General features: G+C 64.9%; 60 protein-coding genes, 1 tRNA gene and 1 pseudogene (1 of these 62 only partly in view). 33 read left to right on the top strand and 29 right to left on the bottom strand.

Going from position 1 to position 53,373, the window contains the following annotated elements; all coding sequences use genetic code 11:
* The 4 genes from ACM9ME_RS08275 to ACM9ME_RS08260 form a co-directional block, all read right to left on the bottom strand.
* Positions 1–660, bottom strand: the 5' portion of a protein-coding gene (locus ACM9ME_RS08275) for a phosphotransferase family protein (RefSeq protein ID WP_415643099.1). The gene continues 321 nt to the left of window position 1, outside the view; only the first 660 of its 981 coding nucleotides appear in the window; it begins with the start codon at positions 658–660; its stop codon lies off the left edge, out of view.
* Between the two features lie 77 nt (positions 661–737).
* Positions 738–1,829: a Zn-dependent alcohol dehydrogenase gene (locus ACM9ME_RS08270; RefSeq protein WP_415642987.1), complete on the bottom strand. Its 1,092-nt coding sequence runs from the start codon at positions 1,827–1,829 to the stop codon at positions 738–740.
* The gene (locus ACM9ME_RS08265) at positions 1,826–3,094 is read right to left on the bottom strand and encodes an acyl-CoA dehydrogenase family protein (protein ID WP_415642986.1); all 1,269 of its coding nucleotides are present in this window, start codon (positions 3,092–3,094) and stop codon (positions 1,826–1,828) included. Before ACM9ME_RS08265 ends, ACM9ME_RS08270 begins: the two co-directional genes overlap by 4 nt.
* 92 nt (positions 3,095–3,186) lie before the next feature.
* Positions 3,187–4,620 (bottom strand): MFS transporter, encoded by a 1,434-nt coding sequence (locus ACM9ME_RS08260; protein WP_415642985.1) that lies wholly within the window; start codon positions 4,618–4,620, stop codon positions 3,187–3,189.
* Positions 4,621–4,879: 259 nt separating this feature from the next.
* Here ACM9ME_RS08260 and ACM9ME_RS08255 point away from each other — a divergent pair, with 259 nt between their 5' ends.
* The 4 genes from ACM9ME_RS08255 to ACM9ME_RS08240 are packed head-to-tail and all read left to right on the top strand — an operon-like array spanning position 4,880 to position 7,228.
* Positions 4,880–5,236 carry a fluoride efflux transporter FluC gene (locus tag ACM9ME_RS08255; protein ID WP_415642984.1) on the top strand — a complete coding sequence of 119 codons (357 nt, stop codon included), beginning with the start codon at positions 4,880–4,882 and terminating at the stop codon, positions 5,234–5,236.
* Entirely contained in the window at positions 5,233–6,348 is a 1,116-nt protein-coding gene (locus ACM9ME_RS08250; RefSeq protein WP_415642983.1) for an RluA family pseudouridine synthase, read from the top strand. The genes ACM9ME_RS08255 and ACM9ME_RS08250 overlap by 4 nt, the downstream gene beginning before the upstream one ends.
* Positions 6,345–6,560 carry a hypothetical protein gene (locus ACM9ME_RS08245; RefSeq protein ID WP_415642982.1) on the top strand — a complete coding sequence of 72 codons (216 nt, stop codon included), beginning with the start codon at positions 6,345–6,347 and terminating at the stop codon, positions 6,558–6,560. The genes ACM9ME_RS08250 and ACM9ME_RS08245 overlap by 4 nt, the downstream gene beginning before the upstream one ends.
* A complete protein-coding gene (locus ACM9ME_RS08240) occupies positions 6,557–7,228 on the top strand; it encodes an ATP12 family chaperone protein (protein ID WP_415642981.1) in 672 nt (223 codons plus the stop codon). The genes ACM9ME_RS08245 and ACM9ME_RS08240 overlap by 4 nt, the downstream gene beginning before the upstream one ends.
* On the opposite strand, the gene ACM9ME_RS08235 is transcribed toward ACM9ME_RS08240, so the two are convergent.
* Positions 7,191–7,751 (bottom strand): hypothetical protein, encoded by a 561-nt coding sequence (locus ACM9ME_RS08235; protein WP_415642980.1) that lies wholly within the window; start codon positions 7,749–7,751, stop codon positions 7,191–7,193. The genes ACM9ME_RS08240 and ACM9ME_RS08235 overlap by 38 nt on opposite strands.
* A 48-nt stretch (positions 7,752–7,799) precedes the next feature.
* Positions 7,800–8,426, bottom strand: a complete 627-nt coding sequence (gene gmk / locus ACM9ME_RS08230; RefSeq protein ID WP_415642979.1) for a guanylate kinase — start codon at positions 8,424–8,426, stop codon at positions 7,800–7,802.
* 47 nt (positions 8,427–8,473) lie between these two features.
* On the opposite strand from gmk, the gene ACM9ME_RS08225 reads away from it, so the two are divergent.
* A complete protein-coding gene (locus ACM9ME_RS08225; RefSeq protein ID WP_415642978.1) occupies positions 8,474–9,049 on the top strand; it encodes a DUF2585 domain-containing protein in 576 nt (191 codons plus the stop codon).
* Between the two features lie 10 nt (positions 9,050–9,059).
* Here ACM9ME_RS08225 and ACM9ME_RS08220 read toward each other — a convergent pair whose 3' ends face one another.
* The 3 genes from ACM9ME_RS08220 to ACM9ME_RS08210 all read right to left on the bottom strand — a co-directional run bounded on the left by ACM9ME_RS08220 (position 9,060) and on the right by ACM9ME_RS08210 (position 11,446).
* Positions 9,060–9,248 (bottom strand): hypothetical protein, encoded by a 189-nt coding sequence (locus ACM9ME_RS08220; RefSeq protein WP_415642977.1) that lies wholly within the window; start codon positions 9,246–9,248, stop codon positions 9,060–9,062.
* A gap of 169 nt (positions 9,249–9,417) precedes the next feature.
* Entirely contained in the window at positions 9,418–10,803 is a 1,386-nt protein-coding gene (gene fumC, locus ACM9ME_RS08215; RefSeq protein ID WP_415642976.1) for a class II fumarate hydratase, read from the bottom strand.
* 163 nt (positions 10,804–10,966) lie between these two features.
* On the bottom strand, positions 10,967–11,446 hold the full coding sequence (locus ACM9ME_RS08210; RefSeq protein WP_415642975.1) for an SspB family protein: 480 nt from the start codon (positions 11,444–11,446) through the stop codon (positions 10,967–10,969).
* Between the two features lie 176 nt (positions 11,447–11,622).
* Here ACM9ME_RS08210 and hisB point away from each other — a divergent pair, with 176 nt between their 5' ends.
* The 7 genes from hisB to ACM9ME_RS08175 all read left to right on the top strand — a co-directional run bounded on the left by hisB (position 11,623) and on the right by ACM9ME_RS08175 (position 16,962).
* Positions 11,623–12,210 (top strand): imidazoleglycerol-phosphate dehydratase HisB, encoded by a 588-nt coding sequence (gene hisB, locus ACM9ME_RS08205; RefSeq protein ID WP_415642974.1) that lies wholly within the window; start codon positions 11,623–11,625, stop codon positions 12,208–12,210.
* 124 nt (positions 12,211–12,334) lie between these two features.
* Positions 12,335–12,946 carry an imidazole glycerol phosphate synthase subunit HisH gene (gene hisH, locus ACM9ME_RS08200; RefSeq protein ID WP_415642973.1) on the top strand — a complete coding sequence of 204 codons (612 nt, stop codon included), beginning with the start codon at positions 12,335–12,337 and terminating at the stop codon, positions 12,944–12,946.
* Positions 12,934–13,668 carry a 1-(5-phosphoribosyl)-5-[(5-phosphoribosylamino)methylideneamino]imidazole-4-carboxamide isomerase gene (gene hisA, locus ACM9ME_RS08195; RefSeq protein ID WP_415642972.1) on the top strand — a complete coding sequence of 245 codons (735 nt, stop codon included), beginning with the start codon at positions 12,934–12,936 and terminating at the stop codon, positions 13,666–13,668. The genes hisH and hisA overlap by 13 nt, the downstream gene beginning before the upstream one ends.
* 133 nt (positions 13,669–13,801) lie before the next feature.
* Positions 13,802–14,563, top strand: coding sequence for an imidazole glycerol phosphate synthase subunit HisF (gene hisF, locus ACM9ME_RS08190; RefSeq protein WP_415642971.1), 762 nt, complete (start codon positions 13,802–13,804; stop codon positions 14,561–14,563).
* Between the two features lie 146 nt (positions 14,564–14,709).
* Positions 14,710–15,009 (top strand): phosphoribosyl-ATP diphosphatase, encoded by a 300-nt coding sequence (locus ACM9ME_RS08185; RefSeq protein ID WP_415642970.1) that lies wholly within the window; start codon positions 14,710–14,712, stop codon positions 15,007–15,009.
* Positions 15,009–15,386 (top strand): histidine triad nucleotide-binding protein, encoded by a 378-nt coding sequence (locus ACM9ME_RS08180; RefSeq protein ID WP_415642969.1) that lies wholly within the window; start codon positions 15,009–15,011, stop codon positions 15,384–15,386. The genes ACM9ME_RS08185 and ACM9ME_RS08180 overlap by 1 nt, the downstream gene beginning before the upstream one ends.
* Before the next feature lie 58 nt (positions 15,387–15,444).
* Positions 15,445–16,962 carry an amino acid permease gene (locus ACM9ME_RS08175; RefSeq protein WP_415642968.1) on the top strand — a complete coding sequence of 506 codons (1,518 nt, stop codon included), beginning with the start codon at positions 15,445–15,447 and terminating at the stop codon, positions 16,960–16,962.
* A 150-nt stretch (positions 16,963–17,112) separates the two neighbouring features.
* Here ACM9ME_RS08175 and ACM9ME_RS08170 read toward each other — a convergent pair whose 3' ends face one another.
* The gene (locus ACM9ME_RS08170) at positions 17,113–18,105 is read right to left on the bottom strand and encodes an adenosine kinase (protein WP_415642967.1); all 993 of its coding nucleotides are present in this window, start codon (positions 18,103–18,105) and stop codon (positions 17,113–17,115) included.
* Between the two features lie 116 nt (positions 18,106–18,221).
* Here ACM9ME_RS08170 and ACM9ME_RS08165 point away from each other — a divergent pair, with 116 nt between their 5' ends.
* The 5 genes from ACM9ME_RS08165 (at position 18,222) to msrB (ending at position 22,808) form a co-directional block, all read left to right on the top strand.
* Positions 18,222–18,575 carry a hypothetical protein gene (locus tag ACM9ME_RS08165; RefSeq protein ID WP_415642966.1) on the top strand — a complete coding sequence of 118 codons (354 nt, stop codon included), beginning with the start codon at positions 18,222–18,224 and terminating at the stop codon, positions 18,573–18,575.
* Positions 18,576–18,713: 138 nt separating this feature from the next.
* Entirely contained in the window at positions 18,714–19,712 is a 999-nt protein-coding gene (locus tag ACM9ME_RS08160; RefSeq protein ID WP_415642965.1) for an ABC transporter ATP-binding protein, read from the top strand.
* The gene (locus ACM9ME_RS08155) at positions 19,709–20,863 is read left to right on the top strand and encodes an ABC transporter permease (RefSeq protein WP_415642964.1); all 1,155 of its coding nucleotides are present in this window, start codon (positions 19,709–19,711) and stop codon (positions 20,861–20,863) included. Before ACM9ME_RS08160 ends, ACM9ME_RS08155 begins: the two co-directional genes overlap by 4 nt.
* A gap of 155 nt (positions 20,864–21,018) precedes the next feature.
* A complete protein-coding gene (locus ACM9ME_RS08150) occupies positions 21,019–22,272 on the top strand; it encodes a cytochrome P450 (RefSeq protein ID WP_415642963.1) in 1,254 nt (417 codons plus the stop codon).
* 50 nt (positions 22,273–22,322) lie between these two features.
* Complete coding sequence (msrB, locus tag ACM9ME_RS08145; protein WP_415642962.1) at positions 22,323–22,808, top strand: peptide-methionine (R)-S-oxide reductase MsrB; 486 nt, start codon at positions 22,323–22,325, stop codon at positions 22,806–22,808.
* Positions 22,809–22,811: 3 nt separating this feature from the next.
* Here the strand turns inward: msrB and ACM9ME_RS08140 are convergent, their stop codons facing one another.
* Both ACM9ME_RS08140 and hrpB read right to left on the bottom strand, forming a co-directional pair.
* A complete protein-coding gene (locus ACM9ME_RS08140) occupies positions 22,812–23,093 on the bottom strand; it encodes an ETC complex I subunit (RefSeq protein WP_415642961.1) in 282 nt (93 codons plus the stop codon).
* Between the two features lie 19 nt (positions 23,094–23,112).
* The gene (gene hrpB, locus ACM9ME_RS08135; protein ID WP_415642960.1) at positions 23,113–25,512 is read right to left on the bottom strand and encodes an ATP-dependent helicase HrpB; all 2,400 of its coding nucleotides are present in this window, start codon (positions 25,510–25,512) and stop codon (positions 23,113–23,115) included.
* Between the two features lie 48 nt (positions 25,513–25,560).
* Here hrpB and ACM9ME_RS08130 point away from each other — a divergent pair, with 48 nt between their 5' ends.
* A complete protein-coding gene (locus ACM9ME_RS08130; protein WP_415642959.1) occupies positions 25,561–26,487 on the top strand; it encodes a cation diffusion facilitator family transporter in 927 nt (308 codons plus the stop codon).
* A gap of 146 nt (positions 26,488–26,633) precedes the next feature.
* Here ACM9ME_RS08130 and ACM9ME_RS08125 read toward each other — a convergent pair whose 3' ends face one another.
* Positions 26,634–27,647, bottom strand: coding sequence for a polyprenyl synthetase family protein (locus ACM9ME_RS08125; RefSeq protein WP_415642958.1), 1,014 nt, complete (start codon positions 27,645–27,647; stop codon positions 26,634–26,636).
* Between the two features lie 48 nt (positions 27,648–27,695).
* Between ACM9ME_RS08125 and ACM9ME_RS08120 the strand changes: the two genes are divergently transcribed.
* Both ACM9ME_RS08120 and ACM9ME_RS08115 read left to right on the top strand, forming a co-directional pair.
* Positions 27,696–27,977, top strand: a complete 282-nt coding sequence (locus ACM9ME_RS08120) for a chorismate mutase (protein ID WP_415642957.1) — start codon at positions 27,696–27,698, stop codon at positions 27,975–27,977.
* A gap of 146 nt (positions 27,978–28,123) precedes the next feature.
* The gene (locus ACM9ME_RS08115; RefSeq protein WP_415642956.1) at positions 28,124–28,483 is read left to right on the top strand and encodes a hypothetical protein; all 360 of its coding nucleotides are present in this window, start codon (positions 28,124–28,126) and stop codon (positions 28,481–28,483) included.
* 63 nt (positions 28,484–28,546) lie between these two features.
* Here the strand turns inward: ACM9ME_RS08115 and ACM9ME_RS08110 are convergent, their stop codons facing one another.
* From ACM9ME_RS08110 to ACM9ME_RS08100, 3 genes are all read right to left on the bottom strand, one after another.
* Positions 28,547–29,860 carry a sensor histidine kinase gene (locus ACM9ME_RS08110; protein ID WP_415642955.1) on the bottom strand — a complete coding sequence of 438 codons (1,314 nt, stop codon included), beginning with the start codon at positions 29,858–29,860 and terminating at the stop codon, positions 28,547–28,549.
* A gap of 104 nt (positions 29,861–29,964) precedes the next feature.
* On the bottom strand, positions 29,965–30,648 hold the full coding sequence (locus ACM9ME_RS08105; protein WP_415642954.1) for a response regulator transcription factor: 684 nt from the start codon (positions 30,646–30,648) through the stop codon (positions 29,965–29,967).
* A gap of 154 nt (positions 30,649–30,802) precedes the next feature.
* Positions 30,803–31,189, bottom strand: a complete 387-nt coding sequence (locus ACM9ME_RS08100; RefSeq protein ID WP_415642953.1) for a hypothetical protein — start codon at positions 31,187–31,189, stop codon at positions 30,803–30,805.
* Between the two features lie 61 nt (positions 31,190–31,250).
* Here ACM9ME_RS08100 and ACM9ME_RS08095 point away from each other — a divergent pair.
* Together ACM9ME_RS08095 and ACM9ME_RS08090 are read left to right on the top strand one after the other, a co-directional pair.
* Positions 31,251–32,747 (top strand): annotated as a pseudogene (locus tag ACM9ME_RS08095) (ABC-F family ATP-binding cassette domain-containing protein); the annotation flags it as partial.
* A 23-nt stretch (positions 32,748–32,770) separates the two neighbouring features.
* Positions 32,771–33,041 (top strand): ABC transporter C-terminal domain-containing protein (locus ACM9ME_RS08090; RefSeq protein WP_415642952.1); only part of this gene is annotated, 271 nt, incomplete at its 5' end.
* On the opposite strand, the gene ACM9ME_RS08085 is transcribed toward ACM9ME_RS08090, so the two are convergent.
* From ACM9ME_RS08085 to ACM9ME_RS08065, 5 genes are all read right to left on the bottom strand, one after another.
* Entirely contained in the window at positions 33,038–33,280 is a 243-nt protein-coding gene (locus ACM9ME_RS08085) for a thioredoxin domain-containing protein (RefSeq protein ID WP_415642951.1), read from the bottom strand. The two genes, ACM9ME_RS08090 and ACM9ME_RS08085, sit on opposite strands and share 4 nt — an antisense overlap.
* A gap of 57 nt (positions 33,281–33,337) precedes the next feature.
* On the bottom strand, positions 33,338–34,246 hold the full coding sequence (locus ACM9ME_RS08080) for an alpha/beta fold hydrolase (RefSeq protein ID WP_415642950.1): 909 nt from the start codon (positions 34,244–34,246) through the stop codon (positions 33,338–33,340).
* A 1-nt stretch (position 34,247) separates the two neighbouring features.
* Positions 34,248–34,442, bottom strand: coding sequence for a helix-turn-helix transcriptional regulator (locus tag ACM9ME_RS08075; protein WP_415642949.1), 195 nt, complete (start codon positions 34,440–34,442; stop codon positions 34,248–34,250).
* Complete coding sequence (locus ACM9ME_RS08070) at positions 34,439–34,849, bottom strand: hypothetical protein (RefSeq protein ID WP_415642948.1); 411 nt, start codon at positions 34,847–34,849, stop codon at positions 34,439–34,441. Before ACM9ME_RS08070 ends, ACM9ME_RS08075 begins: the two co-directional genes overlap by 4 nt.
* A 244-nt stretch (positions 34,850–35,093) precedes the next feature.
* A complete protein-coding gene (locus ACM9ME_RS08065) occupies positions 35,094–35,327 on the bottom strand; it encodes a hypothetical protein (protein ID WP_415642947.1) in 234 nt (77 codons plus the stop codon).
* A 396-nt stretch (positions 35,328–35,723) separates the two neighbouring features.
* Between ACM9ME_RS08065 and ACM9ME_RS08060 the strand changes: the two genes are divergently transcribed.
* Positions 35,724–36,470, top strand: a complete 747-nt coding sequence (locus tag ACM9ME_RS08060; protein ID WP_415642946.1) for a hypothetical protein — start codon at positions 35,724–35,726, stop codon at positions 36,468–36,470.
* A gap of 181 nt (positions 36,471–36,651) precedes the next feature.
* Here the strand turns inward: ACM9ME_RS08060 and ACM9ME_RS08055 are convergent, their stop codons facing one another.
* The 3 genes from ACM9ME_RS08055 to ACM9ME_RS08045 form a co-directional block, all read right to left on the bottom strand.
* Positions 36,652–37,590, bottom strand: a complete 939-nt coding sequence (locus tag ACM9ME_RS08055; protein WP_415642945.1) for an IS1595 family transposase — start codon at positions 37,588–37,590, stop codon at positions 36,652–36,654.
* A gap of 63 nt (positions 37,591–37,653) precedes the next feature.
* A complete protein-coding gene (locus ACM9ME_RS08050) occupies positions 37,654–39,465 on the bottom strand; it encodes a DUF885 domain-containing protein (RefSeq protein WP_415642944.1) in 1,812 nt (603 codons plus the stop codon).
* Between the two features lie 18 nt (positions 39,466–39,483).
* Complete coding sequence (locus ACM9ME_RS08045; RefSeq protein ID WP_415642943.1) at positions 39,484–40,326, bottom strand: DUF815 domain-containing protein; 843 nt, start codon at positions 40,324–40,326, stop codon at positions 39,484–39,486.
* A gap of 130 nt (positions 40,327–40,456) precedes the next feature.
* On the opposite strand from ACM9ME_RS08045, the gene ACM9ME_RS08040 reads away from it, so the two are divergent.
* Positions 40,457–41,500, top strand: a complete 1,044-nt coding sequence (locus tag ACM9ME_RS08040) for a mannose-1-phosphate guanylyltransferase/mannose-6-phosphate isomerase (protein ID WP_415642942.1) — start codon at positions 40,457–40,459, stop codon at positions 41,498–41,500.
* Complete coding sequence (locus ACM9ME_RS08035; protein ID WP_415642941.1) at positions 41,497–42,456, top strand: aldo/keto reductase; 960 nt, start codon at positions 41,497–41,499, stop codon at positions 42,454–42,456. The genes ACM9ME_RS08040 and ACM9ME_RS08035 overlap by 4 nt, the downstream gene beginning before the upstream one ends.
* Here ACM9ME_RS08035 and ACM9ME_RS08030 read toward each other — a convergent pair.
* Both ACM9ME_RS08030 and ACM9ME_RS08025 read right to left on the bottom strand, forming a co-directional pair.
* On the bottom strand, positions 42,453–43,373 hold the full coding sequence (locus ACM9ME_RS08030) for an isoaspartyl peptidase/L-asparaginase family protein (RefSeq protein ID WP_415642940.1): 921 nt from the start codon (positions 43,371–43,373) through the stop codon (positions 42,453–42,455). The genes ACM9ME_RS08035 and ACM9ME_RS08030 overlap by 4 nt on opposite strands.
* On the bottom strand, positions 43,370–44,707 hold the full coding sequence (locus ACM9ME_RS08025; RefSeq protein ID WP_415642939.1) for a hypothetical protein: 1,338 nt from the start codon (positions 44,705–44,707) through the stop codon (positions 43,370–43,372). The genes ACM9ME_RS08030 and ACM9ME_RS08025 overlap by 4 nt, the downstream gene beginning before the upstream one ends.
* Before the next feature lie 122 nt (positions 44,708–44,829).
* On the opposite strand from ACM9ME_RS08025, the gene ACM9ME_RS08020 reads away from it, so the two are divergent.
* The gene (locus ACM9ME_RS08020; protein WP_415642938.1) at positions 44,830–45,105 is read left to right on the top strand and encodes a hypothetical protein; all 276 of its coding nucleotides are present in this window, start codon (positions 44,830–44,832) and stop codon (positions 45,103–45,105) included.
* Positions 45,106–45,107: 2 nt separating this feature from the next.
* Here the strand turns inward: ACM9ME_RS08020 and ACM9ME_RS08015 are convergent, their stop codons facing one another.
* Complete coding sequence (locus tag ACM9ME_RS08015; protein ID WP_415642937.1) at positions 45,108–45,767, bottom strand: SDR family oxidoreductase; 660 nt, start codon at positions 45,765–45,767, stop codon at positions 45,108–45,110.
* 61 nt (positions 45,768–45,828) lie between these two features.
* Here ACM9ME_RS08015 and ispG point away from each other — a divergent pair, with 61 nt between their 5' ends.
* Together ispG and ACM9ME_RS08005 are read left to right on the top strand one after the other, a co-directional pair.
* Positions 45,829–46,953 (top strand): flavodoxin-dependent (E)-4-hydroxy-3-methylbut-2-enyl-diphosphate synthase, encoded by a 1,125-nt coding sequence (gene ispG, locus ACM9ME_RS08010; RefSeq protein ID WP_415642936.1) that lies wholly within the window; start codon positions 45,829–45,831, stop codon positions 46,951–46,953.
* A 164-nt stretch (positions 46,954–47,117) separates the two neighbouring features.
* Complete coding sequence (locus tag ACM9ME_RS08005) at positions 47,118–48,566, top strand: hypothetical protein (protein WP_415642935.1); 1,449 nt, start codon at positions 47,118–47,120, stop codon at positions 48,564–48,566.
* Positions 48,567–48,627: 61 nt separating this feature from the next.
* Here ACM9ME_RS08005 and ACM9ME_RS08000 read toward each other — a convergent pair whose 3' ends face one another.
* Positions 48,628–50,244 (bottom strand): FAD-dependent oxidoreductase, encoded by a 1,617-nt coding sequence (locus ACM9ME_RS08000; RefSeq protein ID WP_415642934.1) that lies wholly within the window; start codon positions 50,242–50,244, stop codon positions 48,628–48,630.
* A gap of 118 nt (positions 50,245–50,362) precedes the next feature.
* Between ACM9ME_RS08000 and ACM9ME_RS07995 the strand changes: the two genes are divergently transcribed.
* A complete protein-coding gene (locus tag ACM9ME_RS07995; RefSeq protein ID WP_415642933.1) occupies positions 50,363–50,713 on the top strand; it encodes a GFA family protein in 351 nt (116 codons plus the stop codon).
* 121 nt (positions 50,714–50,834) lie between these two features.
* On the opposite strand, the gene ACM9ME_RS07990 is transcribed toward ACM9ME_RS07995, so the two are convergent.
* Positions 50,835–50,909, bottom strand: a tRNA-Thr gene (locus tag ACM9ME_RS07990).
* 78 nt (positions 50,910–50,987) lie between these two features.
* On the opposite strand from ACM9ME_RS07990, the gene ACM9ME_RS07985 reads away from it, so the two are divergent.
* From ACM9ME_RS07985 to ACM9ME_RS07970, 4 genes are all read left to right on the top strand, one after another.
* Positions 50,988–51,110 (top strand): hypothetical protein, encoded by a 123-nt coding sequence (locus tag ACM9ME_RS07985; RefSeq protein ID WP_415642932.1) that lies wholly within the window; start codon positions 50,988–50,990, stop codon positions 51,108–51,110.
* 129 nt (positions 51,111–51,239) lie between these two features.
* The gene (locus tag ACM9ME_RS07980) at positions 51,240–52,025 is read left to right on the top strand and encodes a GTA baseplate fiber-binding domain-containing protein (RefSeq protein ID WP_415642930.1); all 786 of its coding nucleotides are present in this window, start codon (positions 51,240–51,242) and stop codon (positions 52,023–52,025) included.
* Between the two features lie 11 nt (positions 52,026–52,036).
* Positions 52,037–52,474: a DUF2793 domain-containing protein gene (locus ACM9ME_RS07975; RefSeq protein WP_415642929.1), complete on the top strand. Its 438-nt coding sequence runs from the start codon at positions 52,037–52,039 to the stop codon at positions 52,472–52,474.
* A gap of 183 nt (positions 52,475–52,657) precedes the next feature.
* Positions 52,658–53,373 (top strand): outer membrane protein (locus ACM9ME_RS07970; protein ID WP_415642928.1); only part of this gene is annotated, 716 nt, incomplete at its 3' end.

Raw genomic sequence — 53,373 nt, 5'->3', positions numbered from 1 at the left:
GGCGAGTGGATCGCCGATTGTCGAGAGCTCCCAGTCCAGCACCGCGAGGATTTTGGGCCGGTCCTTGGCGAAAATCAGATTGTCGTTGCGATAGTCGCCGTGGACGACCGAAATGCGCGTCTGTTCGGGAATGGTGCGCGCGAGATAGTCGATCAACCGCTCCATCGGCTCGAGCCGCTCGGTCTCCGACGCGCGATATTGCTTGGTCCAGCGCGCGATCTGCCGCTCGAAATAATTGCCGGGTTTGCCGTATGCGCCGACACCGGCCTGTTCGCAGTCGATATTGTGCAGACGCGCGAGGACATCGACCATTTCGAACGTGACGGCGCGGCGCTCGGCCGGCGTCGATCCGTCCATCGCGGCGTCCCAGATCGTCCGCCCCTCGACCATCGCCATGACGTAGAACCAGCTGCCGATGACGCTGTCGTCCTGACACAGGCCGTAGGCGCGCGGGGTGACGAACCCGGCGCGGTTGAGGTGATCGATAATGAAATATTCGCGGTCCACGGCGTGCGCCGACGGGAGCAACTCACCATAGGGTTTGCGGCGGAGGACATAGGCGGTGGACGGCGTGTCGAGGCGGTAGGTCGGGTTGGACTGACCGCCCTTGAATTTGCTGACGGTCAGCGGGCCGGCAAAATCCGCGACATTGTCCTGCATCCACGCGGTGAGGCGCGCCACATCGAGAATGTCCGCGCCCACCGGGGCGGCGGTGCCGACGAAATCCTGTTCGGCGTTCACGCGTCGAACACCATCACGGTGCGGACGCTGTCGCCCTCGCGGAGTTTCGCGAAGGCGTCGTTGATGCGGCTGAGCGGCATGCGCTCGGCGATGATCGTGTCGAGGTCGAGTTGCCCGCGCAGATAGTGATCGACCAGGCGCGGGATATCGACCGGGAAGCGGTTGCCGCCCATCAACGCGCCTTGCAGCCGCTTGCCGCTGAGCAAATCCATCGCACTCAGGCCGACCTGGTGGTTCAACGGCATCATGCCGAGGATCGTCGCGGTGCCGCCACGGCGCAATGAACGGACGGCGAGTTCGCCCGAGGCGGGGCGTCCGACCGCTTCGATCGCGTGATCGACGCCGCCCTTGCTCAGCTCGACGACCTTTTCTGCCGCCAGTTCGGCACCCGCGTCGACCGTATCCGTCGCGCCCAGCTTCTCGGCCAAAGCGCGCTTCTCGGGAACGGGGTCGCAAGCGATGATCCGGCCCGCGCCGGCGATCTTCGCGGCATTGACCGCCGCGAGGCCGACGCCGCCGCAGCCGACGATGCACACCGTTTCGCCGGGCCGCACGCCTGCGCCGTTCCAGATCGCGCCTGCGCCGGTGACCACCGCGCAGCCGAGGATCGCGGCGCGGTCCAGCGGCATTTCGGGATCGATGGCGACGCAGGCATGTTCGTGGACCAGCATCATTTCGGCATATGCACTGAGGTTGAGCATCTGGCTGATCGTGTCGCCCGAACTTTCGAAGGTCAGGCGCGGCGCGTCCTTCGATCCGCGCCGCGTCTCCGCGCCGAGGCACAGCGACATGCGCCCGGTGACGCAGAATTCGCAATGCCCGCAAAATGCCGACAGGCAGGTGACCACCGCATCGCCGACCTTGACCGAGCGGACTTCGCTGCCGACCGCTTCGACGACGCCCGCCGCTTCATGCCCCGGAATGCAGGGCATGGCATGCGGGTAGGCGCCGTCGACGAAGTGCAGGTCGCTGCGGCACACGCCGCATGCCGCGGTGCGGATGAGGACTTCGTGCGCGCCGGGGTTAGCGACGCGGACGTCCTCGATCGTCAGCGGTTCTTTCGCCTTGTGAAGAACCGCAGCCTTCACCGCGACGCGCCCTTGTCGGGGCGCGGGACGCCGCCATATTTGCCGAATTCGAGCCGGGCGATGGCGCGGGCGTGAACTTCGTCGGGGCCGTCGGCGAGGCGCAGGGTGCGTTGGCCCGCCCACATATGCGCCAGACCGAAATCTTCCGACACGCCGCCGCCGCCATGCGCCTGAATCGCGTCGTCGATGATCTGCAGCGCCATGTTGGGTGCCTGGACCTTGATCATCGCGATTTCGGCAGCCGCCGCCTTATTGCCGACCTTGTCCATCAAATCAGCCGCCTTGAGGCACAAGAGGCGTGTCATTTCGATGTCGATGCGGGCGCGAGCGATACGCTGTTCCCACACGCTGTGGCTGGCGATCGTCTTGCCGAAGGCGACGCGCGACAGAAGCCGCTTGGCCATTTTCTCGAGCGCGACTTCGGCGGTGCCGATGGTCCGCATGCAATGGTGAATGCGGCCCGGCCCGAGGCGGCCTTGCGCGATTTCGAAGCCGCGGCCTTCGCCCAGCAGCATGTTCGACGCGGGGATGCGGACATCCTTGAGCTCGATTTCCATATGGCCATGCGGCGCATCGTCGTAACCGAACACTGGCAGGTGGCGCAGGATGTTCACGCCCGGCGCGTCGAGTTCCATCAGCACCATCGATTGCTGCGAATGGCGTTGTGCCTCGAAATCGGTCTTGCCCATGACGATGGCGATCTTGCAGCGCGGATCGCCCGCACCCGACGACCACCATTTGACGCCGTTGAGCACATATTCGTCGCCTTCGCGGCGGATCGAGGTTTCGATGTTGGTGGCGTCCGACGAGGCGACGGCAGGCTCGGTCATCAGGAAGGCGGAGCGGATTTCGCCTTCCATCAGCGGCTTGAGCCATTTGTCCTTCTGCTCGCGCGTGCCGTAACGGTGGAACACTTCCATGTTGCCGGTGTCGGGCGCGGAGCAGTTGAACACTTCGGACGCGAAGCCGACGCGGCCCATTTCCTCGGCGCACAGCGCATATTCCATGTTGGTCAGGCCGGGGCCGTCGAATTCGAAGCTTTCGTCGACGTGCTTCAGCGCGCTGCCCGGCGGCATGAACAGGTTCCAGATGCCCGCCTGTTTGGCGCGCGCCTTTTCCTCCTCGACGACGGGCAGAACCTTCCAGCGGCTGCCCTCCGCCTGTTGCGCGTAATAGTCGGGGACGCGGGGGACGACGAAGCGTTCGATGTGGTCGCGGACGCGGTCGCGCCAATAGCTCTGCCGCTCGGTCAGGTCGAAGTCCACGCCGCTCTCCTTTACGTTTGCGTCAAGCCTATGGCGTGGTTTCGCGGGGCTTGCCTAGCCCCTTTCGGGTGACGCTACGGCAAGCCGTGACGTTATGGCTGTGAAGCCGCGGCCAGCCGCGCCAGGCGCGCCTCGTGCTCCTCTTTCCCGAACGGGAATCGCGTGAGGAGGAATGCGGCGATCGCGCCGAGCCCGAGGTAAAGCGAGGCGTAAAGCAATGCGAGATTGTCCAACACGGGTTGCGGGACCGTACCTGGGACCGCCTTGGCCGGAAACGCTGCAATGCTCAGGACGATACCCGTGCCGAGGATGCCAAGGCCGCCCGAGCATTTCTGCATGAACAACGCGCCGGCGAAGAACAGCCCTTCCTCGCGGCGCCCGGTCGTTTCCTCCGAATCCTCGACGACATCCGACATCATCGAGGCGGTGATGATGAAGCTGGCGACACCGAAGGTCGAGTTGAAGAACACCGTCGAGAAGAACAGCGGCACCGCCAACGGATCGCCAGGCAGCGGATAAACCCCGATCAGGCGCAGCCAATACGGCAGCGTCTGAATCGAGCACCCGAGAAATGCGCACCACGCCGCCGCGCTGCGCTTGCCCAACCGGCGGCTGAGCGGCGCGGCGATGATCGCCGAGGCGATTACGCCGCAGAACAGGATCATCGAATAGGTCAGAAACTGGGCGGGCTTCAGCTGCCAGAAAAAACCGAGCAGATAGTTGGACAGCGAAAAGCTGATCCCCTGCGCGGTGTAGCTGATCATCCCCGCTGCCATAAGGATCAGGAAGCCGCGATTGGCGAGCGTCTGACGCAGACCGCGGACCATCTCCGCGACGCCGTAATGCGGCACTGGCGTCGCCTTGTGGCGCAATGCGAATTTCTGCGTACCGAGCGCGGAGGCAATGACGCACACGGCCATCAGGATTGCGCCCCAAGAGCCGTAATTGCCGTAACCGACCAGCGCCAGCGGACCGGTCTGCGCGCCGTGCGGCGGCTTCAGGAAATAGCCGAACGCGAGCATCAGAAAGCCCAGCCCACCGAGCCAGCCGAAGACGTAACGATAGGCGAACACCGACGTGCGCTCGTGATAATCGCGGGTCATTTCGGGGGCGAGGGCATAGCTCGGCACCTCGTTGCTCGAGATCGCGGCGCGGGTCGCGACGGCGGTGGCGAGCAGCCAGACGATCAGCACGGGTTCGGACACGTTCGCGGGCGGATGCCACAACAACGCCCAGCTGATCGCGATGGGAATTGCCGAAGCATAGAGCCACGGATGGCGCCGTCCCAAACGGGTGTTCGTGCGGTCGCTGAGCAGCCCCAGCAGCGGATCGATGAACGCGTCGAACAGCAAGGCGAGCGCGATGACCAGACCGACGGTCCCCGGCGGCAGGCCGATCACCTGATTGTAGAACAGCAACAGGAAGGTCGAAAACCCGTTATCCTTGATGCCGTAAGCGATCGCACCGATGCCATAGGCGAATTTCACGCGAAACGGCACGCGGTCGTGCGCGGGGGTGGTCGTCATTGCCTCTCCACTCACGGCTTCGCGCCGCTTTGGGTTTGAGGATGCGGGCGGTTGACGTGCGCGTCAACCAGGGAAGAAGCTGGCCCCGGATCAAGTCCGGAGCGACGAAGGTTGGTGAGAACCTGCGTCACCCCGGCCTCCGAGCCGGGGTCCATTGGTTCTCTGATTGCGATGGAGGGCGAATGGACCCTGACTTCCGTCAGGGTGACGAGGCGGTGAGGCTTCGACAGGGTGGCGATCTCTCGCTAAGCTATCCTTTATGCCCAATCTTCTTCTCGTGATGCTCGGCGGTGCCTTGGGGTCCGGCGCGCGCTATCTGGCGGTGAGCCGCTTTACCGCGCCGTGGGGAACTCTGGCGGTCAATCTGCTCGGTGGCCTGTTGATGGGAGCTTTGGTCGGCGGGCTGATGCGGACGGCGGCGGGAAACGAGCAGGCGCGGCTGTTGCTCGGCGTCGGAGTGCTCGGCGGGTTCACGACCTTTTCGGCGTTCAGCCTGGATAGCTGGTTCCTGATCGAGCGCGGGCAGGTGCCGTTGGCGCTGACTTACATCGGGCTGAGCGTGGCCGGATCGATCGTCGCGCTGGGTGCCGGCCTGATGCTGGTGCGCGCGGCATGAGCGGCAAGGACATCACCCCGAAAATCACCGACGTTCGCCAGTTCACCGTCGCGGCGGACGATGACGGCATCCGGCTGGACCGCTGGTTCAAGCGGCATTTGCCCGAAGCGAGCTTCAACCTCGTGTCGCGCTGGGCGCGCACCGGGCAACTCCGCGTCGACGGCGCGCGCGCGGGGCCGGGCGACCGCATCGCCGCGGGGCAAGTTTTGCGCGTCCCGCCGATCGAGCCCGAGGTCAAAGAGCGCGCCAAGCCGGAGCGGCTGAAGCTGGCGCTGACACCCGATGAAATGGATTTCATGCGCCACATGGTGATCCACAAGGACGCATCGGCGATCGTGCTCAACAAGCCGCCGGGTCTGGCGACACAAGGCGGATCGGGGACGATCGAGCATGTCGATGGTTTGCTCGATGCATTTGACGAAGGTGCTGGCCGGCCCAAGCTGGTCCACCGGCTCGACAAGGATACCTCGGGCGTGCTGCTGGTCGCGCGCTCGGCCAAGGCCGCGGCGTTTTTCGCCAAGGGCTTTTCTAGCCGCACCGCGCGCAAGGTGTACTGGGCGATCGTGATGGGCGTGCCGGAGGTGCATGACGGCCTGATCGACCTGCCCATCGCCAAGCAGCCGGGATCGGGCGGCGAAAAAATGCATGTCGACGAAAAGGAAGGCGCCGCGGCGCGGACACGCTATCGCGTCATCGAGCGCGCCGGCAATCGCGCGGCGTGGGTCGAATTGCAGCCGATGACCGGGCGCACGCATCAGTTGCGCGTGCACATGGCGGCGATCGGGCATCCCATCGTCGGCGACGGAAAATATGGCGGACGCGACGCGTTCCTGACCGGCACCGTCAGCCGCAAGATGCATCTGCACGCGCGGCGGTTGAGGATCGATCATCCCGATGGTCCGCCGCTCGACGTGACCGCCAAACTGCCGACGCATTTCGCCGAGAGTATGGACGATCTTGGGTTCGACGAGCTGATCGGCGACGTGCTCGAGATCGAAGAGGTCAAGTTCAAGGACACCGCCGAGGGCAAGGCGCGCGCCGCGCTGAACAAGGCCAAATCGGCGCGGAAAGCCCGCAAGGGCGAGCGGCGTTCGCGAGGTGCCAAGCCATGACCGAGGATGACGCCAAGAAGAGGTTTTTCTTCCTGACTTTCCTGCGTTTCTCCGGCCTGGCGATTGCGATGCTGGGCGTGGCGATCATCGCCAAACGATTGGTCGAACCGGCGGAAATCCTGGGCTACACCCTGATTGCGGTTGGGGTGATCGACGTGATCGTCGTGCCGCAATTGCTCGTCCGGGCATGGAAGAATGCCGACAAGGGATGAAGCGGTTCTGGCGTGACGTAACGGTCGAGGGTGGCGCGATCCGCCTCGATGCCCGCCCGGTGCGGACACCGGCGCGGGCCGAACTGACGCTGCCCAATGCCACTCTGGCCGAGGCTGTCGCGGAAGAATGGCGCGCAGTCGAAGGTGAAGTGAAGCCCGCCGCGATGCCGCTGACCGGGCTCAGCAATGCCGCGATCGACCGCGCCGATGACACGCTGGCGGAGAGTGTCGCGGCATATGCCGAGAGCGACCTGCTATCTTATCGCGCCGACGATCCCGATCTCGCGGCGGAGGAAGCGGCGGTTTGGGACCCGCTGCTCGCCTGGGCGCGCGGGCGATATGACGTCGCGTTCCATGTGACGGTGGGGATCATCCACGTCGCGCAGCCCATCGCGACGGTCGAGCGGCTGGGCGCAGCGGTGCATGCGGTTGACCCGTTCCAACTTGTCGGCTTGCAGCAATTGGCGACGATCGGGGGGTCGCTGATCACCGCGCTGGCAGTCTTCGAGGGCGCGATCACGGCCGAAGCGGCGTTCGACGCAACGCATGTCGACGAACTGTGGCAGGCCGGTAAATGGGGCGAGGATTATCTCGCCACCGCCGCGCGCGAGGCACGGCGGCGCGATTTCCTCAGCGCAGCGTCGTTCTTGCGACTGTTGCAGGCATGAACCAGCGCAGCATGACGTAAGCCCCCGCGACGAAGGCGATGAATTCCTCGATCGTCAGGAACACCCACCACGTCCACGGCATGAAGTGATTATAGACCGGCAGCGACAGCGTGAAATAACCGACCGTGGCGACCGCAAACAGGATCATCACCCGCATCCGGTCGGCCAGCGTATCGAGGCGGCTGAGCGCGGTGCCGACGATGAACAGCATCAGCACCGACATGACCAGGCCGATGAGCAGGGCGCCCGGGCTGAACGGCGTGCTGCCGCCCGAATGGAAAAAGATCATCGCCACTGGCCCTTTGCCGAGCAGCGCCGTCCCTTGCGCGGTTTCCGGCATCGGGATGACGTAAGTGCCGTCGCCGCTGGCGGTCAGCGTCCGCGCGAGCGCGGTATGCAGGTCCGCGACATTGGCTTCGCTGGCGAATTTATACGCGATGTTGCCGAAGCCGACCCAGGCGACCGCGCCGATGATGAACTGGACGATGCCGCCGACGATGCTGCCGATCAGAATGCGGATCATGGTTGCTCTCCCCTTGTGAGGGAAGGGTGACGCCACGCTGCGAATGCGTCAACCGGCCTTGGACATGCCCCGGACAAAGCCGATCAAACCGGTCTGGCGGCTGCGCTTGTGACGTTCGGCGTCGAGGATGTTTTTCACGCCCTCGAAGCAATCCTGCGCGACTTCGTTGACCAGGACGTAATCGTAACCGTCCCAGTGGCTGATTTCGGAGGCGGCGCGCGCCATGCGCGCGTCGATCACTTCATCGCTGTCGGTGCCGCGCTTGCGCAGACGGGCTTCGAGTTCCTCGATCGACGGCGGGAAGATGAAGGTGCGGACGACATCGCCGCCGGCTTGTTGAAACAACTGTTGTGCGCCCTGCCAGTCGATATCGAACAGGATATCGCGCCCGGCGGCGAGGTTGTCGTACACCGGCTTCTTCGGCGTGCCGTAGCGATGGCCGAAGACGTGCGCCCATTCGAGAAAGTCGCCGTCGGCCACCATCTGCTTGAACGTATCGAGATCGACGAAGTTGTAATCCTTGCCATCGACTTCGCCCGGCCGGATCGGGCGCGTCGTCGCGGAGACCGACATCGCCAGCGTCGGATCGGATTTGAGCAGCATCCGCGCGATCGTCGACTTGCCAGCGCCCGAGGGGCTGGAGATGACGAAAAGAATCCCGCGGCGCTTGAGCATCGCGCGCGGCCTTGCCCGCGTGGGCGCGGAGGGTCAATGAAAAGGGCATGAGCAAAGTTTCGATCCATGACATCCGCGCAAAGCACTGGGCGATCGTTGCGGTGATCATTCTGGTCATGGGCGCGGTCGAGCTGGGGTTCGGGCGGCACGCGATCTGCACGTGCGGTTACGTCGATCTGTTTCACCCCGCGCTCGATGCCGGGAACAGCCAACATCTGTTCGACTGGTATACGCCCAGCCACATCATCCACGGGTTTCTGTTCTATTTCTTCGGCTGGCTGCTGTTCCGGCGCGCCTCGCCCGGAGTGCGGCTGACGCTGGCGGTGGCGATCGAGGCGGCGTGGGAGATGCTCGAAAACTCGCCGATCATCATCGACCGGTACCGCGAGGCGACGATCGCGCTCGGCTATACCGGCGACACGGTCATCAATTCGATGAGCGATGTCGCGGCGATGGCCTTTGGCTTCGCGGTCGCGCGGCGCATCCCGTGGTGGATGACGGTCGCCCTTGCGATCGCGTTCGAGCTGCTGACCCTTGGGATCATCCGCGACAATCTGACGCTCAACGTGCTGATGCTCGTCCACCCGGTGGAGGCGATCAAGCAGTGGCAGACGGCGCTATAGCGCCGCCGCTCTAGGCGGCCTTGCGCCGGTCATAGGCCTTTTTCGCGACGTACGCGCCGCCGAGGACGAGGCCGAGCGGGCCGAGGCGTGACAGGATGCGCGGGGCGGCGGCGCCGATGATCGTGCCCTTGATACCGCTGTCGCCATCGCGGCGATCGATTTCACGGCCGATGAGTGCGCCGATGATGGTTCGAAGCATGACGTGTCTCCCTGAATGAGTTGCGGGAGAGACGCGCGAGCGGCGGGTTGGTTGCGCAAACGAGAGCCGTCACCCTGACGGAAGTCAGGGTCCATTGGTCCTCTGATCGAAACAGAGGGCAAATGGACCCCGGATGAGGTCTGGGGCGACGGTGATTTCCCGATTGGAGTTACACCATCTTTTCCGGGCGGACGACGCGGTCGAAGGTCGCTTCGTCGACCAGGCCCAACGCCTTGGCCTCCTCGCGCAGCGTGGTGCCGTTGTGGTGCGCGGTCTTGGCGATCTTGGCGGCGTTATCGTAACCGATCTCGGGCGCCAGCGCGGTGACGAGCATCAGCGAGCGGTCGACCAGATCCGCGATCTGCTTTTCATTGGCGACGATGCCGTCGACGCAGCGTTCGGCGAAGCTGACCATGCCGGTCGAGAGGATATGGATCGACCGCAGCACGTTCGCGCCGATCAGCGGCATGAACACGTTGAGTTCGAAATGCCCCTGCATCCCGCCGACGGTCACCGCGCCGTTATTGCCGATGACCTGCGCCGCGACCATCGTCAGGCTTTCGCACTGCGTCGGGTTGACCTTGCCGGGCATGATCGAACTGCCGGGCTCGTTTTCAGGCAGCGACAATTCGCCGAGGCCCGAACGCGGACCCGAACCCAAAAAGCGGATGTCGTTGGCGATCTTGGTCAGCGACACCGCCAGCGTGTTGAGCGCGCCGTGGAAGAAGACGAGCCCGTCCTTGGCGGCGAGTTGTTCGAACTTGTTGGGGGCGGGCGTGAACTGGCTGCCGGCGATGTCGGTGATCGCCGCGCTCATGTCCTCGGCCCAGTCGGCGGGGGCGTTGAGGCCGGTGCCAACCGCGGTGCCGCCGATGGCGAGCTTGCGGAGATTGCCCTCCATCGCGCCGGTGATGCGGTGCTTGGCGCTGATCAATTGCGCGGCATAACCGCCGAATTCCTGACCCAGCGTCAGCGGCGTCGCGTCCTGCGTATGCGTGCGGCCGATCTTGACGATGTGCGCCCAGCTTTCGGCCTTGGCGGTGAGCGCCGAGGTCAGGCGGTCGAGCGCGGGAAGCAATGTCTTCTCGGTCGCCAGCACGGCGGCGACGTGCAGCGCCGTCGGGAAACTGTCGTTCGACGACTGGCTCATATTGACGTGGTCATTGGGGTGCACCGGCGATTTGCCGCCACGCGTGCCCGTCAGCATTTCATTGGCGCGGCCGGCGATGACCTCGTTGACGTTCATGTTGGTCTGGGTGCCCGACCCGGTCTGCCAGATGACCAGCGGGAATTGATCGTCGAGCTTGCCCGCCACGATCTCGGTCGCGGCGGCTTCGATCGCGTCGACGATTTCGGATTTCAGGCCATGCTTAGCGTTCACGCGCGCCGCCGCCTGCTTCACGATGGCTTGCGCATGGACGATGCCGAGCGGCATGCGTTCGCGTTCGCCGAACGGAAAATTCTCGATCGAGCGCTGGGTCTGCGCGCCCCAATAGGCCAAGGCATCGACATCGATGGGGCCGAAGGAATCGGTTTCTGCGCGGGTATTCGTCACGTTCCATTGTCTCCCCAAATCCTCGCCTTCAGGCGAGGTGGCGCGAAGCGCCGGAGTGGTGCAAAAAATCGACGCGGAAGCGTCGAAGCGTGCTGTCGCACGCTGTCGTTCGCACCACTCCGTCAGGCGCTAGCGCGCCTGCCACCTCGCCTCAAGGCGAGGATTACCTTTTCCGCTTGAAATCCACCGCCACGACGTTCGAGCCATCCTCGACCGGCTCCGCGATCGGGCCGTCATTTTCGGCGGCGTCGTGCTCGGTCGGTTCGCCGTCGCCCTGCACCGCGAATTGCAGCGCGAAATTGACGGCGGGGTCGAAGAATCCGCTGATCGCCGCAAAGGGGATGAACAGCTTGGCGGGAACGGCATTGAACGTCAGCCCGACCTCGAACGCGTCGTCATGCACCTTCAAATCCCAGAACTTGTTCTGGAGCACGATGGTCATTTCGTCGGGGAATCGCGCGATCAAATGCTTGGGGATGCTGACCCCCGCCGCCTGCGTCTTGAAGGTGATGTAGAAGTGATGGTTGCCGGGCAGCGACCCTTCATGCTCGATCGGCGCGAGAACGCGGCCGACGACGGCGCGCAGCGCCTCCTGCACGATTTCGTCATAGGGAATCAGGCTGTCGGGCGTTTCTTCGGTCACGGCTGCGAACCTAGAGGGGCGGCGGGCGGGGTCAAGCGGGTTTGCCCACCCCTGCCGCGCCCGAAGTGGGCGCGAGTCGCCCCTCCCGGAAATCCGGAGGGGAAAAGTTCTCCTCCACGCCTTCGTGGAGGGGTTAGGGGTGGTCCCTTCTACTCTTCTCGCTTAGGCGGGCGGCCATGCGAACAGGCTCGGTTCAGCGCGACACATCCGAAACGGCGATCAAGGTCGCTGTGAACCTCGACGGCACGGGGGAGTATAATGTTTCCACCGGGATCGGGTTCTTCGATCACATGCTCGAACAATTGTCGCGGCACTCGCTGATCGACCTTGAGGTCGAGACCAAGGGCGATCTGCATATCGACCAGCATCACACGGTCGAGGACACCGGGCTCGCGATCGGCGAGGCGGTGGCGCAGGCGCTGGGCGACAAACGCGGCATCCGCCGTTACGCCGATGCGCTGTCGCCAATGGACGAGACGCTCACGCGCGTCGCGCTCGACATTTCGGGGCGGCCGTTTCTGGTGTGGAAGACCGAATTCTCGCAGAAGCGGCTGGGCGAGATGGACACCGAAATGTTCGAGCATTTCTTCCATTCGTTCGCGCAGACCGCAGGCATCACACTTCACATCGAGACGCTGTACGGCAGCAACAATCACCACATCGCGGAAGCCGCGTTCAAGGGGCTGGCGCGCGCGCTGCGCGAGGCGGTCGAGATCGATCCGCGCAAGGCGGGGGTGATCCCGTCGACCAAGGGTGTGTTGTGATCCTCTCGGTAAGCTGTCGCCCCTGCGCAGGCAGGGGCCTAGATGAACGCACAAATGGATGGTTCGCCGCAGGTGGAGCGCGCATCTGGACCCCTGCCTGCGCAGGGGCGACAGGGTAGGACCTGTGAGTTCACTAGTCCTGATCGACTACGGCGCGGGAAATCTCCAATCCGTCGCCAACGCGTTTCGCGCCATCGGCATGGAGCCGGTCGTGACCGCCGATCCCGAAGTCGTGGCGAATGCCGACCGCATCGTCCTGCCCGGCGTCGGGGCGTTCGCGCACTGCATGGGGGCGCTGTCGGCCATCCCCGGCATGATCAAAGCGATGGAACGCGCCGTCCTCGAACGCAGCGCGCCATTCCTCGGCATTTGCGTCGGGATGCAATTGCTCGCGGGCGAGGGGCGCGAGCATAAAGTGACGCCGGGGCTCGGCTGGATCCCCGGCAGCGTCGATGCGATCGCGCCCGCGCCGGGGCTGAAGGTGCCACACATGGGCTGGAACGCGGTGCGGACCGATGGCGTGCATCCGGTGGTCGGGGCGGGCGAGGCCTATTTCCTCCACGGCTATCATTTTGCGGCGGAGTTGCCCGAACAGGTTCATGCACTAACCGATCATGGCGGGCCGATCGTCGCCGCGGTGGGGCGCGACAATATCGTCGGGGTGCAATTCCACCCGGAAAAGTCGCAGGCTTATGGCCTGTTGACGCTGCAGCGGTTCATGGCGTGGCGGCCTTGATCGTCTTCCCCGCGATCGATCTCAAGGGCGGGCAGGTCGTGCGCCTGGCCGAGGGCGATATGGCGCGCGCGACGGTGTACGGCGACGATCCCGCGGCACAGGCGGTGGCCTTTGCGGACGCGGGCGCGACGCATCTGCACGTCGTCGATCTCGACGGCGCGTTTGCCGGCAGCAGCGTCAACGGCACGGCGGTGGAGAGTATCGTCGCGGCCTTCCCCGGCTTCGTGCAGGTCGGCGGCGGGGTGCGCGACATGGCGGCGGTGCAGCGCTGGTTCGATCGCGGCGTGGCGCGCGTGGTGATCGGCACCGCGGCGCTGACCGACCCCGATTTCGTCCGCGTGGCGGCAAAAGCATTTCCCAACCGGATCGTGGTCGGCGTCGATGCGCGCGACGGGATGGTGGCGACGCATGGCTGGGCCGAGGTATCCGACGTCGCGGTCGCGGACATGGCCGCGCGGTTCGAGGATGCGGGGGTGGCGGCGTTGCTGTTCACCGATGTCGGGCGCGACGGGATGCTCAAGGGCGTCAATGTCCAGGCGACGGTCGACCTGGCGCGGGGTACTAATTTGCCGGTGATTGCGAGTGGCGGCGTGGCGGGCGTGGGCGATATCCGCATGTTGGCGATCCATGCCAAGGACGGGATCGAAGGCGTCATTACCGGGCGGGCGCTGTATGACGGGCGGCTCGATCTGGCGACGGCGATTGCGGTGGCGAAGGGGTGATGCTTCGAGACGGGCCTTCGACTTCGGCTGCGCCTTCGCTCAGTCCCTCCTCAGCACGAACGGCCCGTATAATTTCCGTTTGCCCTGAGGAGCGACTGAGCTTGTCGAAGGCGCGTCTCGAAGGGCGGGGCGCATGACCGTCCGCATCCGCGTCATCCCCTGTCTCGACGTCGCGAACGGCCGCGTGGTGAAGGGTGTCAATTTCGTCGACCTGCGCGATGCGGGCGATCCGGTCGAGGCGGCGCGGGCCTATGACGCGGCGGGGGCCGACGAACTCTGCTTCCTCGATATCGGCGCGAGCCATGAGGGGCGCGAGACCATCTTGGATGTGGTGCGCCGGACGGCGGAAGTCTGCTTCATGCCGCTGACCGTCGGCGGCGGGGTGCGCAGCGCGGACGATGCGCGCGCGCTGTTGCTGGCGGGCGCGGACAAGGTCGCGGTCAATTCGGCGGCGGTGGCGCGGCCCGAAATCGTCGCCGAGATTGCCGACCGCTTCGGCAGCCAGTGTGTCGTCGCCTCGGTCGATGCCCGCCGCGTTGAAGGCCACTGGGAAGTCTTCACCCATGGCGGGCGGCGCGCGACGGGGATCGACGCGGTCGAACATGCGCTGCGGCTGGCGGAACTGGGCGCGGGTGAGCTGCTGGTCACCAGTATGGATCGCGACGGGACCAGGGATGGTTACGATCTCGAACTCACGCGCGCCATCGCCGATGCGGTCAGTGTCCCCGTCGTTGCGTCCGGCGGCGTCGGCGGCCTGCAGCACCTCGTCGAAGGCGTCACTCATGGTCATGCGAGCGCCGTCCTCGCCGCCTCGATCTTCCATTTTGGCGAGGCCACCATCGGTGAAGCCCACGCGGCGTTACGCGCGGCGGGTATCTCCGCGCGGGGCGGGTGATCCCTCAATTTGTCGCCCCTGCGCAGGCAGGGGCCCAGACAGATCATCCACGCGCGGCTTCGTTTCAACTTGAGAGTTCATCTGGACCCCTGCCTGCGCAGGGGTGACAGCTTGTGTTGAAGCGGGTTTGAGCTAGGCCAGCACATATGCTCGACCGCCTCGAAGCCACGATCCGCCAGCGGATGACCGCCGATCCGGCGACGTCCTATACCGCGAAACTCGCCGCCGACCCGGCCTTTGCCGCGCGTAAATTGGGCGAGGAGGCGGTCGAACTGGTCGTCGCATCGCTGGCGCAGGACCGCTCGGTCGTCGTCAAGGAAGCGGCGGACGTGCTGTTTCACCTCGTCGCCTTGCTGGCGATCAAGGACGTGCCGCTGAGCGAGGTCGCCGCCGAACTGACGCGCCGCGAAGGCGTTTCGGGATTGGATGAAAAGGCCAGCCGCTGATGCCGATCGACCCGACCCTGCCCTATGACGACCAGAACATCTTCGCCAAAATCCTGCGCGGGGAAATCCCCAACCGCACGGTCTACGAAGACGAATTCGCGCTGGCGTTTCACGACATCGCGCCCGCCGCGCCGGTGCACATCCTGGTGATCCCCAAGGGTGCCTATGTCAGCTGGGACGATTTCGCGGCCAAGGCACCCGACGCCGAAATCGCCGGCTTTGTCCGCGCGGTCGGGGCGGTGGCGCGGCAGGAGGGGCTGGACGCGCCGGGCTATCGCCTGCTCGCCAATCACGGGCATGACGGGGGGCAGGAAGTGCCGCACCTCCACGTCCACCTGTTCGGCGGTGCCAGGCTGGGACCGATGCTGTCGCGTTAACCGCTTGCGCGAGGGGGGAAAGCCATTAGGTTCCGCCCCATAAGATTAGGGGAATTTCATGATTTTCGGCCGCATCAAGTCGCTCGACGCGATTCTCGCGACGGCAGAGAAAAAGTCGCTGCACCGGTCGCTCGGCGCGTTTCAACTGACGATGCTGGGCATCGGCGCCGTCATCGGCACGGGTATTTTCGTGCTGACCGCAGAGGCCGCGCAAAAGGCCGGGCCGGGCATGATGCTGAGCTTCGTCATCGCCGGGCTGGTCTGCGCGGTCGCGGCGCTGTGCTATGCCGAAATGGCCGCGATGGTGCCGGTGTCGGGCTCCGCTTACACCTACAGCTATGCGGTGATGGGTGAGCTGGTCGCGTGGATGGTCGGCTGGGCGCTGATCCTCGAATATGCGATCGCCGCGGGCGCGGTTTCGGTCGGCTGGTCGGGCTATTTCATCGGTTGGCTGAACACCAGTTTCCACTTGTCGATACCGCTCGAGTGGGTGCGCGGGCCGTTCGACGGCGGGATCATCAACCTGCCGGCAATGGCGGTCGCGACGGCGGTCACGGCGCTGCTGGTCAAGGGCACCAAGGAAAGCGCCACGGTCAATGCGGTGCTGGTCGGGGTCAAGATCATTGCGCTGACCATGTTCGTCATCCTGACCATCCCGGTGATCAAGACGGGGCAGTTCACGCCCTTCGCGCCGCTCGGCTTTGCCGGCATTTCTGGCGCCGCGGCGTCGATCTTCTTTGCCTATGTCGGCTTCGACGCGGTTTCGACCGCGGCCGAGGAGACCAAGAATCCGCAGCGCAACATGCCGATCGGCCTGATCGGCAGCCTCGCGGTCTGCACCATCTTCTACATGCTGGTCGCGTCGGGCGTGATCGGCACGGTCGGCGCGCAGCCGGTGTTCGGTCCCAACCACGAAGTCCTGTCGCCCGGCACGCCCGCATTGGCGCAGGCATGCACCGCGATCCAGGAACAGGCCGTCGTCTGTTCGAAGGAGGCGCTGGCCTGGACGCTCAAGTCGATCGGCTATCCGTTCGTCGGCTGGCTGGTCGGAGCGGCGGCGATCATTGCGCTGCCATCGGTCATCCTGATGATGATGTTCGGTCAGACCCGCATTTTCTTCGTGATGAGCCGCGACGGGTTGCTGCCCGAATTCTTCTCGCGGATCCACCCGCGGTTCCACACGCCGCATGTGATCACCATCCTGACGGGTATTTTCGTGGCGTTGTTCGCGGCGTTCTTCCCGGTCGGGTTGCTGGCCGATGTGTCCAACTCGGGCACGTTGTTCGCCTTCGCCGCCGTGTCGATCGCGGTGATGGTGCTGCGCCGGACCGATCCGGCGCGGGTGCGTCCGTTCCGCACGCCGCTGATCATGATCATCGCGCCGCTGTCGATCATCGGCTGCGTCTATCTGTTCTTCAGCCTGTCGCTGTTCACGATCGAATTGTTCGTGGCCTGGGCCTTGCTCGGGCTGGTGGTGTATTTCCTCTACAGCCGGAACCGCAGCCATGTCGGCCGCGGGCTATCCGAGCATCACGAAGGCGATGCCGAAATCCATCCGGGTCCCGGCGCGGCGTAGGGCGGGCACGGAAATAGCGAAAGCTATTCCGACCTCGCACAAGCCCGGACGGCGTGCGCAGCAACGGCCGACGGCGCGGGATTTACTCCCGCGCCATACCCACCCCCGCTCAGCGTCGCTGAGTCGCCCCTCCCGGTGGGAGGGGACCGGTTAGTTCAGCCGCGCGGCGACCAGTGCCTTCAAATCCGCTTCCGGCCGCGGGCCGAAGTGCGAGATGACTTCGGCGGCGCACACCGCGCCCATCGTCAGCGATTGCTCCAGGCTGCGGCCCTGCGAACGGCCGGCGAGATAGCCGGCGGCGAACAAATCGCCCGCGCCGGTGGTGTCGACCACCTTCTCGACCGGCTCGGCGCCGACACGCGCATGCTCACCGTTCAGATAGGCTTCGGCCCCCGCCGAACCATGGGTGCAGACCAGTTCGGGCACGCGCTTGGCCAGCGCCGCGGCGGCCTCATACGGGTCGGCCACGCCGGTCATCGCCGTGACTTCTTCGTTGTTGGTGAAGATCAGGTCGATCGATCCGTCGTCGCAAAGCGCGAAGAATTCGTCCTTGTGGCTTTCGACGACGAAAATCGCCGACAGCGTCAGCGCGACGCGGGCACCGGCCTGGCGCGCGATCTCGATCGCCCGGCGCATTGCCGCGCGCGATGCCGGGGCGTTCCACAAATAGCCTTCGAGATAGAGCATGGCGCCATCGCCGATCAACGCGGCGTCGAGCGCGGCTTCGGGCAGAAACTGCGCCGCGCCGAGAAACGTGTTCATCGTGCGCTGGCCGTCGGGCGTGACGAGGATCAGGCAGCGCGCGGTGGGATCGGCGCCGGTCATCGGCGGCGTCGTGAAATTCACGCCCAGCGCGCGGATGTCATGCGCGAACACTTCGCCCAATTGGTCGTCGGCGACCTGGCCGATGAACCCGCATTGGCAATCGAGCGCGGCCATGCCGGCGATGGTGTTGGCGGCGGACCCGCCCGACACTTCGCGGCCCGGCCCCATGCGGTCGTACAACTCGGTGGCGCGCGCGGCGTCGATCAGCGTCATGTCGCCCTTGCGCAGCGCCTCGGCGGTGATGAACGCGTCGGTCGCGCTGGCGATGACGTCGACGATGGCGTTGCCGATCGCGACGACGGCGTATTTTTTGGACATGCAAACTCCCGGACATCAGCACCATTCGCGCTGACCTTGTCGAAGCGCCGTTCTTTACTTTGAGCGGGGCAAAGGGGAAGGGCAGGGCTTCGACAAGCTCAGCCAAACGGTGATTTGTGCGCATTCTACTCCCGATGACGCTGCTATGCCTCGCCGGTTGCACCGCGACCGCCCGGCCTGTCTCGATGCCCTTGGTCAGCGCCCCGATCCGCGCGACGGGATTGCAAGCGGTGCTGGGGCAACCCGCCGAAACCCTGATCGCCGAATTCGGCAAACCCGCGCTCGACAGCCGCGAGGCCAGCGCGCGGCGGCTGCAATTCCGCAGCGGCATCTGCGTCCTCGACGCCTATCTCTACCCGCCCGAAACCGGCGGCGCGGCAAAAGTGACCTATCTCGATGCGCGCCAGCCCGACGGACGAGACATCGACCGGGCGAGCTGCGTCGCCGCGCTGAGGGCGGCGAAGAAGTGAGCAGGCTAGTCATTCCTTTACCGTTTGTGCTGAGGAGGGGCTGAGCTTGTCGAAGACCCGTCTCGAAGCACCCCTCGCGGCCCTTCGAGAGGCCACTTCGACAGGCTCGGTGGCTCCTCAGGGCAAAGGGATATTCTTGTGACTGACTACGCCGTCGAAGCCACCGGCCTCATCAAGAACTTCGGCGAGACACGCGCCGTCGATGGCGTCGATCTGCGCGTGCCGACGGGGGCGATTTACGGCGTGCTCGGCCCCAACGGCGCGGGCAAGACGACGACGCTCAGGATGTTGTTGGGGATCATCGATCCCGATGCGGGGACGCGGTGCGTGCTCGGACACGGCAAGCCGCTCGAAGCCGCCAGCCAGATCGGCTATCTGCCCGAGGAGCGCGGGCTGTACCCGTCGATGCCGGTGCGTGAGGCGATTGCATTCCTTGGCAATTTGCGCGGATTGCCGCTGGCCGAAGGCCGCCGTCGCGCCGACCGGCTGCTCGCCGAACACGGTCTGGCGCACGTCGCGCGACGCCCGGTGCGGACGCTGTCGAAAGGCATGGCGCAGACCGCGCAATTGCTCGGCACACTGATCCACAATCCCAAATTGCTGGTGCTGGACGAGCCGTTTTCGGGGCTCGACGCGCTCAATCAGGAAAAGCTCGAGGCGACGATCCGCGGCGCGGCGGCACAGGGGACGACGGTGCTGTTTTCGACGCACGTCATCGCCCATGCCGAACGGCTGTGCGAGCGGATTGCGATTATCGCGGGCGGCAAAGTCCGTTTCGAAGGCGCGGTCGATGATGCGCGGGCCAAGCTGCGTCCGATCGTGCGGCTGCGGACGCGTGAGCTGGATGGCGCGTGGCGCGGCTCGATTCCCGTCGGGATCGCACCTCAAGGCCGCGACTGGCGGTTCGAACTGCCGGAGAGCGGCGTCGAGACGCTGTTGAAGGGGTTGGTCGAGGGCGGCGCGGGCATCGACAGCCTGTCGATCGAACGCCCCGGTTTGCATGATGCGTTTATCGCGATTGCGGGTCACTGGCTGAAGGGCGACGATCAGCGGGGCCCAGATCAAAAGGATCCGTCGCTGCTGAGCATGGTTGCGACCGAAGCTGGTGGTTTGGCCGCAGAAGGGTTGGCCAGATGACCCGGTTGCTCAAACAGGCCTGGGTGATTGCCCGGCGTGATTTCCGCGCCACGGTGGTGTCGCGCAGCTTCGTGCTGTTCCTGCTCGGGCCGCTGCTGGCGCTGGGCTTTGGCGCGACCATCGGACGCGTCGCGGATTCGTCGGACAAGGCCGCGCTCCGCCCGCAATTGATCGTGCTGGCCAAGGGCTATGATGCGACGCGGCTGACCGAGCGCTACACCCGGATCGAGGGGGCGGTCGCCAATGGCGCGCTGCCGGAGATGATTGTCCATCCCCCGACCACCGGCCCGGAAAAGCTGGCGGGGGAACGCAGCGCGGTGCTCGACGGCTGGCCGTATCGCCCGCAACTGATCGGCAGTGCCGGCGCGCTCGACGCGACGCGCGGGCTCGCCAATCTGCTGGCGCGCGGCGAAGGCGGCGGGGCGACGCAGACGTTGGTCGAGGCGCGCATCGCCCCACCGCCCAGCGCGGCGGATGGCGGTGGCGAGGGGCGGCATTTGATGGCGCGCGCCGCGCAGACCTTGCTGTTCATGCTGACGATCCTCCTTGCCGGGATGCTGCTGTCCAACCTTGTCGAGGAGAAATCGAACAAGGTCATCGAAGTGCTGGCGAGCGCCGTGCCGGTCGATGCGATCTTCTGGGGCAAATTGATCGCGATGCTCGGCGTGTCGCTCACCGGCATCGTCGTATGGGGCAGCGTGCTGGCCGCGGGCGCGGCGATGCTGTTGCCGCCGGGCGGGAGTCTGCCGTTGCCCGCGGTCGGTTGGCCGGTCTTCATCCTCCTCGGCGCGCTCTATTACGTGATGAACTACCTCATTCTCGGCGGGGTGTTCCTCGGGCTGGGCGCGCAGGCGTCGAGCGTGCGCGAGGTTCAAACGCTGTCGATGCCCGCGACGATGGCGCAACTCGCGCTGTTCGCGCTGGCCTCGACCGCCGTCGGCGATCTGGCGCGGCCGGTGGTGCTGATCTCGAGCGTATTTCCGCTCAGCTCGCCGCTGACGATGATCGCCCGCGCGGCGCAGGACGGCGCATTGTGGCCGCATCTGCTCGCCTTGGTGTGGCAGGGCATCTGGGTCGCGGTGATCGTCCGCTTCGCCGCGCGGCGGTTCCGCGTCGGCGTGCTCAAGTCGGGACCGCAGAAATCGAAATAGCGCTTCCAAAATAGGGAATCACCGGGCCTATCTTTGCCGGCGACCAACCCGTCCCAAACCCCACCCTCGCGACGTCGTCCCTTGAGTCCCCGCACATTGACATCCGTGTAAGTTAGTATCAACCTGCAACTGATTTCATCGCTTGGAGAGGCGAGATGGCAACAGCACTGGCACCGGCATTTGAACGCATCGTCAGCGATCCGCTCGACGTCACTCCGCCCGAAGTGTGGACCGAGCGGCGCTGGCCCGAAATGTTCGCCGAACTGCGCGCAAACGACCCGGTGCATTTGACCGAGGATTCGGCGTTCGGCCGGTACTGGTCGGTCACCACCTACAAGCCGATCGTGCATATCGAGGCGTTGCCCAAAATATTCTCGTCGTCCTGGGAATATGGCGGCATCACCGTGTCGGGCGACTCGCAAGGGGTGCTCGAAGCCGAAGTGCGGATGCCGATGTTCATCGCGATGGACCCGCCCAAACACGCGCAGCAGCGCCGCACGGTTGCCCCCGCCTTCGGCCCCAGCCCGGTCGAAGCGATGAAGGCCGAGGTGCGCGAGCGCACTGCCGCGGTGCTCGATTCGCTGCCGATCGGCGTGGCGTTCGACTGGGTCGACAAGGTATCGATCGAACTGACCACGGGCATGCTCGCCAAGCTGTTCGACTTCCCGTGGGAGACGCGGCACAAATTGACCGAATGGTCCGACGCGCTGGGCGATGTGGAGAGTTTTCACACTGTCGAGGCGCGGCAGGCGCGGCTGGCCAAGGCGTTCGAGATGGGCGCGGCGTTCGGCGAGCTGTGGCAGAAAAAGGCGGCGACACCGGGCGGCAACGACCTGATCTCGATGATGCTCGCATCCGAGGCGATGAGCCACATGGACGAAGGCGAGTTCATGGGGAACCTCATCCTGCTGATCGTCGGCGGCAACGACACGACGCGCAATTCGATGAGCGCCTATGCTTATGGTCTGGACAAATATCCGGACGAGCGCGCGAAGCTGGAGGCCGATCCGGGGCTGATCCCCAATGCGGTGCAGGAACTGATCCGCTGGCAGACGCCGCTCGCGCATATGCGGCGTACGGCGCTGGAAGACACCGAGGTCGAGGGCAAATTGATCCGGAAGGGCGACAAGGTGGCGCTGTGGTATGTTTCCGCCAATCGCGACGAGAGCGTGTTTCCCGATGGCGACGCGATCAAGGTCGATCGTGAAAATGCGCGGCGGCATTTGTCGTTCGGCTACGGCATCCACCGCTGCGTCGGTGCGCGGGTCGCCGAATTGCAATTGCATGTGCTGCTCGAGGAAATGGCCAAGCGCCGTTTGCGCGTGAACGTGCTGGGCGAGCCGCAACGCGTGCCGGCGTGTTTCGTGAACGGCTACAAACATATGCAGGTCATGCTGGAGCGGTACTGAAACCAGCGGGCGTTCCCGCGCGTATCTCCCTGTATCCAAGGAGATTACAATTGGTCACACGGCGCGCATTTTTGGGAACGAGCGGACTGGCATTGGCGGCCGGGGTCGCCGCGTGTGCGGGCGCCAAGGCCCCGGCGGAAAAGTTCGAGGTCAATCTCAGCGAAGCCGAGTGGAAAAAGCGACTGACCCCGGCGCAATTCGCGACGTTGCGCCAGGAAGCGACCGACGTGCCGTTTCAGAGCCCGTTCCTCAACGAACACCGCGCGGGCATTTTTAGCTGCGCGGGGTGCAATCTCCCGAACTATTCGTCGAAAACCAAATTCGACAGCGGCACCGGCTGGCCGAGCTTTTGGCAGCCGCTGCCCAACGCGGTGCGGCTGCGAAAGGATTCCACGCTGGGCTTCGTGCGCAACGAGGTTCACTGCCGCCGTTGTGGCGGGCATCTCGGACACGTCTTCGATGACGGGCCCAAGCCGACCGGTCTGCGTTATTGCATGGATGGAACGGCGCTGAAATTTACGCCTGGCAAGGCCTAACGCCTAGCGGAAATTGTCCGCATAGGTTTGTAGCTTCAGGGTCTGGACCGGCGCCGGGATCACTGTGGTCGTGATGCCGTTTTTGTCGGCATAGGCTTTCGCTTCTTCGACCGTTGCAAAGCTCAGCCGGACCTGCTCCCGCGTGTCGCCTGACCCAGCCCAGCCAGTCAGCGGGTCGGGCTTCTTGGCCTCGGCGGGTTCGAATTCGAGGACCCAGTTTTGCGTGCCGGCGCGGCCCGACTGCATCGAGGATTTGGGGCGCTGGTAAATGCGAGCGTGAGCCATGGGTGTGCATTGCCCGAGGCTATGTGCTTTTGCCAAGCGCCTTCTTGGTCTTGAGGCTCGCGGGCGCGGCGGTCGGGTCGTCGGGCCAGTTATGGCGCGGGTAACGGCCGCGCATGTCCTTCGCGACATCGGCCCAGCTGCCGCGCCAGAAGGCGGGCAGGTCGCGCGTTGTCTGGATCGGGCGACCGGCGGGTGATGTCAGGCTGAGGATCAGCGCCGTGTCGCCGATCATCGGGTGACGGTCGAGGCCGAACAGCGCCTGCACGCGCAGTTCGACGCGAGGGCCGCCTTCCGCTGCGTAATCGATGGCTTGAGTGGTGCCGGCGGGAGATGTGAAATGGCGCGGCGCGAGGGTGTCGAGTTGCTGGCGTTCGGGCCAATCGAGCAGGGCGAGCAGCGCGTCGGTTTTGACTTCGGGGAGGTGGCGCTGTCCCGAAACTAGGGCAGGAAGCCAGTCGTCGAGGCGGGCAATCAGCGCGGCGTCGGTGAGATCGAGCCCGGCATAGGTCGCGCGGGCGCGGAGGGTTTGGGCGCCGTCGCTGAAGCGGAGCGCGGCGATGCCGTGCTGGCGGACGCCGGCGCGCATCGCGGTTTCGCGTTCGGCTTGGGTGATGGCTTCGTCCGCACCGCGCTTGAGGACGATTGCGCCGAGGCGGCGGTCGCGGGTGGCGCTGACGCTGCCGGTCGCGGGATCGAAAGCGAGCGTGCGGCGGGTTTCGATGCGGTGGGCGAAGAGGGTGTCGATGTCGCGGGCGTCGAGTTGCGCGGCGCTAAGAATGCGAGCGCCGGAGGCTTGGCCCGCGACTTCGGCGACGGCGAGCCATTCCGCCTTGGCGAGCGAGGAGGTGGGGTCGAGGCGGAAGCCGCGGCCGCCGGTCGAGAGCCAGTCTTCGCCAGAGGGGCTGCGGCGGCGGGAGAGGCGGTCGGGGAAGGCGAGGGCGAGACAGTTGGCCAGCCCACCCCTGCTCAGCTTCACTGAGTCGCCCCGCTCTGCTGGAGTGGACAGGGTTGCCCACCTTGCCGCAGTTCGCCTCGCTGCCTCCGCCCGCTGGCCGCGGTCGCTATTCCAGCGGCGCAGGCGGTCTTCGAGGTCGGTGTCGTTGCCGCCGAGGCCGCGTTCGCTGAGGAGCATGGCGATCTTGGCGGCGAGGGGTTTGTCTTCAGCGAGGACAAGCATGTGCGCGAGGCGCGGGGGCAGCGGGAGTGTGGCGATCGCCTCCCCATGTGCGGTGGGGCGGCCTTCGGCATCGATCGCATCGAGGGTGGTCAGGCGTTGGCGTGCTTCGTCGACGGCGGCGGCGGGGGGCGGGTCGAGCCAGCGCAGCGCCCGCGGATCGGGTTCGCCCCAGATGCCGCAATCGAGGACCAGGCTGGAGAGATCGGCCTCCAATATTTCGGGCGGGTCGAAGCGGGGGAGGCCGGCGGTCGCGGCCTCTTCCCACAGGCGATAGGCGACGCCCGGCGATTGGCGCGCGGCGCGGCCGGCGCGCTGGGTGACGCTGGCCTGGCTGGCGCGTTCGGTGACGAGGCGGGTGACGCCCGCGCCGCGATCGTAGCGCGGGCGGCGGGCCAGACCGCTGTCCACGACGATGCGGACGCCATCGATGGTCAGGCTGGTTTCGGCGATGCTGGTGGCGAGGATGATCTTGCGGCGGCTGGCCGGGCCGAGCGCGGCGCGCTGTTCGCGGGGACTCAGGGTACCATGGAGCGGGAGGATGTCCGCGTCGAGGCCGGTGAGGCGTTCGGCGGTGCGGTTGATCTCCAACACGCCGGGCAGGAAGGCGAGGAGATCGCCGGGTTCTTCGCGCAAGGCCTGGCGGATGGCAGCGGCCATGTCGTCCTCGATGCGGCCTGCGCTGCGGCCCAAATGGCGCAGGGTGAGGGAGTGGGCGCGGCCTTCGCTTTCGATGACGGGTGCCTCCATCAGCGCGGCGAAACGCGTGCCGTCGAGCGTGGCGGACATGGCGATGAGGCGGAGATCGGGGCGGAACGCGGCCTGGGCTTCGAGCGCCAAGGCGAGGCCGAAATCGCTGTCGAGGCTGCGTTCATGGACTTCGTCGAACAATACTGCGCTGATCTCCGGCAATTCGGGATCGGCGAGGATGCGGTTGCGGAAAATGCCTTCGGTGAGGACGGTGACGCGCGTCGCGGCGCTGCGTTTGGCGTCCATGCGGGTGGCGTATCCGAAAGTCTTGCCAACGGATTCACCCGCGAGGTGCGCCATGCGTTCGGCGGCAGCGCGCGCGGCGAGACGCCGGGGCGAGAGGAGCAGGATTTCACCGCTGCACCAGTTTTCGTCGAGCAAGGCGGGTGCGACCATGGTCGTCTTGCCCGCACCCGGCGGGGCGACGAGGACCGCGCGCGTGCCACCGTGCAGCGCGGCGCGGATGTCGGGCAGGACGGCTTCGATCGGCAACATATTCAGCGTCCTAGTATCTCATGCGCCGCGCCTGCTAGGCCAGAGTGCATGAGCGGGCATCACCACGGACATTCGCACGACCATGGCCATGCGCACGGGCATGGCCACAGCCACGCGCCGCCCGCCGATCCGGGGCGGGCGTTTGCAATCGGCATCGTGCTCAATCTGCTCTTCGTCGCGATCGAAGCGGGGTATGGCGTGTTTGCCGGTTCGCTCGCTTTGGTGGCCGATGCGGGACATAATCTGTCCGACGTGCTGGGGCTGGCGCTGGCATGGGGCGGCGCGACGCTGGCCAAGCGCGCCCCGACCAAGCGGTTCACTTATGGTTTGCGCGGCTCGACGATATTGGCCGCATTGGCCAACGCGCTGCTGCTGATAGGGGCATTGGGGGCGATCGCCTGGGCGGCGTTGGCGCGGCTGGCGCAGCCGTTGCCTGTCGAAGGCGGCGTCGTGATGGCGGTCGCGGGCGTCGGCATCGTGGTCAATGTCGGCAGTGCGTTGCTGTTCATGCGCGGGCAGAAGCATGATTTGAACATGCGCGGCGCGTATCTGCACATGGTTTCTGACGCGCTGGTATCGGTCGGCGTGGTGATTGCGGGCGGGCTGATCCTGTGGACGGGCAAGACGTGGATCGATCCGGTGGTCAGCCTGGTCGTGGTCGGCCTGATTTTCTGGCAGACCTTGGGCCTGCTCAAGGAAACCGTGGCGATGGCGCTGGCCGGTGTACCGCGCGGGGTCGATTTCGACGAAGTCGAGACCGCGCTGGGTGAGATGGACGGGGTCGCGGCGGTTCATGACCTGCATATCTGGGGGGTGAGCACGAGTGAGACGGTGCTGACCGCGCATCTGGTGGTGCCGGGCGGCGGCAGCGATGCGTTTTTGATGAGCGCGGCAACGGCGATCCGGGAGCAGTTCGGGATCGGGCATGTGACGTTGCAGATCGAGTGCGCGGATACGGGGGATGGGTGCGGGTGAGGTTGGCAACTCTGCTGTGAGCATGTCGCCCCTGCGCAGGCAGGGGCCCAAATAAGCTCACAAATTGAGGCGTCGTTGCAGGTGGAGAGTTCATCTGGGCCCCTGCCTGCGCAGGGGCGACATGGTCTTTTTTGGGGATGTACGAGTCAGTAAGCGCGCGCCACGGCGAATTCGACGGCTTCGATCATCGCCAGTTTGGCCGTCGTGGTCGGGAAAACCCCCAGAGCGTCGATCGCGCGCTGGCCGTAGGTGCGGGCGCGGGCGAAGGTGTCTTCGATCGCGCCGGTCTCGCGGACGAGACGGGTGGCGTGGGCGAGGTCCGCATCGGACACGCGGCGGCCCTCGATCGCGTCTTTCCAGAACTGACGGTCGGCATCGGATCCGCGGGCATGAGCGAGGATGACGGGGAGCGTGGCCTTGCCATCACGGAAGTCGTCGCCTTGGCCCTTGCCCATCGTGGCGGCGTCCGAGGCGTAATCAATGGCATCGTCGACCAGTTGAAACGCGATGCCCAGATTGCGGCCATAGCTGTCGAGCGCGTCTTCGGCACGCTCGTCGCGCTCGGCGACGACGGCGGCGATGCGGCAGGCGGCGGCGAACAGAGCGGCGGTCTTCGACGCGATGATGTCGAGATAGCGGTCCTCGCCGATATCGACCTGTCGCTGGGCGGTGAGTTGGTTGACCTCGCCTTCCGCGATTACCGCCGAGGCGTTCGACAGGATTTTCAGCACCTTCAGACTGCCATCCTCGACCATCAGTTCGAAGCTGCGGCTGAACAGGAAGTCGCCGACGAGGACGGTGGCCGGATTGCCCCAGATGATGTTGGCGGTCTTCGACCCGCGCCGCATGTCACTGCCGTCGACGACATCGTCGTGAAGCAACGTGGCGGTGTGGATGAATTCGACCGACGCGGCGAGCTTGTGATGGCGCGTGCCGGGATAGTCGAGCAGACGTGCCGAGGCACACGTCAACATCGGACGCAAGCGCTTGCCGCCGCCCGCGATCAAATGGCCGGCGAGCATCGGGATCAGCGGGATGTCCGACTGCATGCGGTCGAGGATCACCGCGTTGACGGCGTTCATGTCCGTGCTGGCGAGGGCGATCATCGCGTCGAGCGATGGGTCCTTGCGCGGCTTGAGGCTGTGGACGGTGGCGACCATGTGTGGCTAGTGCTTTCCCAACGAGACGGACGCAAGGGGGCGAACGACATGAGCGACGAGATGTTGCGCGGATACCGCGAAAGCATCGACAATATCGATGCCGCTTTGGTGTTCATGCTGGCCGAGCGGTTCAAGGTCACGCAGGCGGTGGGACGTTACAAGGCGACGGCTGGACTGCCGCCCGCCGATCCGGGACGTGAGGAAAAACAGGTCGCGCGGCTGCGCAAGCTGGCGGCGGATGCCAATCTCGACCCAGAGTTTTCGGAGAAATTTCTGCGGTTCATTATCGATGAGGTGATCCGGCATCATGAGCAGGCTCGAGGGGGATAAGTTTACAACTGTCGACACAGGGGTCGTGAATGTCAGTTGGATAGGATGAACGATGCGCAACGCCGCGGTCAGCGAGATTTCAGCGGCGAGGGTGCTTTATGATTCGGTCGTCCATCCCCCCGGGCGTCCGATTTGAAGGACTTGATATGAAAAAGTTTTTGCTTTCGCTGACCGCGCTGGCGGCCGCGACTACCGGTATCGCTGCCACCCCAGCCGCCGCGCAACGCTGGCAGCAGAATGACAATTGGCAGACGATCAACCAGCGCCAGGCCAATCTGTACCAGCGCATCGAAATGGGTGTCCGCAACGGCAGCCTGACGCGTGTCGAGGCTTCGACGCTGCGTGGCCGGTTCGTCGCGCTCAACAATATGGAGCAGCGTTATCGCCGTGGCGGCCTGTCGCAGTGGGAACGCCGCGACCTCGACCAGCGGTTCGACGCATTGAGCCGCCAGATCCGGTCGCAGCGCCATGACGGGCAGAACCAGCATGGCGGATGGCGTCGCTAAGCGCCCGGTCAGGTGACTGAGTGAGTGAACGGGGTCCCGGCTGTCGCGCCGGGGCCCCGTTTTTTATTGCGCTGCGGGCAGACGAAGCCGCGCGAGCAGGCCGCCCAAATCTTCGCTCTCCTCGAGCAGCACCGTGCCGCCGTAGATCTCCGCGACGTCGCGGACGATGGCGAGGCCGAGGCCGGTGCCGGGCTTGCCGGTGTCGAGCCGCGCGCCGCGATCGAAGATGCGGTCGCGCTCCACTTCGGGGATGCCCAGGCCGTCATCCTCGACCTGCGCTTCGACGAACTGGCCGACCCGTTCGACGGTGACGAAAACGCTGCCGCCGCCATATTTGGCGGCATTTTCGATCAGATTGCCGAGCATTTCGTCGAGATCCTGACGCTCGACGCGGGCGATGGCGGTCTTGTCGCCGCCCATGTCGATGCGAACCTTGGGGTAAAGCGTCGCGACCGCGCGCTCGACCGAGCTGAGCGAGGCCCAGACTTCGGCGCGGCTGTGGGCGTGGCCGCGGCGGCCGACAGCGCGGGCGCGGGCGAGATGGTGATCGACCTGACGCCGCATCGTCGTCGCTTCGCGCTGGACGGTTTCGCACAGATCGGTGGCGTTGGCGGTCGCCGCGTTCATGATCACGGTGAGCGGCGTCTTGAGCGCGTGTGCGAGGTTGCCGGCGTGACGGCGTGCTTCCTCGGCTTGCGTTTCATTGTGCGCGAGAAGCTCGTTCAATTCGTCGACGAGCGGGGCGACTTCGTTGGGCAGGCGGGCCTGTTCGATGCGGCTGGCGCGGCCGGAGCGCATCGCCGCGACGCCTTCGCGCAGGCGGCGCAGCGGCCAGAGGCCGTAAAGCGTTTGCAGCGCGGCCATGATGATCAGGCCGAGCGCGAGCAAAGCGAAACTGCGGAGTACGGTCTTGCGGATCGTCGCGATCTGCGTGTCGAGGCCGTCGCGCGACTGGGCGACCTGAAACCGCCACACGGTTTTGGAAAACGGCAAGGTGATGTCGCGCTCGACGATGCGTAGCGTCTCCTTTTCGCCGAATTGCTTGCTGTCGTAGATGTGCGATTGGCGGTCGCGATGCGGCGGGCCGGGGTCGAGGCGGCGGTCCCATAACGATCGCGACGGGAAGGCCTCATGCCCGCCCGCGCTGATCTGCCAATACAGTCCCGAAGCGGGCTCGAGAAAGCGCTGGTCGCCCAAGGGACGGTTGAGGCGGACCTCGCCGAGATCGTCGGTCTCGGCGCTCGCGATCATCGCGGTCAGGACATAATCGAGCTGGTCGTCAAAATTCTGCGTGATCGCGCGGGTGAGGACGCGGTCGAGACCGACGCCGCCGAGCGCGAGGAGGAGCAGGATCCACGCGGCAGCGATGCCGATCATGCGGCGGGAGAGCGAGCCGCGACTGGGGGAGGGCGTGAGGTCTTCAGGCCCACCCCCGCTCGCTTCGCGAGTCGCCCCTCCCGGGGGGAGGGGACTGAGGGCGTTCACTCGGTCGCCCGCGCTCCGTCGGCGGGGTCGTCGAGGCTGTAGCCGAGGCCGCGGATGGTGGTGATGACGTCCTGGCCGAGTTTCTTGCGGATGCGCGTCACGAACACTTCGATGGTGTTGGAATCGCGGTCGAAATCCTGATCGTAAATATGTTCGATCAATTCGGTACGGCTGACCACCTTCCCCTTGTGGTGGAGCAGATAGCTGAGCAGTTTATATTCCTGCGCGGTCAATTTGACCGGCTCACCGGAGAGCGTGACGCGGCCCGAGCGGGTGTCGAGGCGGACATCGCCGGCAATCATTTCGGCGCTCGCATTGCCGGCGGCACGGCGGATCAGCGCGCGCAGGCGAGCGATGAGTTCTTCGGTCTGGAAGGGCTTGGCGAGGTAATCGTCGGCCCCGGCGTCGAGGCCCGCGACCTTGTCCGACCAGCTGTCGCGCGCGGTGAGCACCAGAACGGGGAAGGTTTTCCCTTCCTTGCGCCAGCGGTCGAGCACGGTCAGGCCGTCGATTTCGGGCAGGCCGAGGTCGAGGATGATCGCGTCATACGCTTCGGTCGACCCGAGATAATGGCCGTCTTCGCCATCGGTGGCGAGGTCGACGGCATAGCCCGCGCCCTCAAGCGTGGTCTTCAACTGGTTGCCGAGCGTCGGCTCGTCTTCGACTATGAGCAGGCGCATAAAAAATTCCCCGTTATAGTTTTAGCCGTTTGCTTCGATCTGCCATCGAGCTTGCCTGTCGAGAAGCTACCAGAGGTGTCTCGACACGGATTCACGACTTCGCTCGACCCCTGATCGTCACGAACGGAATGGGTGGAACCGGGCATGGTTCCGATCACTCCCCCGCCCGCCCGACGACGTCGCCGGTGCGGCCATCGACGTCGACCCAGATGACCGAGCCGGAGCGCATGAATTTGAGGCGATAGCGTCCGCCATCCAGTTCCGCGCCGATATAGTCGGCACCGCGGCGGCGCATGTCGGGGACCACACCGCCTTCGATATCGCGCAGCGGCAGCATCGTGCCTTCGCGGCGGGCGTGATAGGCCTGATCCTGTTCGCCACGGCGGCGGAACGGCGCTTCGACACCCTCGCGCAGGCGCCGCATCAAGCCCGGCCGATCGCGCTCGGGATCGGGTCCGCGCGCGCCATCGCCGGTGTCGGCCAAAGCGGGCGCACAGGTCACGGCAATCCACATTGCAAGCAAGATCGGACGCAAATTCATTGTCGCTCGCCTAGCTGCCCTGCATTGAACGCGTTGTGAATAGCCTTGTAAGACGCCGGTCATGGCCGCCCCCGTTCTCGCATTCGAAAACCTCGGACTCATTCAGGGCAGCGGCTGGCTGTTCCGCAATATCGACGTGTTCGTCGGCGCGCGTGACCGGCTGGCGTTTATCGGGCGCAACGGGGCGGGGAAGACGACGTTATTCCGGCTGCTCGCCGGGCAGATCGAGGCGGATGAGGGGCGGCGGACGATCGTGCCGGGGACGCAGGTGATCCTACTGGAGCAGGACCCGTCGGTCGCGGGGTTCGCCACGCTGCGGGACTTTGCGCTGGCGGGCGGGGCCGAGGCGCATGAGGTCGAAGCGATTGCCGGCGGGTTGGGCATCGACCTGAGCCGCGATGCGGCGACCGCATCGGGCGGCGAGCGGCGTCGCGCCGCGATCGCACGGGCTTTGGCGCTCGATCCCGACGTGCTGTTGCTGGACGAGCCGACCAATCACCTCGACCTGGCGGCGATCGAGTGGCTGGAGGACTGGCTGGGGCGGTACAAAGGCGCGTTCATCGCGATCAGCCACGACCGCACATTCCTCACGCGGCTCACCAAATCGACTTTGTGGCTCGATCGCGGGACGATGCGGCGCAAGGATATCGGCTTTGGCGGGTTCGATGCGTGGACCGAGAGTGTGTTCGCCGAAGAAGCGCGCAATGCCCAGCGGCTCGATGCCAAGCTGAAGCTGGAGGAGCATTGGCTGTTGCGCGGCGTCACCGCGCGCCGCGCGCGCAACGAGGGGCGCAAGGCCAAGCTGATGGAAATGCGCGCGGCGCGTGCGGTGATGGTGGGGCCGCAGGGCGTTTCGAAGCTGGCGATCTCCAGCGACGAGGTGCGATCGAAGTCGGTGATCCGTGCGGAGCATGTCACCAAGGGTTTCGAAGGCCGGATCGTCATCAAGGACTTCAACCTGCGTATCCAGCGCCGCGACCGGATCGGGGTCGTCGGCAGCAACGGCGCGGGCAAATCGACGTTGCTCAAGCTGCTGACCGGCCAGCTCGCCCCCGATAGCGGCACGGTGACGCTCGCCAAGACGCTCGACAGCGTGATCATCGACCAGCAGCGCAGCCTCATGGCGCCCGACAAGACCGTGCGCGACATCCTGACCCAGGGCGGCGACTGGATCGACGTGCGCGGCGCGCGCACGCATTTGATGGGCTATCTCAAGGACTTTCTGTTCGATCCGGGGGTCAGCGAGGCCAAGGTCGGCGCGCTGTCGGGGGGTGAGCGGTCGCGGCTGTTGCTGGCACGCGAATTCGCGCGGCCATCCAATTTGCTGGTGCTCGACGAACCGACCAACGATCTCGATCTGGAGACGCTCGATTTGTTGCAGGACGTGATCGCCGATTATGACGGCACGGTGCTGATCGTCAGCCACGACCGCGACTTTCTGGACAAGACGGTGACGGTGACCTTGGGGCTCGACGGGTCGGGGCGGGTCGATGTGGTGGCGGGCGGTTATGAGGATTGGGTACGGCAGCGGCAGTCCGTCGTCCCGGCGAAGGCCGGGNCCGCTGCCAGCGGTNGCGCTNNAACGCCAGCGGCCCCGGCCTTCGCCGGGGCGACGAAAATTAAACTCACTTACAAGGACCAGCGCGATTACGATGTGTTGCCGGCGCGGATCGAGGAAATCGAAGCGGCAATCGTGCGTGATGAGGCGGTTCTGGCCGACCCCGATCTTTACGTCCGCAACCCCGATAGATTTGCTGCGCTGACCAAGACGATCGCTGCGGCGCGTATCGAACGCGATGCTGCGGAGGAACGCTGGCTGATGCTCGCCGAACTGGTCGAAGCGGCGGCTTAGCCGTCGGCCAGATAGCGTTCGAGATCGTCGCTGCCGCCGATATCCTTGCCGTCGATGACGATCAGGGGCGTGGTGCGGAGGTTATGCTCGGCCTTGAACGAATCGGTTTCTTCGCGCGTTTTCAGGTGGCGGTCGTCGACGTCGTAAACCGCGCCTTCGAGCAATTCCTTGGCGTGCACACCGAACGGGCAAATATGTTCGGGGGTCACCATGCGGTAGAGGGTTGCCTGCTTGGCCATCGATCGGAATCCTTGTTCGGGATGCAAACCGATGGCGCAGGCGGGTGTTCCGTGCGGTTATTTGCCGAGGAAGGCGTCAACCTCGGCGGCGAAGGCCGAAGGCTGATCGATCATGATGAAATGGTATGATCCGTCGATACGCTTGACGGTCTTGTGCGGCAGCGACGCGAATGCGCCGGTATAGAGCGCATCGAACGCGGCTTGCGGCACGCCGCTGGTGGCATCCCACGGATAGAGCATCGTGACCGGTGCCTGGATCGTGGCGAGGCGCGGGCGCATGTCGGTGCCGAAATCATCGGCGATGGCCTGACCCACCACGCGGTGATCGGAGGCCGAGGCGGCGGCGATCGCGGCTTGCGCTGCGGGACCCGTCGATTTGATCAGGCGCGCCATTTGTGCGGGCTCGGCGGCGGCATAGGCCTCCTGTGTTCCGGCGACGACCGCGTCGCGCATCGCCGCGATGCGCGGCGTCAGCGCTGCGGGAGTCGCGCCGGGGCCGAACATCATCCCGACCCAAGGCAGCGAGTCAACGATCATCAGCTTGCCGACGTCGGCGGGGTGATCGGCGGCGAGCATCATCCCGGCGAGGCCGCCCATCGAGTGCCCGATCACGGCTGGCGCCTTGAGGTGGTTGGCGAGGATGTAGGCCTGGATGTCATCGACCAGTGGCTGGAGCACCGGGCCGGTGGCGTTCGGCCCGGCGGGGCTGCCGGCGAAACCCGCCACCTGGATGACGTGAACGCGGTTGGTCTGCGAGATTTGTGCGACGGTCGCATCCCAGACGTGCGCGGAGGAGGCGAGGCCGGGGATCAGGATGACGTCGGGGCCTTTGCCCGTGACCGTCGCGGTAAAGCGCGCCGGGGCGGTGACGGGCGTGGCACAATGCGCGGGCGCGGAAAGGATCGGCTGGACGAGGGCGAGGGTGGCGAGGAGCGCGAGGCCGCGCAAAGGGTGGAACAGGGTCATGTCAATTTCCTTCGGAAAAAATGGCTTCGATCGGCTGGGCGAACAATCGGGCGATGCGAAAGGCCAAGGGGAGCGAGGGGTCGTAGCGGCCGGTTTCGATCGCGTTGACGCTTTGCCGCGAGATTTCGAGCTGTTCGGCCAGGTCGCTTTGGCTCCAATTGCGTTCGGCGCGGAGGATTTTGAGGCGGTTGGTCATGCGCCCCGTCCGATGGTCAGCCGGTTGACCAGCGCGCCGAGGCCGAGGCCGAGGAACCATGCCATGACGACGGCATAGGGCGGCAGCGGCGCGAGGATGCCATAGGCTTCGAGGAAGCCGTGGATCGTCGCAAGGGTTAGCGCAAAACCGCTGGCCCACAGCACCTGCCGCGTCATCAGCATCCGCAGATATTCGTCGCGTTCATCGACCAGGTAACGGCCAATGGCGACGAAGATCGCGATGATCGGGATCGCCGGCAACAGCGCCGCGACGATGGCCGACGGGCCGCTGACCAGCGCATGTTTGAACAGATAGGTGTCGGCGAGCAGCGCGACGCCATAGACTGCGCTGTAGGCGAGGACGCGCCGGTTGTAGCGCGCTTCGGCCGGGCTTTTGGTAAAGGCCATGTCGTAAAGCTCCTTTGTCTTAATGACAAACGAGCTTTACATTCGAGTCGTGCGGCCTGTCAAGCGCCCTGGACATTATGCAGTTAAGATACCAAGCGCATTTGTTGACGGATATCAGGCTACAGTAGTATCAGGATACCCGTCAACGGAGTTAGCGCAATGAAGCACTCGATGTCTTACCCGCGCCGCATACTAGCGGCACTTTGCATGCTCGGGCTGTGGTCGCCGAATTGGCTTCCCCGCTCTAATCATGACCTACGATGAGTTGCCAACGGATCTGACCCTGAGCGGTGGAGTGCTGGGGATGGTTTTGAGGTGGCAGCGTGTGCCCCTTGGTCGACGAAATCATGTGACCGCAGCCCTTGCACCTATAAATGCCCGAGTACGGCGCTGAATGGCCGACCGGCGTGATCGTGTCGAACGCGTCGCTATTGCTTTGCTCAAGGTGCGTCGTGTGTTTGTAGATGGCGTTTGCCATTTTCTTCCTTCCTGAATGGGCGTGAAAAGAGGCCGCGAAAGCAGCCTCCGATGTTGCTTCCAGAGGGGAACTGTGCCAAACGGCAGCTACCGCTAGCGATCCGTTCGAGGGGACACAGTCCTCTGGAAGTGGGTTTCGGATAGGCCACCCCTCGGGTGGCCTGTTTCGTTTTCGGCCCTGTCCGGCGTGCCGCCGACCGTGACCTCACCTCATACGCAGCCTGCCCTCCACTCAGTCCGGCAAAGCGCCTCCGAGTCGCAAACGCTTACAGCACGTCCGTCCTACCCGGTCAACTGTCGCTTCCCTGCTAACTGGTCAAACACGCTTAGAGGGGTTTGGGTTGACAAACTGCGGGTTTGAGGTAATTGGCCCATTATTGTAATGGGAGTGACCTGAATGTCGCGCATGCGCAGCCCCAATTTTCCCAGCATCCCGCTCGAACATGCGATCCGAGCAGCCCGAACCGTGTGGGATAATAACCGCCGCTCGGTTATCATGCGCGAGGATGCGGCAAAGGATATGGGCTATACCGCCATGAGTGGGCGGGCGTTGAGCGTGCTCGGTGCGCTAAACCAGTACGGTCTGGTAGAGAACGTGAGTAAAGGGCAGCTTCGGGTGACGAAGCGAGCAGAGGACATTTTCCACGGGTATCCCGAGGACGTAAAGTTAACCGCGCTGCATGAGGCCTCCAACGCGCCAGCGTTGTATAGCGACATTTACGAGCGCTTTGAGGGTGCTATTCCCGGCGATAATGCGGTGCGCTCGTTCCTCTTCCAAAAGGGGTTCACGAACGAAGGCGTCGAGAAGGCTCTTCGGGCCTTTTTGGAGACTAACCGTTACGTTGAGATTGCGGGCGCTTCCGAAAGTTATCGCGCCGCCGATCAAAGTGCACCAGATTCTCCTCCTCTTGAGCAACAAGAGGAGGAGCAACGACCCGTGGAGACAGTCATTACGCCAGCGCCGGGGGCGGGTAAAAGCGGAATCACATTTTTTCGGCAAGGTCCGTTGGACTTCAGCCTGACGTCCAACGGCATCGCATTGACCGGCAACACTAACTCTGCGGCTGACCTTAAGGCATTTATCGAGCGTCTCAAGGTGCTGGCCGCAGTGCTTCCCGATACGGTTGAGGCAAGCGATGAGTGACGAAGGCGACGCTAAGGAGGCTGAGCGTCTTCGCGACGACGTTGTCCGACGCATGCTCAAAACCCCCCCGACGCCAGCACCCAAGCCTAAACCAGGACGAAGGCCGGGAAGGCCGATAGCTACCTAGTCGCGCTTCGGTCGCGGCTTCCACCGTGCCTTGCGGCCCCGTCCGTAAGGCTTGCTACGCCCTTGCGAGGTTAGGCCTAGCGTATGTCAGGCGACGCCCGACGGTCCCTGCAATCGCCTTCGTGGTACGGTCCGTATCGTTGCAGCCGGTCGCAATGCGGTTGGTATAGCGGAAATCAAACTCAGCCAGATACCGCTGCAAATGCTGCTTGCCGCAATGCTGGTAAATGCCGCGCATGCCGCGCTTGAAGATACCGAAGAAGCCTTCGATCTGGTTCGTCGTGATCGAGCGGTCAGCGCGCGAGACATACTCGCCACGGGCGTGAGCGACGGTGCCGTGGGCCGCGAAACCCTTGCCGACGATGCTGTAGTGACGCGCTTCGTCGGTGAGCAAACGGGCTTCCTTGGCAATGTTGGCTTCAAGGATCGGCGCAAGGTTGGCCGTCGTGATCGTGCCGTCGAACACCATCGAAACCGACCGACCCGTGGTGCGGTCAACCAGCGTCAAAATCTGGTTGAGGTTACGGAAAGGGGTGCGGCTTTTGGGCGCGTCAGGATTGCGACCGAAATAGGTCTCATCGGCGAACACGTCGCCACCGTCCGAACCCATCGGGGTCACGTCATCCGAGCGCATGGCTTCGCGGATGCGATGCCCCATGAACCAAGCGGTGCGATACGAACCGAAGCCAAGCATGCGGTGAAGCTGCATGGCCGACATGCCCTTCTTGCTCGAACAGAGAAGGTATGTCGCCAGTAGCCACTTGTGCAAAGGAATGTGCGACCGCTCGTAAATCGTGCCCATCGTGGCGGTGAACGGCTTGCGGCAATCCTTGCACTTATAGAGGCCCGCGCGCGTGGTCTTGCCCTTGAGCAAGGTCGAATTGCCCACCGTGCCGCAATGCGGACAGTTGCGACCATCGGCCCAGCGGATCGCTTCAAAGTGAGCGCGGGCGGCTTCTTCGTTCGTGTAGATCGGATCGGTGAGCGTCGTCATTCCCCCTAAGTAGGGAATTGGCGTGGTATGTCAAGTGAATAATGTCCAGCGCCCTTTACTTTTTTAAACCATCATCGCCCTGGTTCGCTCTTCGACGCGGGCCTCGAGGATCGTCAGGGGCATCGCGCCGTCCTTGAGCACGTCGTGGAATTTTTTGAGGTCGAACTTGCTGCCCAGCGTCGCCTTCGATTTGTCGCGCGCACGGATCCAGGCGAGGTGGCCGATCTTGTAGCTGCACGCCTGGCCCATCTGGGTGCAATAACGCTCGACCTCACGCTGCGAGCGCGCTTTGGCGAAGCCGGTGGTCTCGACCATGTACTGCGTCGCCTGTTCGCGGCTCCAATTCTTGGTGTGAAGGCTGGTGTCGATGACCAGGCGGGCGGCGCGGAACAGATAGGATTGGATCATGCCGGCATGGCCGAGCGGATCGCCCTGATAGAAGCCGAGTTCGTCGGCGAGTTGTTCGGCGTAGAGCGCCCAGCCTTCGGAATAGGCCGAGAAGCCGCCGAATTTGCGGATCAGCGGGATGTCGCCCGATTCCTGCGCGGTGGCGATCTGGAGATGGTGGCCGGGGACGCCTTCGTGGAAGGAGAGCGTCGGCAGGCCGTATTTGGGCCAGTCGCCGACGTCCTTCAGATTGATAAAGTAGATCGCCGGGCGCGAGCCGTCGAGCGACGCGCTCTTGTAATAGCCGTTCGACGCGCCGTCCTGAATCTCGACGGGCACGGCGCGGATTTCGAGTGACGCCTTGGGCGTGTGCGAAAAGGCTTGTGGCAGCTTGGCGTACATCGCCTGAACCTGTTTGTTGAGGTCGGCGATCAGCTGGAGGCGACCCGCGGCCGTGTCGGGATAGAGCTGGTCGGGGCGTACATTAAATGCCGCGACGCGCGCGCCGACCGTGCCTTTGGTCAGGCCCTGAGTCTTGAGAAAGGCATCGAGCTGGCCAGAGTAATCGGCGACCAGATCGAGGCCGACCTTGTGGACTTCCTCGGGCGACATGTTGGTCGTCGTCGCCTGTTCGAGCGCGGCGGCGTAGATTTCGCCACCGCGTGGCAGGCGTTGCGCGCCGTCCCCCGAACGCGTGGTCGGGCGCAGCGCCTTCATCAACGCGATCTGGCGATCGAGCGCGGGATAGACTTCGCCTTCGATGATCTTCGCGGCGCGCGGGCCCCAGTCCCCGGCGATCCCCTTGGCGGCGGCGCGATCGACCAGCGACTTGGTCATCGAGCTATCCGCGCCGGACACGTTGCGCAGCTTTTCCATCTGGCCGACCGACAGGTCGATCGACCAGCCGGGGGCAAGATAGCCGCGCGCGGCCTGCGCCTTTTGCTCGGTGGAATCCTCGTCGAGCGCTTTGGAGAAGGCGGACAGGCGCGAGAGGTAAGCTTCGGCATCGGGTGCGGTGGCGATGGTGTGGCTGGAGCTGAGGAAGTCGGGGACGTTAAAATAGGCGCCGTCCTGCTGCATGATGACGTAGGGGCGCTGGACCCCGCCCAAACCGAATTTGGCGGCGGCGGTCATGCGGGTTTCGGTCTGATAGATGACCACGTCGCGGTTGAGCTTGTTGGCGTCGGTCAGTGTCGCGGGGTCGATCGCCTTCAGTTCGGCGAGGATGCCACGCGCGATGCCGAGATCTTCTTCGCGCCGTGCGGCGGTGCGGGGAGAGAGTTGCGATTTGAGCGCGGCGTTGGGGCCCTTGTCCAGCCCAGCAAAGGTCGCGAATTCAGGCGAGCGGGTGATCGACTGCATCACCGTCTTGGTGAAGATCGCGTTGAGCGCGGCGTCGCCGCCGGTGCCCTGAGCGAGGGCGCGACCGGGCAAGGCGGCAAGCGCCGAGGTCGATGCGGCGGCGGTGACGAATTGACGGCGATCCATGCGATTGCTCCCGAAAGACTATCGTTCGATGGTAGCCTGCCGCCGGGCCGGTTCAAGCGCGATTCCGCGGCGGCCGGCGATTTCCACACTGTAATGCCAGGCGGTGCGGCCCGACCGCGTGCCGCGCGTCGTGACGAATTCGAGCGCGTCGGCCCGGTCGAAGGGCAGATCGAACGCGCGGGCATAGCTTGCGGCCATCGACAGCCATTGGTCCTGATCGGGGAGGTGGAAGCCGAGGCTGAGCCCGAAGCGATCGGCCAAAGCGAGGCGATCGTCGGCCACGTCGCGCGGGTTGATGGCGCTGTCCTGCTCGGCGAGTTCGCGCGGCACGATGTGGCGGCGGTTGGATGTGACCGCGAGGCGGACGGAAGCGGTGCGCGCGGTCGTGCCGCCGTCGAGCATCGAGCGGAGCGCGCGGGCGGCGCCGAGATCGCCGTCGAAACCGAGATCGTCGATGAAGACGAGAGTCGGGCGATCGAGCGCGGCGACAGCATCGAACAGCATGCCGAGTTCGGCGAGGGATTCGGGGGCGACTTCGACGAGGGTCAGGGGCAGGCCCTGATCCTGAAGCTGGCGCACCGCGGATTTGGTCAGCGCCGACTTGCCGCTGCCGCGCGACCCCCAGAGCAGCATGTCGTGCGCGGCGTGACCCTGTGCCAGGCGGTGGAGGTTGGCGAGGACTGCCGATTTTTGCCGGTCGATGCCGGTGAGAAGTTCGAGCGGGAGAGGGGCGAATGCGGCCGGGGCGAGACGGCCGTTTTGCCAGCGGTAGGCCGGGGCGTCTGGCGGTGCGGCGGGCGATCGAGGCGGCGCGAGGCGGTCCAGCGCGTCGGCGATGCGGGCGAGAGTGCTGTCGTCCATGGCGGATTGCTACGGGGGCTGACGGTATTTGCCCACCCCCGCCCAGCTTCGCTGAGTCGCCCCTCCCAAGGGGAGGGGACAGATAGTCTTTGGCGGTGGAACCGCCGTCCGCTTCGGCTATTCATCGGGCATGAGTGAAATTGAAACGAAGATCGTCCCCGTCATCCTGTCTGGCGGGTCGGGGACACGGTTGTGGCCGATGTCGCGGGAGGAGCGGCCCAAGCAGTTTCTGGCGCTGGCGGGCGACGAGACGATGTTCGAGCAGACGCTGGCGCGGGTCGGCGATGCAGGACAATTCGCCGAGCCATTGGTCGTCGCCAACCGCCGCCATGCCCAATTGATCGAGTCGCAACTGGGCGGGAAAGCCGCGACGCTGATCCTCGAGCCCGCCGCGCGCAACACGGCACCGGCGATCGCGCTCGCCGCGCTCCATGCTGCGCCCGATGCGCCGTTGCTGGTTATGCCGAGCGACCATGTGATTGCCGATGTCGGGGCGTTTCACCGCGCGGTGGAGGCGGCGTTGCCGCTGGTCCGCGACGGGTGGCTGGCGACGTTCGGGATTTCGCCCGACGCGCCCGAGACGGGCTATGGCTATATCGAGATGGGCGAGGCGCTGGGCGAGGGTGTCGCCAAGGTCGCGCGGTTCGTCGAAAAGCCCGATCTGGGGACGGCCGAGGCGATGCTGGCCGACGGACGTCATGTGTGGAATGGCGGGATTTTCCTGTTCCGCGCCGATGCCTATCTCGACGCCTTGGCCAGTCACGCACCCGCGATCCTCGAAGCGGCGAAACGCGCGATGGCCAGCGCCGAGCGTGAAGGCGCCACGATCCTGCCCGATGCGGCGGCGTTCAGCGCCAGCCCGTCGGATTCGATCGATTACGCGGTGATGGAAAAGGCCGCGCGCGTGGCGGTGGTGCCGGTCAGCATGGGCTGGTCCGATCTGGGTTCATGGGATGCGCTGCACGGGCTGCACGGTGGCGGCGACGCCCATCATGGCGAGGTGATTGCGATCGACACGCAGAATTGCCTGTTGCGATCGGACGGTATCCGGATCGCCGCTATCGGGATTAGCGACTTGATCGTGGTGGCGAGCGGGGACAGCGTGCTGATCATGCCCAAAGGGCGCAGCCAGGAGGTCAAAACGGTGGTCGAAGCGTTGAAGGCTAAGTCGTGAACAACCCGGCAATTGGCGGTTGCCGCCTCGTCCTCGGCGGGAATGTGTTCGGCTGGACCGCCGACCGCGAGACGAGCTTTGCGATCCTCGATGCGTTCGTGGCAGCGGGCGGATCGATGATCGACACTGCCGATGTCTATTCGGCATGGGTGCCGGGGCATCGCGGCGGTGAATCGGAAAGCGTGATCGGTGAATGGCTGCGCGCATCGGGCAAGCGCGACTCAGTGCGGATCGCGACCAAGGTCGGGATGCTGCCGGGCGAGGGTGGCAAGGGATTGGCGCCCGCACGGATCGCGGCGGCGTGCGATGCGTCGCTGCAGCGGCTCGGCGTCGAGCGGATCGACCTGTATTATGCGCATCGCGACGATCCGGCCACGCCACAGGACGAGGTAGCGGCGGCGTTCGCGACGTTAGTGCAGGCCGGAAAGGTGGGCGTGCTCGGCGCGTCGAACTTTACTCCGGAACGCCTGCGTTCGGCGCTCGACCTCGGCACGCCGTACCGCGTGTTTCAGCCCGAATATAATCTGGTTGCGCGTGGGGCGCTGGCGGAGGGTTTGCGGGCGAACCGCGACGGTGATCTGACCGAATATGAGGGAGCGCTGCAGGATTTATGCGTCAAGCGGGGCGTTGCGGTGCTGCCTTATTTCGGGCTCGCTTCGGGTTTTCTGACCGGGAAATACCGGTCGGCGGAGGATGTGTCGGGCGCGCGGGCGATGCGCGTGAAGGATTATATGAAAGTGCGTGGGCTTGCCGTGCTCAAGGTGATGGATGGTGTCGCCGAAGAAACCGGCGCGACGCATGCGCAGATCGCTTTGGCCTGGCTCAACGCGCAGCCGGGCATCGCCGCACCGATCGCCAGTGCGACGAGTGTGCTGCAGTTACACGATCTGCTCGCCGCGACCGAATTGACGTTGTCGCCTGATCAGTTGGCGCGGCTGGACGCTTCGGGTGGTTAGGCCTCATCGCCATAGACGCTGACGACCGGTTCGCCGTTTTCGATCTGCATCGCGCGGTACATGCCGGCGGTGTTGAAGCGCCAGCCGCAGCCGTCGCGACTGGCGTAGATCACCCCGCCTTGCCCTTTGATCGCGTCGAGTTCGGCAAGCACGGAATTGGCGGCGGCTTGCGGGGTGAAGCCGGCGAGGCGGACACGGGCGGCGATTTCGTGCGCGACGCCGAGGCGGATGAACGCTTCGCCCGCGCCGGTGCAACTGACCGCGCAGGCGCGATCGTCGGCATAGGTGCCTGCGCCGATCAGCGGTGAGTCGCCGACGCGGCCCCATTTCTTGCCGGTCATGCCGCCGGTCGAGGTGGCGGCGGCGACGTGTCCGTGGCTGTCGAGCGCAACGGCGCCGATGGTGCCGAATTTCATGCCCTGGGTGAAGTCGGCGTGTGGATTGGCGAGGAGGGTTTCGAGTTGTTCGCGGCGTTCGGCGGTGGCGAAATAACCCTGATCGACGGCTTCAAAGCCCTGTTCGCGGGCGAATTTGTCGGCGCCTTGCCCGGCGAGGAAGACATGGGGACTGTGGTCCATGACGGCGCGGGCGAGTTGGACCGGGCTGCGCGTGCAGCGGACGCCCGCGACCGCGCCGGCGTTGCGCGTGCGGCCGTCCATGATCGCGGCGTCGAGTTCGATCTTGCCTTCGGCGGTAAAAACCGCGCCACGGCCAGCATTGAAGGTCGGGTCGTCTTCGAGGACGATCAGCGCGGCTTCGACGGCATCGAGCGCGGTGCCGCCATCGCTGAGGATTGCGGTTCCGGCGGCAAGGGCGGTGGCGAGGGCATGGCGTGCCGCGGTCTCGGTGGCGGGTTCGGGCCAACTGCCGCGCGTCTGCATGCCGGCGCCGCCGTGAAGGACCAGCGACCAGGTCATCCGATTTTCAGCCGTACGAACGCCATACCGCTCGTTCTATCACCGCCATAGCTGGGGTCGAGCGCGTTCGGCGTGAGGCTGCGCGCGGCAAGGGCGCCGAGGCCGAGGCGGACGCGGTTGGCGAGGGGGAAGTCACGGATCGCGCCGAGCGACATCTTGCCGACGGTATAGACCGGGCCGTGCGTGCTTCCGACGGGTGCCAGCAATTCGTCACTTTCGATGACTTCGCCACGACCGAAGATGGTCCAGATGCGGTTGGTCCAAGTCGCTTCGGCGATGAAGGCGTCCTGCGGGGTGTGGCGGTGACCGTCGGCTTCGATGGTTTGCTTGCGGCCCCAGGCGAGGGTGCTGGCGACGAAACCTTTGCCGATCTTGCGGGTGTAGATCGCCGAGGCAGACCATTTGTCCTGATCGTCGTTCGGTTCGAGCTGTTCCGGCGATTTTTGCCGCGCATAGCTCGCCTGCAGCGACCAGTTTTCGGACGGGTTGACGCTCAGCCGCGCGGCGGTGGAATCGAATTTGGGGCTTTCGATGCCGTAGCGGTGCTCGTCCGGCTCGCGGCCCTTGAAGCGCGACACTTCGGCCTTCACCCCGGCCCAGGTCACCCCCGCGGTGATCACGCCGTAAGTGATGTGCGTGGAATCGAGCCAGTGATGGCTGATCGGCGCTTCGGGCGAATCCATGATCGACTGGCGGTGCATGAAAGCAGGCGGGCCGAAGACGGGTTCGCCGGGCAGGCCGGCGTATAGGAAGACGCTGCCGCGCTCGCCGATGCGGTGCGACAGTGACGCCGACAATTCCATGAACAAATCGTGCGGGTGCTGGCGATCGACCAGGGTGTTGGTGCCGTCGGCGGTTTCGCCCGCGGCGAGGAGGATGGGGTAGCCGCTTTTGCCCATCAGCGGATCGGGCGAGAGCATGGCGCGGAGTTGCAGCGTGTCGCGGTCGTTGAGCGGCTTGATGGCCATGCCCATGATCATGCCGCTAGCGAACCCTTTGCCCGCCCCGCGCGGGCCCGATTGGTGATCGTAGACGGCGTTCAGGAGCGCATGGCCCATGAGGTGCCAGCCGCCGGTGCCGGTCATCGCGCCCATCATGTCGCTGGCGTCGGGTTGCCAACTGGTGCCCGAGGCTTCGCGTTGCATGTCGTAGGGGCCGAAGGCGGCGGGCATGGACATGCTGGTGTGATCCATGGTGGGCATGTCCATGCCGGGCATGGCCGACATGTCGTGCCCGGCGTGCGGATCGGCGGGGGCGGGCATCGGTGCGGCCTGGGCGCGCGCGATGGACGGAAGCGCGATGGCGAAAGCCATCGCGGTAACTATCTTTTTCATCTGAAAATCTCCGGGAACGGTGTGACTGTGGAATCTACACCGTTCGGGGAGGGGGCGGTTCGACGCCGCGCGTGTGGCTCACGAAGGTCTTGTCGCGCGATGCCGATGGTTCGAGTTGTGAGATGTACGCGGGCGACATCGGCGTGGAGACGGCTGGCGCTTCGGTCGCGCATCCGGCGACGCAGCATTGCACTGAGGCTTTTCCCGGCTTGCTGTCGCGCTGCGGGTGGCAACCGTTGGGCATGGCCACCGCGGTCGCAGCCGAGACATTGGCGTCACGCGCCGTTGCCAATGCCGGCGCCAGCGCGGAGGCCAAGGCGATTAAAAGCCTGAATGTCCGCCAGAAAATCACCGTGCGATTATGCTGGCTTAAGTCCGCGACGGCAACGGGGGTGTGAACTTACCATGCAATGTCCTTGGCATCCCAGCTGAGAAAGCGGCCGGTGTCCGCGGGGGTCAGCGCGGCAATGACGCGGCGCATGCCGGTGACGCTTTGCGTGGGCGTGATCGCCGCGCCGGGGCCGCCCATGTCGGTCTGGACCCAGCCGGGATTGATGACGCCGACGGTGATGCCGTCCTTGGCGTATTCGATGGCGAGGTTCTTCCATGCCATATTCAGCGCGGCTTTGGAGGTGCGATAGGGGATGTGCGCGCCGCCGGTTTCCGCGATGCTGCCCATGCCGCTGGTGACCGCGACCATGCGTTTCCGATCGCTGCGGGCGACATTTTTCCGCAGCGCTTCGGCCAGCAGCGTCGGGCCGATCGCATTGGTGCGAAGGACGTTGAGCCAGGCTCCGGGATCGAGGTTGGTCTCGCCGTAAATCCCGGCATTGGCGAAGAGCAGGTCGATCGGGCGGTCGCCCACCGCCTGTGCCAGCGCGGCGATGCTGGCGGCGTCGGCAATGTCGAGTGCAAGGACTTCGGCCCCCGTTGCACGCAACGCGTCGGCCTGATCCGGATGCCGCGCGGTGCCGATAACGGTCCAGCCGTCGGCAGCGGATTGGCGTGCGAATTCGAGGCCGATGCCGCGATTGGCACCTGAAATGAGGACTGTGCTCATGGGTTCGCTTTCGTTCGGAGGAGGGTTGCTCTATATGTAGGGTGCAATTCCCGGAGTGCTCATGTCCATCCGTCCGTGGCGCGACATCGCGCGTCGTCAGTCCCGTCAGATCATGGTCGGCAATGTGCCGGTGGGCGGCGACGCACCCGTCACCGTGCAGACGATGACCAACACCCCGACCAGCGACGCCAAGGCGACCATCGATCAGATTCGCCGCTGTGAAGAAGCCGGGGCGGACATCATCCGCGTGTCGTGCCCCGATGTGGAATCGACCGCTGCGCTGAAGCAGATCGTGCGCGCGAGCCGCGTGCCGATCGTCGCCGACATTCATTTCCATTACAAACGCGCGCTGGAAGCCGCCGATGCGGGCGCGGCGTGTTTGCGGATCAATCCGGGTAATATCGGGTCGTCGGAGCGCGTGGCGGAAGTGGTGCGCGCGGCGAAGGCCAATGGCTGCGCGATTCGTATCGGGGTCAATGCCGGAAGCCTCGAGCGCGATCTGCTCGAGAAATATGGCGAGCCGTGTCCAGAGGCGCTGGTCGAGAGCGCGCTGGACCATATCAAGCTCCTCGAGGACCATGATTTCCGCGAATATAAGGTCGCGGTGAAAGCGTCGGACCTGTTCCTGGCCGTCGCCGCTTATCAGCAATTGGCGGAAGCCGTGGATTGCCCGCTGCATCTGGGCATTACCGAGGCGGGCGGGTTGATCGGCGGGACGGTCAAGTCGTCGATCGGGATCGGATCGCTGCTCTGGTACGGCATCGGCGACACGTTGCGCGTGTCGCTGTCCGCCGAGCCCGAGGAAGAAGTCCGCGTCGGGTTCGAAATCCTGAAAGCGATGGGCATCCGCAATCGCGGTGTGCGCGTGGTCAGCTGTCCGAGCTGTGCGCGGCAAGGGTTCGACGTGATCCGCACGGTGGAGAAGCTCGAAGCGCGGCTGTCGCATATCCGCACGCCGCTGTCGCTCAGCGTGCTCGGTTGCGTGGTCAACGGGCCGGGCGAAGCGCGCGAGACCGATATCGGGCTGACCGGCGGCGGCAATGGGCGCCACGCCATCTTCCTCAGCGGCATCAGCGACCATGTCATCGCCGACGAGGGCATGATCGACCATGTCGTGCGATTGGTCGAAGCCAAGGCGGCGGAGATCGAGGCCGGGACGAGCGTGGCGATGGGCGAGGCTGCTTAAAACCGTTTTTTCGTCGTGTGGTTGGCTGGATCGTTGGTCGGCTATTGCACCAAGTCGGACCAACCCTCTATTGCGTGAACGTCCCATTATGGCACGAATAGGTCGGCTCGTATGTCGAGTCGGGGCTTCCGGCACAGTCGTGCCGGAGGTGAATGGGGGGTGCTATGCGGAAATCAACTTGGGCGATGGGCTATCTGTGTGTCGTCGCGAGTCCCGCGACCGCGCGGGAACCGACGGTCATCGATTATGTGATTCCCGCGGCGAAGATCACCGCCGGGGTGACGCAGCGAATCACGCGTTGCCCGCCGTCCGCCGAAACACAGGCTGCAATGCCCAAAGGTACGACGCTGCCGGGGCCGGGTTTCCACTATGCCGTGCTCATCGCGGGTAAATCGACGCCGGGGCGGCTGGTCCATTTCAATACCGAGTCTGGATTCCTCGTCGATCGCGAGACCAAGGCCCATTTCGCCGACGATTGGTATCTGAAGGACTTCAACGGCAAGACGACCGGGCAGGGCGGACCCTTGCTGGTCTCGCTGATCAAGGCGGGGGCCGCGGCGGTGGCGATGGCTGCTAACCCGGTGGCCGGCGCAGGTGTTGCAGCGGCTGCTGTTGGTAGTGGAAGGCGCGCTGCCCAGTACCGCGGAGCCAAGTCGGTCCCGCCGAAGCATTATTTCGCAAAGCGGTGGTACCTCGAATGTTTGCCGGATGTCATCGAGGCCCTTGCTACGCTCAAGGAGCAGCGCGAGGACGTTGCCAAGCTGGAAACGCTCGTCATGGGCGGTGACACTTCGGCGGCGACCCAGGAGTTGCTGACGCTTCGCCGCAAGCAGGTCGACGAGGCGGAGGCGGGATTATCCGTCAAAGCGACTGTGAAGGGCGGATTGACTCCGGCTGTGAACGCCCATGGCGTCATAACAAATCTCACTGGTCAGATGGACCCGCCGAAGATTGCCCGGTGGTTTCAGGCGAAGCTGGCTAAGACGGAAGTGAAGGCAGAGACGTACGCCAACACAGAAGCCGACCAGTCAGTTGAAGACCTGCTCCGCCGCCACGACCGAAAAGTTCCGGGACTATATGGTTATCAAGTTAGCGTCGTACCCAATGCGCAATTTCAAGCATGGTTCGGGTGCAAAGCCGACGCTCCGGGGATGGCCGGGTGCGCCGAATCGAGCAGCGTCGAGCCGCTGCCCACGCGCGATCTGGTCTATTTGCGCCCCGTGCCCGCCACCGTTTCGGTATGGCCGAACCCGGCCAAATGCGCGGCCGTCTGCCCCGCAGATGAAAATTGGGCCGAAGGGAACGACGCTTCGGATTCGATCGACGTCAAACTGCCGCAACTGTCCCGGCTGTACACGATGCGCACCGGTGCCAGCATTTTCGGCGGGCGGACCGTTGGCGCGGAATTCGGCCCGATGGGCGAGCCGACGATGCTGGAATATGATGTTGGCAGCAGCGGCAAGGACGTCGCGGGCGTGATCGACGCGGGTGTCGGCGCTGCACAAACCGTTCGCGATGCCCCGGGTGCTGCGACCAAGCGCAAACTCGATCAGCTCACCAACTCGAAAGCGCTGCAGGATTTGATGGATGAAATGGAAAAGGACGCGAAGTGATTCGAGGTTGGCGGGACGGCGTTCGCGGTCTCGACCGAGCTGACACTATCGGCGTGCCGCTTCAGCCCCGGACGTAATCCCACACTTTCGAAATCACGACGGAGCCCTCGCCGACGCCTGACGCGACGCGCTTGACCGAGTTAGCGCGGACGTCCCCGACTGCGAAGATGCCGGGGTGGGAGGTGGCATATTGGGAGGTGCCGCCGACGTCACGACCGGTGCGGACGAAGCCGTTCTGGTCGAGCTGGACCAAGCCCGACAGCCAGCCGGTGTTGGGCGCGGCACCGACCATGATGAACAGCGCGCAGGTCGGGACGAGCCGTTCGGAGCCGTCGGCGATGGTGCGGATCGTCACGCCATCAAGCTTGTCGTCGCCGTGGAGCGCGGAAACCTCCGCGCCATATTCGATGGTGATGGCGGGGTCGGCCTCAAGCCGGCTGGACAGGTAGCTCGACATCGACGCGGCGAGCGACGACCCGCGCACCAGCAGGCGCACGTGGGTCGCGGCGCGGCTGAGGAACATCGCCGCCTGGCCTGCCGAATTGCCGCCACCGATGATGATCACTTCTGAATTCTTGCAATAGCGCGCTTCGTTTTCAGTCGCGGCGTAATAGACGCCGGCGCCTTCGAGGGCTTCGAGCCGCGCGATGGGCAGGCGGCGATACTGAACCCCGGTGGCGACGACCACGGCGCGGCCGCGCACACGTTGATCATCATCGAAAGTCGCGCAGAAGGTTTTGTCCTCGAGCTGTTCCAGCCGGGCGACCTTGCGCGGCATCGTGAAGCGGGTGCCGAATTTCATCGCCTGAACCTCGCCGCGCCAGACGAGGTCGGCGCCCGATATGCCGGTCGGGAAGCCCATGTAATTTTCGATGCGGCTGGACGTGCCCGCCTGGCCGCCGATCGCGGTGTCCTCGATGACCAGCGCACACAGCCCTTCGGCACCGGCATAGACGCCGGCGGCGACACCAGCGGGGCCGCCGCCGACGATCAGGACGTCATAGGCCTCATCCTCGCACAGATCCTGGCTGAGGCCGAGCAGCCGCGCGACTTTGGCCGGGGTCGGATCGTCGACGACGACATCGCGGCCGAAAATGACCGCGGGCTTGTCGGGCGAGACGGCGCAGCTGGTGGCGACCTCGGCGGCTTCGGGGCTGCCGAGTGCGTATGAGCGGTAAGGCAGGCGGTTGCGGCTGGCGAATTCGGCGATACGGCGGACGGCGCGGTCGTCATCTTCGCCGAGCAGGACCAAAGTGCCGTCGTGCGAGTCGAGCTGCCGCCGCCGCCGTGCCGCCAGCACCGTGATGACGATGTCCGACATTTCGGGGATTTCGGACATCAGCCGCAGCATGTCGACGCGCGGCACTTCGAGCGTGCTGACGTCGCTCGCGGCACGCATCGGCATCGACCAACTGCCGCCATTGAGGAACGAGATTTCGCCCATGAACTGCGTCGGGCCGAGCGTGGAGGGCAAATGGCGTTCGTCGGTGAACGGGTTGACCACCTCGATCTCTCCCGCCTCGACATAGACGAAGCGGTCGGCGGGATCGCCCGGCGTGGCGAGCATCGTGCCGACGGGATAATGTTTGACCGTGCCGACCTTGCGCAGCGCGGCAACGTGCGCCTCGGTCAGCGGAACGCGCTGCATTTCAGCAAGATCGCGGCCGATGGTTTCCATGTTGGTGAGTGTCCCGCTTTGTTGGCAGCAAACATCGGCTCGGCCGAGGCATTTCGCAATGGTGCGAAAACGCAGGACGGCGTTATGATTGTCACCTGATCGAAAAGGAGATTGTGCCATGGCCTATCAGGGAAGCTGTCATTGCGGCGCAGTGACGTTCGAGGTGGCGGGGGATGCCCCGTTGGAGGCGATGAGCTGCAACTGCTCGCATTGCCGCCGCAAGGGGTTTTTGCTGACGTTCGTGCCGGCGAGCGATTTCGCGCTGACCGCGGGCGAGGATGCGCTGACGACTTACACGTTCAACAAACACAAATTGCGCCACCGCTTCTGCCGCACGTGCGGGGTGCAGCCGTTTGCGGAAGGCCAGGGCAAGGACGGGGCCGACGTGCGGGCGGTCAATCTGCGTGCGGTGCCGTCAGTGGACCTGGATGCGCTGGTGGTGAAGCGGGTGGATGGCGCGTCGTTTTAGATGGGAGGGAACGTCGCGGCGGGTGTCGCCCCAAAGTGAATTCGGCGGTCCCGCCGAGCAAGCCGATGGCGTGTATCGCGAGGTCGAAATGGCTTTGGCCATTTCGCACCCGCGACACGCGTGGTGCTGCCGGTGAGGATTGAACTCACGACCTCAGCCTTACCAAGGATGCGCTCTACCACTGAGCTACGGCAGCACTCGCGCGAAACGCCGGTTCGGCGTGGGCGACGGCGGCCCCCTTGGCGAACGCGCGCGTCCACGTCAAGGTAAGCGCATGGCCAAACCCGATCCCGAAGCACTCGCCAAGGCGTTGCGCGAGAATTTGCGGCGGCGGAAGGATAAGGTGCGCGATATGCCACCGCCGCCGCAAAAGAATGATGTCGGCCATAAATCCTAGAGGCTCGTTTATTTCCTTGACATCGTGACGCTGTTTGAGTACCAAACAGGAACGATGAAGAATTGTGAGTCGGGCTGATCGGTCCGACGCGCTGGCCGGGAGCGGCCCGCACGATTGAGGAACAGCGACATGAATTGGTTCGGCAGGAAATCTGCCGGGCGTGCCGATGCACGTCCGGTGTTGGCGCGTGGATGGTCGATCGCTCAGTCGGAGCGCCCCTGGACTTATGAGGACGCGGTGCGGTCCGGCTATCTGGCGAACCCGGTGGTGCAGCGGGCGGTGCGACTGGTGGTGCTTGCGGATGCCGATGCGACCGCACTGGCGGGTGGCGCGAATCTGGCGATGCTGGGCGGGGAGGCAATCCAGTACGGGCATGCACAACCCTTGGGCGGGGCCATGTGGCGACTGAGTGAACTGTACCGCGGGCGGTGCGGCACGGAGGCGACCATTACAGGGCATGAAGCTGGCGAAAGTTTTGCCCTGATCGAACCGGCGACAATGCGCATTCTTGCGGTTGAGGATGCAATGACTGGCGCCGTGATCGACGCACAAGGCGTCGGCGACGCGCTGCCAATTGTTGCGGCGCTTGCGACGGCTGGCCGGGCGTTACTGCCGCTATCACCGGTAAAATTGAGCGCCGAGCGTGTGGACGAAGGGTTCCGGGTGACGTGGATCCGCCGCAGTCGCGACGGCTTCGCCTGGCGCGATGGTGTCGAGGTCCCGATTGCTGAGGAGCAAGAAGCCTATCGCTTGATGGCAAGCGGCGGCGGCGCGGAATTGAGTGCCGAAGTCAACGCGCCCGAATGGCTGCTCCCGGGTGACTTCGCGCCAGCGGGCGCGATCGTCACAGTCAGCGTCCAGCAAATCGGTCGCGCGGGGCTGTCCGAAGCGACGACGATCACAGTCGAGATTTAAGGAGGGTCGAGATGGAAACCACGGCACGATTTGACCTGCCGCTGCTGGCGGTGGCGCAGGCAGCAAAAGAAATAACGGTCAACGAGGCTCTGACGGCAATCGATATAGCGATGCAGCCGGTAGTGGAGGGCGAACTGGCGACGCCGCCGCCTTCGCCCGTCGTGGGACAGAGCTGGTTGGTCGCCGCCGGCGGCACTGGCGCGTTTGCCGGCCGTGACGACTCGATCGCCGCATGGACGGAGGGCGGATGGCGCTTCATCGAATCTTTTGAAGGCATGGCAGCGTGGCGTCGAGACGGTTCGTTCGTCGTTCGCAAAAGCGCGGCGGGCTGGTACAGCAGCACTTCTGTCGCGGTTCCGAGTGGCGGTTCCATAATCGACGTTGAGGCTAGAATGGCGATCACCGCAATCCTGATGGCGCTGCGCAACCATGGATTATTGGCGAGTTAAATATCGCACGGAACCTTTCTTCAAACCGAGCGTTTCGGCGGCAACTTGTCGAGGATCGAGCAAGGCAACAGTAGTGAGGCGTTTGGGCAACACCGTTCGTCAAACTGCTGCTTGCACCGCATCCAAGGCAGAGTTAGTGAGTTGTCGCTGTTCCATCAGGAACAAATGAGAAAGGGGATTTCAATGCGGAAGCTGGCAGTCGCAATCGCGCTCGCCTCCACCGCCATGGCTTCGTCCGCGCTGGCGCGTGACAAGGCATGGTACATCGGTGCCGAAGGTGGCGCGATGATCGTCGAGGACGTTCGTTTTAATATCGGTACGACGGTCAATGCGTCGACCGCCAAGCAGAAAGTCGGCTACGACGTCGATGGCATCATCGGATACGACTTCGGTCCGTTCCGTGCCGAAGCTGAAGTGGCTTACAAGCAGTCTCAGGTGAAGAGCTATAACAGCCTGCTGACGACCTTCCGCGGCACGGCTGCGCAGGGTTCAGTACCGGCTGGCCAATACAATGGCGCTGCTGGTCAGACTTCGGCGTTGAGCTTCATGATCAACGGCATGTTCGACTTCGGTGACGACGACAGCCTGTCGGGCTTCGTCGGCGGCGGCGCCGGTGTGGCGCGCGTCAAGTACAACAACTATTCGATCAGCCCGTCGGGCAACTTCCTCGATGATTCGGACACTGTCTTTGCTTGGCAGGGTATTGCGGGCATTCGTGCGCCGCTGACCGACCACATCGACGTTGGTTTGAAGTATCGCTTCTTCAACGCCAGCCGTGTCGACCTCGTCGGCGCGTTGGGTCAGCCGTGGCGTACGCGCTTCCGGTCGCACTCGATCCTGGGCAGCTTCATCTACAACTTCGGTGAGCCGGCTGCACCTCCGCCGCCGCCTCCCCCGCC

It is taken from the genome of Sphingomonas antarctica, assembly GCF_965137005.1.
In the GTDB taxonomy this organism is placed as follows: domain Bacteria; phylum Pseudomonadota; class Alphaproteobacteria; order Sphingomonadales; family Sphingomonadaceae; genus Sphingomonas_O; species Sphingomonas_O antarctica.
Note: the sequence above shows the minus strand (reverse complement) of the source record. Positions and strands in the feature narration are given on the sequence as shown.

Excerpts from the sequence above, each read along its gene's own strand:
- ACM9ME_RS08000 (WP_415642934.1), bottom strand. The coding sequence starts at position 50,244 with ATGGAAACCATCGGCCGCGATCTTGCTGAAATGCAGCGCGTTCCGCTG.
- ACM9ME_RS08225 (WP_415642978.1), top strand. The coding sequence starts at position 8,474 with ATGAGCAAAGTTTCGATCCATGACATCCGCGCAAAGCACTGGGCGATC.
- ACM9ME_RS08040 (WP_415642942.1), top strand. The coding sequence starts at position 40,457 with ATGAGTGAAATTGAAACGAAGATCGTCCCCGTCATCCTGTCTGGCGGG.
- ACM9ME_RS08185 (WP_415642970.1), top strand. The coding sequence starts at position 14,710 with ATGCTCGACCGCCTCGAAGCCACGATCCGCCAGCGGATGACCGCCGAT.
- ACM9ME_RS08240 (WP_415642981.1), top strand. The coding sequence starts at position 6,557 with ATGAAGCGGTTCTGGCGTGACGTAACGGTCGAGGGTGGCGCGATCCGC.
- ACM9ME_RS08005 (WP_415642935.1), top strand. The coding sequence starts at position 47,118 with ATGCGGAAATCAACTTGGGCGATGGGCTATCTGTGTGTCGTCGCGAGT.
- ACM9ME_RS08070 (WP_415642948.1), bottom strand. The coding sequence starts at position 34,849 with ATGGCCTTTACCAAAAGCCCGGCCGAAGCGCGCTACAACCGGCGCGTC.
- ACM9ME_RS08085 (WP_415642951.1), bottom strand. The coding sequence starts at position 33,280 with ATGGCCAAGCAGGCAACCCTCTACCGCATGGTGACCCCCGAACATATT.
- ACM9ME_RS08155 (WP_415642964.1), top strand. The coding sequence starts at position 19,709 with ATGACCCGGTTGCTCAAACAGGCCTGGGTGATTGCCCGGCGTGATTTC.
- ACM9ME_RS08065 (WP_415642947.1), bottom strand. The coding sequence starts at position 35,327 with ATGGCAAACGCCATCTACAAACACACGACGCACCTTGAGCAAAGCAAT.
- ACM9ME_RS08260 (WP_415642985.1), bottom strand. The coding sequence starts at position 4,620 with ATGACGACCACCCCCGCGCACGACCGCGTGCCGTTTCGCGTGAAATTC.
- hrpB (WP_415642960.1), bottom strand. The coding sequence starts at position 25,512 with ATGTTGCCGATCGAAGCCGTCCTGCCCGACATCCGCGCCGCGCTGCAC.
- ACM9ME_RS08025 (WP_415642939.1), bottom strand. The coding sequence starts at position 44,707 with ATGAAAAAGATAGTTACCGCGATGGCTTTCGCCATCGCGCTTCCGTCC.
- ACM9ME_RS08060 (WP_415642946.1), top strand. The coding sequence starts at position 35,724 with ATGTCGCGCATGCGCAGCCCCAATTTTCCCAGCATCCCGCTCGAACAT.
- ACM9ME_RS08100 (WP_415642953.1), bottom strand. The coding sequence starts at position 31,189 with ATGAATTTGCGTCCGATCTTGCTTGCAATGTGGATTGCCGTGACCTGT.
- ACM9ME_RS08030 (WP_415642940.1), bottom strand. The coding sequence starts at position 43,373 with ATGACCTGGTCGCTGGTCCTTCACGGCGGCGCCGGCATGCAGACGCGC.
- ACM9ME_RS08115 (WP_415642956.1), top strand. The coding sequence starts at position 28,124 with ATGAAAAAGTTTTTGCTTTCGCTGACCGCGCTGGCGGCCGCGACTACC.
- ACM9ME_RS08050 (WP_415642944.1), bottom strand. The coding sequence starts at position 39,465 with ATGGATCGCCGTCAATTCGTCACCGCCGCCGCATCGACCTCGGCGCTT.
- hisF (WP_415642971.1), top strand. The coding sequence starts at position 13,802 with ATGACCGTCCGCATCCGCGTCATCCCCTGTCTCGACGTCGCGAACGGC.
- ACM9ME_RS08235 (WP_415642980.1), bottom strand. The coding sequence starts at position 7,751 with ATGATCCGCATTCTGATCGGCAGCATCGTCGGCGGCATCGTCCAGTTC.
- ACM9ME_RS08020 (WP_415642938.1), top strand. The coding sequence starts at position 44,830 with ATGTACGCGGGCGACATCGGCGTGGAGACGGCTGGCGCTTCGGTCGCG.
- ispG (WP_415642936.1), top strand. The coding sequence starts at position 45,829 with ATGTCCATCCGTCCGTGGCGCGACATCGCGCGTCGTCAGTCCCGTCAG.
- ACM9ME_RS08250 (WP_415642983.1), top strand. The coding sequence starts at position 5,233 with ATGAGCGGCAAGGACATCACCCCGAAAATCACCGACGTTCGCCAGTTC.
- ACM9ME_RS08130 (WP_415642959.1), top strand. The coding sequence starts at position 25,561 with ATGAGCGGGCATCACCACGGACATTCGCACGACCATGGCCATGCGCAC.
- ACM9ME_RS08080 (WP_415642950.1), bottom strand. The coding sequence starts at position 34,246 with ATGACCCTGTTCCACCCTTTGCGCGGCCTCGCGCTCCTCGCCACCCTC.
- ACM9ME_RS08055 (WP_415642945.1), bottom strand. The coding sequence starts at position 37,590 with ATGACGACGCTCACCGATCCGATCTACACGAACGAAGAAGCCGCCCGC.
- ACM9ME_RS08170 (WP_415642967.1), bottom strand. The coding sequence starts at position 18,105 with ATGTCCAAAAAATACGCCGTCGTCGCGATCGGCAACGCCATCGTCGAC.
- ACM9ME_RS08120 (WP_415642957.1), top strand. The coding sequence starts at position 27,696 with ATGAGCGACGAGATGTTGCGCGGATACCGCGAAAGCATCGACAATATC.
- ACM9ME_RS07985 (WP_415642932.1), top strand. The coding sequence starts at position 50,988 with ATGGCCAAACCCGATCCCGAAGCACTCGCCAAGGCGTTGCGCGAGAAT.
- ACM9ME_RS08175 (WP_415642968.1), top strand. The coding sequence starts at position 15,445 with ATGATTTTCGGCCGCATCAAGTCGCTCGACGCGATTCTCGCGACGGCA.
- ACM9ME_RS08075 (WP_415642949.1), bottom strand. The coding sequence starts at position 34,442 with ATGACCAACCGCCTCAAAATCCTCCGCGCCGAACGCAATTGGAGCCAA.
- ACM9ME_RS07995 (WP_415642933.1), top strand. The coding sequence starts at position 50,363 with ATGGCCTATCAGGGAAGCTGTCATTGCGGCGCAGTGACGTTCGAGGTG.
- ACM9ME_RS08140 (WP_415642961.1), bottom strand. The coding sequence starts at position 23,093 with ATGGCTCACGCTCGCATTTACCAGCGCCCCAAATCCTCGATGCAGTCG.
- ACM9ME_RS08255 (WP_415642984.1), top strand. The coding sequence starts at position 4,880 with ATGCCCAATCTTCTTCTCGTGATGCTCGGCGGTGCCTTGGGGTCCGGC.
- ACM9ME_RS08110 (WP_415642955.1), bottom strand. The coding sequence starts at position 29,860 with ATGATCGGCATCGCTGCCGCGTGGATCCTGCTCCTCCTCGCGCTCGGC.
- ACM9ME_RS08245 (WP_415642982.1), top strand. The coding sequence starts at position 6,345 with ATGACCGAGGATGACGCCAAGAAGAGGTTTTTCTTCCTGACTTTCCTG.
- ACM9ME_RS08125 (WP_415642958.1), bottom strand. The coding sequence starts at position 27,647 with ATGGTCGCCACCGTCCACAGCCTCAAGCCGCGCAAGGACCCATCGCTC.
- ACM9ME_RS07975 (WP_415642929.1), top strand. The coding sequence starts at position 52,037 with ATGGAAACCACGGCACGATTTGACCTGCCGCTGCTGGCGGTGGCGCAG.
- ACM9ME_RS08015 (WP_415642937.1), bottom strand. The coding sequence starts at position 45,767 with ATGAGCACAGTCCTCATTTCAGGTGCCAATCGCGGCATCGGCCTCGAA.
- ACM9ME_RS08045 (WP_415642943.1), bottom strand. The coding sequence starts at position 40,326 with ATGGACGACAGCACTCTCGCCCGCATCGCCGACGCGCTGGACCGCCTC.
- ACM9ME_RS08220 (WP_415642977.1), bottom strand. The coding sequence starts at position 9,248 with ATGCTTCGAACCATCATCGGCGCACTCATCGGCCGTGAAATCGATCGC.
- ACM9ME_RS08105 (WP_415642954.1), bottom strand. The coding sequence starts at position 30,648 with ATGCGCCTGCTCATAGTCGAAGACGAGCCGACGCTCGGCAACCAGTTG.
- ACM9ME_RS08180 (WP_415642969.1), top strand. The coding sequence starts at position 15,009 with ATGCCGATCGACCCGACCCTGCCCTATGACGACCAGAACATCTTCGCC.
- ACM9ME_RS07980 (WP_415642930.1), top strand. The coding sequence starts at position 51,240 with ATGAATTGGTTCGGCAGGAAATCTGCCGGGCGTGCCGATGCACGTCCG.
- ACM9ME_RS08150 (WP_415642963.1), top strand. The coding sequence starts at position 21,019 with ATGGCAACAGCACTGGCACCGGCATTTGAACGCATCGTCAGCGATCCG.
- gmk (WP_415642979.1), bottom strand. The coding sequence starts at position 8,426 with ATGCTCAAGCGCCGCGGGATTCTTTTCGTCATCTCCAGCCCCTCGGGC.
- hisB (WP_415642974.1), top strand. The coding sequence starts at position 11,623 with ATGCGAACAGGCTCGGTTCAGCGCGACACATCCGAAACGGCGATCAAG.